The following is a 57,671-nucleotide window of genomic DNA, read 5'->3' as shown; positions in this document are numbered from 1 at the left end:
CACGGCGTGATGGCGGACAACGACGACCGGCTGTACCGGCGGCCCGGAGACTGGGAGCGGTACCTTCGGGCGTTCACCAGCCACGAGGGCCGCGTGTACTGGGACTCCAACGGCGTCCAGGACCTCTACGCCGAGGGCTTCGAGATCAAGGGTCTCGTCGGGGTGGCGATGTCCCTCGCCGAGACCCGGAAGAAGCAGCGGCGCTCACGCAACAGCCACCGCAACCGGGCCATCCGTGGCCAGTCCGTCTCCGCATGGCGTCCGTTCGGCTGGGAGGACGACAAGATCACTCTCCGGCAGAAGGAAGCCGACGCGATCAAGAAGGCCGTGAAGGACGTGATCGCCGGAGCGTCCATCTCCGAGATCACGCGGCAGTGGCACGCCGCCGGTTACCTCACCGCGCGGGGAAACCTGTTCCAGTACCAGAGCGTCAAGCAGGTACTCATGAACGCCCGCCTCTGCGGATACCGCGAGATCAAGGGTGAGCTGGTGCGCGATGGCGACGATCAACCGATCGTCGGCGAGTGGGACGCCATCGTCACCCCGAAGGAGTGGTTCGCGGTCGTGGCCGCCATCCGCAAGCGCGGGGGCACGGGCCAGCCAGGGGGCGCACTCGTTCACAAGTACCTGCTCACCAACATCCTCCGGTGCGGCAACGTCCTGGAGGACGGCACGAAGTGCAACGCGAAGATGAAGGGTGAGAAGGCCAACCAGTGGGTTACGTACGAACACGGGTACTTCTGCAAGAAGACCGTTGACGGGGGCTGCAACGGCACCTGGAAGCGCGGGGACGAGACGGACAAACACATCACGAAGCTCGTGCTGAGGAAGCTCAAGGCAGACGCCGCAGCAGCCGCCAAGGAGGTTCCCGACTGGGGGCGGGAAGCCGAGCTAGAGGCCGCGTTGGGGCGTAGGACCGCTCTCGAACAGCGCTGGCACAACGGCGAGATCGACGACGAGCAGTTCTTCCGCAACCTGCCCGGGCTCGAAAAGAAGATCAAGGAACTGCACGCGGACCAGGCCAAGAACATAGCGGCGAAGGCCGCCGCCCAGGAGGCGACGGCCGACGTCGAGAAGGAATGGAAGTCGAAGACACTGGCGCAGCAGCGGGAGCTGATCAAGAAGGCCCTGCACGCTGTCATCGCGCTACCGAGCGGCATGGGCAACAAGCCGTTCGACGTGGATCAGCTCATCCCCGTGTGGAAGCAGTCCGGCGGGTCAGCTGCACTCCCAGGATGATGCCCATCTCCCGGAGCTGGTCGTCCGAGAAGCGCGGAGCAGCCGCCAAGTGCTTCTCGATCCAGCGTTCCACCGCCTCGTCATCGCAGAGGCGGGACGCCGAACGGCGGTCAGTCATCGCGCTCACTCGAACTCCCCCTCTCGCTTGAGGCGTTGGTGGGCTTGGCGGTTGTGGCGGACGGTTTGGGCGAGGAGTTCTTCGCCGGGGGTGTAGCCGGTGGCGAGGTAGCGCCAGTGGCCGACGACGAGGGTGGTGGTGGGGTCGGTGGGCGGGTGGCCGGCGCGGTGGCGGGCTTGTTCGGTGTGCCAGGTGCGGCGGGCTCCTCGGAGTGCGCCGAGGGTGGTGGAGTAGCGGCGGGACTTGGTGGAGAAGTGGCCGCGGAAGCCGAGCATGTGGGCCCACTTGGTGAGCTTGAGGTCGGCGAAGTCGGGGACGCGGTGGCCGAGGTCCCAGCAGGTGCGGATCATCTGGCGGACGTGCTGGGCAACGTCGAGGTCGGCGATGGGTTCGGCGAGGCCGGTTCCTTCGCAGGTGGCGCACTCGTGGGTGAGGCCGGTGGGGGTGGGGGTGCGTCCGCGTCCCTTGCAGGGCGTGCAGTAGAGGGGGCGGTCGATGGTGCCGGTGCCTTCGGCGGACTTGGTGGCGTACTTGGCGACGTAGCCGGCCACGGCGGCGTCGGTGAGCGGGGTGGTGCCGTCGGCGGTTGCGTCGGGGCGGGTGATCTCGCGTACGTCGAGCTGGGCGCCCCAGGTGAGGTGGCGTTCGCCGATGGAGTCGCCGGTGACGGTGATGGAGACCCGGGTGGCGGCGTCGCGGATGGCGGTGGTCAGGAGGGTGGTGGTGGCCCAGGCGGGCGGGGTGTTGGTGGAGCCTTCGGGGCCGTCGAGGCGGACGATGGCGTGGAAGTGGACCAGGCCGCGCTTTTGGAACTCGGCGACCTTGGCGAAGGAGATGCGGCACTGGTCGCGCAGTTCGGCGATGGTGAGTCCGGCGGCGCGGGCGACTTCGCGGCGCAGGTAGGTGGTGAAGCGGGCCCAGAGGGCTCCGGCGTGGGCGTTGAAGAGGACGGCTCCGGCGTAGTCGTAGGTGGTGGGGTCGAGGGGTGTGCCGAGGGCGGGGTGGCCGGCGGGGTGGAGGGTGCCGCAGCGGCAGGGGAAGGGCTTGCCGTTCTTGGTGGTGGGGCGGTTGTGGACGGGGCCGAAGGAGGGGGCGGTGAGGGTGAGGAAGACGCGGGGGTGGGTGCGGACCTGTTCGGGGGTGCCCTTGCCGCCGGAGAGTCCGGCGCGGATGAGCTGGTAGGTGTCGGCGGCGTAGGTGCGCGAGCAGGAGGGGCAGCGGGTGGCGCGTCGGTTGCCGCAGGCGGTGAGGGTGCGACCCAGCGGTTCGGAGGCGCTGGTGTAGTCGTGGACGGCTTCGCCGGTGGTGGTGTCGAACGTGGTGGTGCGGCCGACGAGTTGGATGGGGCTGGTGCATCCGGCGAGGCGCTCCACGGTGGCCTGTACGCGGTCGAAGCCGGGGTTGTTGGCCAGGGTGATGAGGTCCCGGGCGTACAGGGAGGAGATGTGCCGAAGGTCGGGCTCTTTGGTCATCTGGTCTGTCCTTCCGGGCAGTTGAGGTGAGGCGGGAGGCATGGGGGTGCCGTCGCGCCGACTGGGCGGGGTGTTCGCGCGGTCGGCGCGAGGCGGGTGGGGCAGGGGATCAGGCGGGGACGGCCACCAGGTGGGCGTGGGCGGCGTCGGCGAGGTGGGCGGGGACGCCGAGGCGCGTGCGGAGCTGGGCCGCGGTGATCAGGTCGCCGGTGGTGGAGTGGTGGTCGTCGGCGATCCGGCGGGCAGCGGCCAGGAGCGGGCCCGGCACGTCCGGCAGAGCCGGGGTGGCAGTGGCCGGGGTGGGCTGCGGGGCGTTGGGAGCGGCCGGGGCGGTCAGGCCAGGAAGCGCAATTGGGAGCGGCGTGGGCCCTTCACCGGGTTGCGCGTTGTGCGGTTGGGGGCCGGGTTCAGCGGGCGCCGGTGGTTGCGGTGGGGGTGGAGCCAGTACGGGAAGGGGGTCGGGGTGAACGGGCGCGGTCGGGACGGGGTCGGGGTCAGGGGTGGTGTCCTTCGGGGTGGTGGGGGTGTGGAGGTGGCGCAGGAGGGTGGGGCCGACGGCTCCCCAGCCGAGGAGGAGGGTGGGGGCGACGGTGTCGAGGGCGGCGCGGTCGTAGTGGCCGGCGGCGATGGGTTCGGCGACGTTGAGGGCGAGGGTGAGGAAGCCGCACAGGTGCATCAACCGCCGTGCGGGGGCGAGGTGTTCGGCCTCGGTGCCGCTGAGGGTGAGGTGGTGGAGGGCGACGAGGAGGCCGACGACGGACAGGTCCACCATGGGGGCGATCAGCGGGGCGATCGGGTGCGGGACACCCAGGCGCAGCGCGAGGGCCCAGACGTTGCCGAAGGAGAAGACGAAGGCGAGGGAGGCGATGACCGCCATCACGGCGGTGATGGTGACGCGGGTGAACTTGCCGGGGTCAGCCGGGCCGCTCCCGCGCGCGGTGGTGGCGGTCATCGCCAACTCCCTTGTGTGGTCTGCTAGTTGTTGTCATGGGGTCAGGCGGCCGGGGCGAGGTCGTCGCCCTTGAGGAGATCCGGGCCGTTGAGGAGGTCGAGGAGGTGGCCGGGGTCGGCGGTCAGGTGGGCGGAGGCTTGGGCGATGCGGGCGGTGTCGGCGGGATCGACGTAGGGGATGCGGATGCGGGTGAAGCCCTCGTGTCCCTGGCGGGCCATGGTGGCGACGCCGACGTATCCGGGGTCCTGCATGATGACCGGGTTGGCGTCGGGCCAGTTGCGGATGTCCTCGCCGAGGGCGGCCACCGCGGATTCGGTGGTCTTCTGGGCGAAGGAGAGGGAGACGGGGCACACGTCGCGGATGAAGGTGGGGATGGCGTCGCCGGTGGGCTTCTGGGTGGCGACGATGACGACGATGCCGACCGAGCGGCCCTTCTTGACCAGGTCTTCGACCAACCGGGCGTTGTCGGCGGTCAGGGCGGCGTACTTCTTGGTGGTGGGGTCGGAGCCCTTGTAGTCGCGGAAGTAGGTGTGGGCTTCGTCGATGACGAGGACCACCAGCGGCCACTTCTTGGACGGCCCGACTGACCACATGTTCGGCGTACCGAGCAGGCGCCGGATGCTGGAGGAGCGGGCACGCCGCAGGTCCACCAGGCGGGTGAACAGCTTGTTCGCCGCTTCCAGGTCGTCACCGACGAACGCGAACAGGCGGTCCACCACGTCCGCGTAGTCGCCTTCATGGGCTTCGCTGACCTTGCCGTCGGCCACGGCGAACTGCACCGCGCCGGAGGGGGCGAGGCGGGAGATCAGCCCGTTGATCAGGCTGGTCTTGCCGAAGCCGGGCAGGCCGGCGACGCAGACCCCGGGCACGTTCGACATGCGCAGCACGGTAGCCAGGGCGTATTCGTCCAGGCCGAGGTCCCAGACCGACAGGTCGGCGGGGGGCTTGCCGTCAGGGGTGAAGGTGGAGGGGATGAGGAGGGGTTCGTCCCGCACGGCCCGGATCATCAGACGGCCGGGCTTGCCGGGGTTGACCGAGACGCGGGTGCAGCCCCAGGCGTCGGCCAGGTGATCGACGTGGCGCTGGAACTCCGCCAGGCCGACCTTGGCCACCGTCTTGACCTCCACCATCACGCCGTACCGGTCGGCCTTGGTGGCCAGGGCGGGGGTGAGGACGCGGGGTTCGGGCTTGCCGCCCTTGTCGGTGGCGGTGAGCGACTGGAGGAAGGTGGGTGTGCGGTCGGTGGTGGTCAGGCCGAGGTTACGGGCCAGGCGGGGCCAGGTCCGGCGGATGCGCCACGCCTGGCGGATGGTGGCGCGAGTGCCAGCGTCGGCGCGCAGGTAGCGCCCACAGATCACGAGCAGCCAGGCGAGCAGCACCAGCGCCACCAGGCCGACGACGCACAGCAGCTCCGGCGGGATGATCACCCGCGCTAGGCCGGGGATGGTGATGTCCATCAGGGCACGTCCTTGGAGTAGAGGAAGGAGAAGAGGGCCTGTTGCAGGCGGATGAGGTCCGGCCCAGAGGTCACCGGCGGATAGCCGTGCCCTGCTACGACCGCCGCAATGTCCGACAGCAGGCCGAAGGTGAACCGGAAGTCGTCGTCCAGCGCGGGCAGCGGATAGATCACCGGGGCCGGGGCCGGGCCCGTGGAGGAGGAGTCCACGGGCCCGACGGAGCGGGAGGGGTCGGGTGTCACGGCGCGGCCACCGGCTCTGCGGCGGACACCTTCGAGGCCGACGCCTTCGGCGCGGAAGCCGGTGCGGCAGGGGCGACCGGGACCACGGAGGCCGCGCGATAGGCGACGCCGGACTGCACCTGACCGTTGAACAGGTTCGCCCACGGGGTGGCGGTCAGGCCGACCGGGCGCACGATCGCACCGGGCACGAGACCGGCGTCGAGACCGGTCTCCGGAACGGTGACCTTGATCAGCTGGGCGGTCGCCTCGAACGTCTCCAGGAGCTGGACCGTGTAGAGCGAGGCGCCGGTCTCCCGGTCGGTGGCGATCTGGCCGGTGGCGGCGTCGGCCAGCTTCGGGACCGGCGGCACCGCAACCATGTGGGTCGTGCCGGTCAGGTCGGGACGGATGGTGATACGAGCCATGAAGGACTCCAGGGGTGGGAGGGGAGGTGCCGGTGAACTCCGACACCCGGAACAGTAGCCGAACACATAGGACACATGCAACACATGAAACAAGCATCTGTGCTGATACACATGGCGGGGGTGTGTCATCTGTACGGGCGGGCGGCTACCCTCGACCTATGACGCTGCCGCTCGAAGACGACCCACGGCCCCCGTACCAGCAGGCCGCGGATGTCCTGCGCAAGGACATCGAGGAGGGTCGCCTGAAGGCGGGCGAGAAGCTGCCGAGCGCGCGGGAGTTGCAGGCGCGGTTCGGGCTGGCCAGCGCGACGATCCAGTCCGCGCTGAAGGTCCTCAAGGACGAGCGGTTGATCTACTCGGTGCAGAGTCGGGGCAGCTACGTCCGCAAGAGCCCGGAGCAGTTCAGCGACGCCCGGCCCTACCCCGTCCAGGGGTTCCCCGACTGGAAGCCCGAGTCCGCCGACGCGCCCGACCCCTACCGCGACACGCCCTTCGAGGAGGTGGAGCGCGCGGTCTACGACACCTTGCAGCCGATGCGCGAGAGTGAACTAGACGAGGTGTACGAGCAGTTCATGCGGAAGCTCCGATCGGGCGCCGAGCCCCGGCACGTGCTGCGCGACCTCGCGGAGGCCGGCTACTACCCTCCCGCCGAGCAGGACCAGGAGCAGGCGGCCAGCAGCGAAGAGGCGGCCAGCGAGGCAGCCGGGGGCGAGCAGGCCGAAGCACCGGCCGGCGGGGAGACCGTCCAGGTGTCCGCCGCCGACCTCGCCACGCTTACCGAACTGGTCACCGGACTGGCCGTCCAGGTCCAGCAGTTCCAGCAGGAGATGCGGGAGATGCGGGCCCGGGTTGAGCAAGTCGAGCGATCCGCTCGTTGAGGTCGGCCATTTCCTCGCCAAGGTCAGCCAGCTGGCCGCCGACGGTTGCCAGCATTTCGATAAGGCGGCCGAATTCGCCGTGCATCAGTGCTCGTTCTCCCCGTACGTCGTAGCCGATTCGGTCGCCCCGCTGAACCCTGCCAAACTCACCGCTTCTCTCCCCGAATCTGGGGTCCGCCCGCAACACCCTCGCGCAGGCCGCCGGTGAGAAAACCGGTGAGTTCCGCGCTGGCCCAGCTCAGAGCGCCAGGCTCCCCGGGGCGTAGGTCCCCGAAGCTCCACCATGGCACCGTGCGGGGCCCAAGGGCACCTCGCGGCCGGGCAGATCCCGCCCTGCGGGAGGAACGTTTCTGCGCTTCCCGCTGGGTGGGATCTGACGCACACACAACCCGAAGACGGCGGACAATTCAACTCTGCGAAAACCAGGAAGTAGTTTCCTGGAATAAGCGGTGAGAAAGAACGAGAGCCAACGGGACGGAATGACACAGGGTGAGACGATCCGGCATGACGCATTTCACACCCCTCCTCCCGTCGGCAAGCCCTTCCCGCCGACAACTCCGAACGGCCTGTCCGCCGGAGCAAGACTGATCCTGTGCGCCAGGCGTGTCCTTGCGCAGGCGATACAGCCCGTGGTAGCCGCCCCCAGGCGACACCTCCGGCCGAGTCAGCCGGCCACGGCCTGGCTCGCGCGGTCAGCCCCACAGTGCACTCCGATCCCCGGTTTGGTCCGGCCGGAGAACTCCGGTAGAAGCCCCTCGGCCCGCATGGCCAGTACGCCACGCACAGCCTGTGGACAGTCTTCGGCGAACGCCGCCCCATATCCGACATGCCCTGTTCCTCCCGGTTCGCTCCTGAAATGGCCCTTCACCTGATAGAGGCCGCGAAATCGGGGCCCGTGTGACATCTGCGGCGAACTTTCTTCCGCGACGCCCGGCAGCGAGACCGCACAGGCCAACCATGAGCCGCGATCAGCCCGACGTATCGCGCCGATCTTGTGCTAGGGGTCCGGGCGCGGGCAGGAGGCGGCATCGCACATAGAGGTGCCGATCCGGGCGTCGGTGTGACACCGGAGCCAGGATTCATCGCAGCAGCCCGGAGCACGGCCAGGGCCAAGGCCGGATCACGGCGCGCGGACAGCAGCCAGGGCCCGGCCAACAGGGTGCACGCGGGGATGGGCACCGCGGATTCCTGACGCAGACGGCCCGGCAAGGCGACGGGGATGGGGAAGGTGCACGGCCGGCAGAAGGCGGCCAGATCCAGGCAGACGGAGAGGGCGGGGGAGGCGGTGTTCAAAGTTTCATTACTGGATCAAGGGCGGCCCGCCAGAGGCGGGCCGCGCGCCGCCGCGTTTCCGCCCGCCGCTCCTGTCTCGCGCCCCGCTATGGGCGGCCCCGCTGGCGGCGCAAGGAACGGGGTGGCGGTCGAGCAGGGCCAGGACGACCCGGACAGCGGTCCGGCCCGGCGTGGCCAAGGTCAAGGCCGATGGTTGCCCGCCGTACGTCCAGGCTCCCCGCTGCCCGATGATCCGGGGCGGACGGAACCCGTCAAGCCCGCAACGCTCGCCACCACGGCCAGGTACAGGCCCGTCCAGCGGGCTTGACCGAACCCGCCCGCCCCTACTCTCGGCAGCTATCGGGGAGCCCGGCCGGAATGGTCCCCGTCTGCCCCCGCCCACCAACGCCCCTGGCCGCCCGTGCAACGCAAGTAGGGCCCGGCGCATCACACACGCCGAGCCCCTTGGGAAACTCGTGGGAGACCCCGCCCCGGTCGTCCCGGTCCGTCCCTGGCGGTCACCGGGGCGGGGGTTGTGCCACCCGGCGGGCGCAGGTACCGCCGGGAGTCGGGTGACCACTTCGCTTCGTGGCCGTTCGGTCTGAGGACGATCAGGCCGACGGAGCCGAGGCGAACAGGTGGTCGTCGGCAGTGGCGTCCATCAGCAGCTCATCGCAGGGGCGGCCGAGCCAGTAGCCCGACTGTCGCAGCCGTCCGGCGGGCTGGAATCCGGCCTTCTGGTAGGCCGCCACACCGGCCGCGTTCGGCTCCAGGACCTTGAGCCAGACCATGCGCAGGGCCGCGAACTCGAACGCCCAGCGGAGGGTCAGCGCGGTCGCTTCCGTGGCCAGTCCCTTCCCGCGCGACTCCGGGGCGAGGAGGACGACGAACTCGGCTGTCCTGACTGCGGCGTCGATCTGGAGCGTGGTGATGCCGACCGGGGTGTTGTCGTCGGTGGTGATCACCTCGAACTGGGGGTAGTCGCGGTTGCGTCCCTGGGCTTCCCAGCCGCTGGCCCGGACTTCCCAGGACTGGGTCACCTGCGTGCCGAAGCCGAGGATGGTGCCAGGGTCGTTCTCCCAGCGGTGGTAGTCGGGCAGGTGGTCACGGCTGGTCATGGCCAGGCTGACGCGCTTGCCGGGCAGCAGGATGTGCGGGTCGGGCATGGGGGTCTCGTTTCAGGTCGGTCGGTTCATTGATCGGCGTGTAGTCGCCAGTGTGCTCGGGTTCCTCTACCGGCCGGCCGTGAATGTCGCAGATCCAGGCGTGCAGCCGTATCGGGTCGGTGGCCACCCCATGGCGCCAGGCGCTTCCGCGACCGCCGAGCGCGAGCAGGAGCGAGGCCGCGGTGGACTCCTCCAGACAAGCGACGCGAGCAGGGAAGACGCGAGCGACCCACCGCACCGAGAGCAGCGCGAGCCTGGCATGGGCAGTGGTTGCGGCTGGAAGGTCACGGCCGGTTTCGGCGAGGCGGCGCAGCCGGCCGAACCTCTTTCCAGGACGGCCTACTTCGCGCGCGGCGAGGGTGGTCAGCAAGGCCGCTGCCGCCGCCATGCGCCAGGCCCACGGCGGTGGACTGACCGACTCCAGCCGGGCGGCTGTCTCGTTCGTGCCCCATGACACCTTGGACTCGCGGATGGCGACCGGAGCCGGTGCCGAGCTGTGCTCCAGGGAAGCGAGCCAGCGTGTCAACGTGTCGCCCGTGAGGACGACGGTCTCTCCGGTGCGGTAGTTGACGATGACGCCCGCACGGCCAGTCAGGGCGGTGCGGGTGTGCCTCGTCGGCGAGGGCAGAGTCACGGCGTTCGCTCCCATCGAATCTCCTGTCCGGCCATCCCGGAGGCCCTCAGCCAGAGTTCTGTGCCGAGCACGGGTTCGATCAGCCCCCACGGGATGTCAACGCCGAGTACGGCGTTCCGCAACAACGAGCGAAGAGCCGCCGGACGGATCAGTCCGAGGTCGGCCAGATGCCCGTCCACGAGGTCCAGCACGCGCCCTTGGTTCGCGCGGAGCCCGTGGTGGTGATCGACCGCGAACAGGCCCTTGGCTCCACGCTGAACGACAGATGAGGGCAACAGGTCGGCCACCACATCGGCCAGCAGGGGCTTGTAGCGGCGCGCGGACCACCGTTCCGACGCGGGTGTGGCGAGAACCGACTCCAGGATGCGGGTGTCCGTGAACGGGTTGTGCATCGTGATGCCGTGCGCGGCGGCGAGCTGGTTCTCCGTCGCGGCTGTACGGCCGACGTACCGGGCTTCCCGCAACAGGTAGCTGTCCGCGTGCCCGAGGCTGAGCACGTCGCCGTACGGAGCGGTGACTGAATCTGCCAGGTCGAGCGTTTGGTGGGTGAGCCACGGCATCGGCACCGCCGCGCCGCCTAGTTGACCAGGGTTGTTCCAGGCGGCAGCCACCACCGGCCAGGGACTCGACCGGTAGAGACGTGCCCACGCCTGAGCGTCACGGGCCAGGCGAAGAAGCCGGCCCGATTGGACAAGATCCGCCATGTGCACCGGGGGAGGCATGAACAAGGAGTCGCCGCCGTCGCCGGTCAGGTGCACGGTGGCATCTTCTGAGGTCAACAGGCCGAATTCTGCGCGGAGTTGGGCGATCGTGACGGAGGACGGTGCCGGTTCATCCGTGAGGGTGAGCGTGTCAAGGTCGGTGAACGGCAGGTGTTCCCGCCCCAGAGCCATCAAACGGTGACGGATGGTCGGGAAGGCGCTCGCAACGGCACGGGCGTGGTCGAGGTCTCCGCCAGCCTCTTTGCCCTTTGGGTGATAGGTGATGCCGGTGACCGGACCGTGCTGGGCGGCGTAGGCGGCGAGAGTGCTGGAGTCAAGACCACCGGACAGGTCCGAGGAGACATCCTGCTCAGCGACGCGGATACGAACGCCGTCCGCCAGGTCGTTGCGCAGCCGCTGTACGGCGTTTGCCCAGTTGAGTTCGGGCACCCGCCAGTAGGGGGCAAGGGCTGCGGCCCCACCTGCGGTGGCCGTCCAACGATGCCCCGGCGGAACCTGCTCCACCCCAGTCCAAGCCGAGCGTCCGGGCGTCCACGCCGTCGGGTCGGCAAGGTGCGCGGCCAGCCAGGCGGCATCGGGCTCGGCACGGAGCAGGGAGGCCAGAGCCAACGAACTCGATGCCCAGAAGCGTTCCCCGTCCGTACGGGCGACGTAGAGGGGGCATGCCCCCGCCGGATCGGCCCACAGGGTGAGTATGCCGTGTCCGTCATCGAGGACCAGGGCGTAAGCGCCCGCCCAGGAGGTGGCCGCCGCGTCCAGCGCCCGCGGATTCGTGGAGTGCACGAGACGGATCAACTCCGCATCTGTCGCCGCGCACGGACCGAAGACAGCGAGCCGACGCCCGTCTGCACCCTTAGCCAGCCGTACCGGAGTGCCGACAGACCAGGCATTGGGACCGCGCCACAGCACCCGCGCGCCGACAGGCGTCGGGGACGTGACAGCCCGGGTGAGAGACCCCCCGAACCAGCTCATGTGATCACCTCCGTGGATTGGGTCGGAGAGGGTGCGGCGGCACCCCCGGGGGAAATAGGGGTGCCGCCGCCGTGCGTCAGCCGCCGTACGGGGAGCGCTTGTTCTCCACGCTGGTGCTGGTGTTGCCCTTCGTCAGGAGCGCCGCGTCCCCCAGGACGACGACCTCCTCCTCCGGCTCGGGGTCGAGCTGGGTGAAGTCCTCCATGGTGTTCACCTCCCTCCGCTGTTCGCAGGGCGCGACGGGTCCAGTCCCGCCGCGGTGGTGCGGCCCTCCAGCCCGGTCTCGTCGTCGAGGCCAGAGGGAGTCTTAAGGTCCGTCCGCGCTCAGGCCGGCGGTTCGCGGTCCGGAGCCGACTGGGCCGTCCGCATCGGGCCGAGGTGGTCAGGGTCCAACTGCTGGGCCGCCGAGGTGCCGAGGAGAAGAACGGTGACCACGTGGCCAAGCGCCCAGAAGCCAGTCAGCACCGCGCCGACGGGATCGCGGTGTTCGCCGCGGTGACGGCCGCCAGCAGAGTTCCGCTCGATGGTCATGACTTCGCCGTCCTCAGCTCGAACCAGACCCACTTGCCGAACGGCGCCCAGGCCACGCCCCAGCGGGACGAGAGGGTTTCCACGAGCCCCAGGCCGTACCCGGACTCCGCCTCCCACGTTGGGGCGGTACGGCACGGCAGCGCGCCGGACGAATCCCGGATACCCACCCACACCGAAGCCTTCTGCCGGTTCACCGAAACCGCGATCCGTGTGCAGCCCGTGTGCCGGACCGCGTTGGTGACCAGCTCACTCACCAGTAGCTCGGCCACATCGCCCAACTCGGCAGCGGACCAGGCCGTGAGGGCAGCGGTCACCAACTTGCGTGCGCACCTTGCGGATTCGGGCTGGCAGGGCAGTTCCAGCAGGCACCCGAGATCATCGGGCTGCACTACCGGGATCTCGATGAACGCTGTGCCCGAAGTGCCGACGGTCGTTGCGTTGACGCTGACGGACATGCGGGCCTCCAGTCTGCGAGCAGGTCAGGTACTGGTGACGCCGCCCGGGACCTTCCCGACGGAGCCGGAGTGACCGGCCCATCACCCCGGGCGACTGAGAACCATCAAACGCCTGCGGTTCGGGTAGAGACAGGGCGATCCTGTAGGCAGACGCTAGGCACTTCACTAGGCTGTCTGGCTCCCACCAGCGGTACCGCAGAGACGGGCCTCAGATGACCAACGACGCGCTACGGCGGCTTCGTCTCGGGCGAGAGTGGACCCAGGGCGAGGTCGCCGCCCGTGTGAACGCCCGCATCAAGGCAGCGACCGGGCGGGACAGGGCGATTGACGCCAACGTGATCAGCCGATTAGAACGTGGCGTGATCACATGGCCGGAGCAGGAGGTCCGCGACGCCTTGCGCGGAGTCTTCGGCGTGGCCACGAATGCAGAGCTGGGGTTGTTCCCAAAGCGGACCCGGCGGGACCGCGAGGAGGTGAGTGAGTCGAAGCGCCGCGACTTCTTGGCCGTCTCCTTGGCAGGCATCCTGCCCGACGTGATGCCGTCGCCAACTTCCTTGGGCTTGAAGGATATTGACGATATCGCCGAGCGGACCTTCGCCCTTGAGGAGTGGGACCGACGAAGCGGAGGCGTCGCCACACGCCATCTCGCGTTCGGCGAGCTGCGAAGCGCCGTTGACCTGACCAAGTCCTCCATGGGGCCGCGTGTCCGTGACCGGCTCTGTGGTCAGATTGCCAACCTCGCTGATCTGGCCGCCTGGTCAGCGTTCGACGCTGGGCAGAGCGCTCCCGCTCGCAGCACCTTCGGGCTCGGCATCAAGGCCGCCCAAGAGGCCGGCGACGACGGCCTGTTGTGCCACGTCGCAACTGGCCTCGCCCGCCAGGAGATCGCCGAACGGAGGCCGAAGGACGCCGTCGCCCTGGCCGACATGGCGATGGGAAACGTGCCCCTATCAGCACTCGCAATGATCGCGGCGGTGAAGGCCCAGGCGTACGCCATCCAGGGCGACGAGGCGGAGGTGATGCGACAGATCAGCCTTGCCGAGTCGATCTACAGCCGCGTTATCGACCTTCACAGCGAACCACGCTGGATGTGGTACTTCACCCAGCACAAGCTGCACGGGGAGACCGGACACGCCCTCTACCTGCTCGCCACGGTCACCGGGCGTCCTGTCTCCGATCTGGTGTCCCGGCTCCGCCGGGCAGTGGACTCGCAGACCTCCAACCGGGCCCGCTCGAAGGCGATCGACACCGCCCAACTGGCCACCGTGCTTTACCGCCAGGGTGCCCAGGAGGAGGCCGAGCACTACGCCCGCATCGCAACTGACCTTTCCACCGTGGTCCGCTCCGCACGACTGGATGCCGCACTGGCAGAGATGAGGAGAGTCCAAACATGACCATCGAAGACGTGATCAAGGAAGCCGCCGCCCGTGGCGTCACCGGCCTGCCGGAGCCTTCCCGGCTGACCCATGTCCGGGTGTGGCCGGGTGCGTCACAGTGGGTCGGCGAGGTCGGCCAGCCACCCCACAATGAGACTGTGGGTGAGGGCATGTTCGACACCAAGGACGAGGCCGAAGAGGCCGCGTTGAAGGCCGTTGCCGACAGCCGGTCCCTGTTGCTCGCGCTACTGCCAGCGGACCTCGCAGCGACGGCCGAGGAGTGGCCGGAGCCGATCGTGAGCGCGTGGGACGCCTGACAACAGCCGAACGCATCGGCCCGCGTCTCCCCCTCTCAGACGCGGGCCGATGCTGTCAGTGGGGCTCAGTCAGCCAAAGGGAGGTAGACCCGGTTGCCGTGCTCCGCGAACTCCTCGGACTTGGCCTGCATGCCCGCCAGGGCCTCGGCGTCGTACTCGGTGTTCACGGCCTTGTCGCCGTAAAGCTCTGTGATGCTTTTACTAATCTTCATCGAGCAGAACTTCGGGCCGCACATGGAGCAGAAGTGCGCGGTCTTGGCCGGCTCGGCGGGCAGCGTCTCGTCGTGGAAGGCGCGGGCCGTCTCCGGGTCGAGGGCCAGGTTGAACTGGTCCTCCCAGCGGAACTCGAAGCGGGCGTCGGAGAGCGCGTCGTCCCAGGCGGAGGCGCCGGGGTGGCCCTTGGCCAGGTCGGCGGCGTGGGCGGCGATCTTGTAGGTGATCACGCCGGTCTTGACGTCGTCCCGGTTGGGCAGGCCCAGGTGCTCCTTGGGCGTGACGTAGCAGAGCATCGCGGTGCCCCACCAGGCGATCATGGCCGCGCCGATGCCCGAGGTGATGTGGTCGTAGCCGGGGGCCACGTCCGTGGTGAGCGGGCCGAGGGTGTAGAACGGCGCCTCGTCGCAGATCTCCTTCTGGAGATCCATGTTCTCCTTGATCTTGTTCATCGCGACGTGGCCGGGGCCCTCGATCATCACCTGGACGTCCCGCTCGCGGGCGATCCGGCCCAGCTCGCCGAGGGTCTGCAGCTCGGCGAACTGCGCCTCGTCGTTGGCGTCCGCGGTGGAGCCCGGCCGCAGGCCGTCACCCAGCGAGAAGGTGACGTCGTAGCGGGCCAGGATGTCGCAGAGCTCCTCGAAGTTGGTGTAGAGGAAGTTCTCCTGGTGGTGCGCCAGGCACCAGGCCGCCATGATCGAGCCGCCGCGCGAGACGATGCCGGTCTTCCGACGGGCCGTCAGGGGGACGTAGCGGAGCAGCACGCCGGCGTGCACCGTCATGTAGTCCACGCCCTGCTCGCACTGCTCGATGATCGTGTCCCGGTAGACCTCCCAGTTCAGCTCCTCGGCCTTGCCGTCCACCTTCTCCAGCGCCTGGTACAGCGGCACGGTGCCGATCGGCACCGGCGAGTTGCGCAGGATCCACTCGCGGGTGGTGTGGATGTTCCGCCCGGTGGAGAGGTCCATGACGGTGTCGGCGCCCCAGCGGGTGGCCCAGGTCATCTTCTCCACCTCCTCCTCGATCGAGGAGGTGACGGCGGAGTTGCCGATGTTGGCGTTGATCTTCACCAGGAAGTTGGTGCCGATGATCGACGGCTCCACCTCGGGGTGGTTCACGTTCAGCGGGATGACCGCGCGGCCGCGGGCCACCTCGGAGCGGACGTACTCCGGGTCCATGCCCTCCCGCAGCGCCACGAACTCCATCTCCGGGGTGACGATCCCCCGCTTCGCGTAGGCGAGTTGGGTCACCGCGACGCCCTCGCGCCCGCGCAGCGGGCGGCGCGGGCGGCCGGGGAAGACCGCGTCCAGGTTCCGCAGGTTCCCGCCGCGCGGCGAGGTGTGCTTGATGCCGTCGTCCTCCGGGCGGGCCTCGCGGCCCTCGTACTCCTCGACGTCGCCGCGCTGGCGGATCCACGCGTCGCGCAGCGCGGGCAGGCCCCGGCGCACGTCGGGCTGGTAGGAGGGGTCGGTGTACGGACCCGAGGTGTCGTACAGCGGAACGGACTTGCCGTTGGTGAGGACGACCTCCTTGAACGGCACCCGCAGGTCGGGGCGGGATCCGTCGCGGTAGGCCTTGCGCCATGCCGGGGTCGGGTAGCCGGTGGTGGCGCTGGTGACCGCGCTCTCCACCTGGGCCGGGGCAGACTTCTGCTGTGCGTCGAACGTGGTCATGAGACCTCTATCTCCCTACGCCGGCATTACCCGGTCAGGTTCCTGCGGTCGACGCAGCGGTCGGTACGCGGCTCGCACGTACCTTTCAGCGCCCTCTCAGCCCGGTGCTCCGAGCTCCCGTGTCCACAGGCGGTTTGCCTGCAACAAGACGTCCATCACCGTAGCGGTCAGGTCCCGGATGGTCCAGAGCGGACCTGACGGTCTGTTCGGCATGCGGACAGGTCAGGGGCGTCACGGCGTCTCCCCGGACGCCTTCCGTCACTTCCGCCCCGCACGGCGAACGGCCCGGCCCCCGTGCGGGGCCGGGCCGTTCCGGGTTCGCGCCGCCGTCAGCTCTTGGCGGCCTTCTTCACCAGGATCACCACGCCGGCCGCGACGCCGACCACCACCAGTGCCTTGAACAGGAAGGCGAGCAGCGAGGTCACCGCACCGACGACGAACAAGATCAGGTTCCAGGCGAGGATCACCGCGACGATCGGGACGACGATGTTGCGCACCCACGAGGGCAGCGACTTCCAGAGCTCAGCCATGTCCGTTCCTTCTCTCCCCTCGGGCCGGTGACGGCTGGTCCGTCGCGTCCCGTTGCTTCGATACTTAGAACGTACCGGGCCGGAGCACTGCTTCCGAGGGGTTCGAGCCCGGAGAGAACCCGGAGATGCCCCCTAGGTCCGGGAGGGACGACCCCCTACCCGGGGAGGGCTCAGACCGGCCAGGTCTCCCGACGCCAGGCGGCGTCCCAGAACATCCACTCGTAGCGCGAGGTGGTCACGAAGTGCTCCACCACCCGGGCCCGCTCGGCCGGGGCGAGCTGCTCGCCCAGACGGTCCGTCAGCTCCAGCACCCGGCGGACCACGGACTGGAAGGCCTCGTCCCCGTAGGTGGCGATCCACTTGGCGTAGAGCGGGTCGGGGGAGGAGGAGGCGAGCAGCTGCTCGCCGACCCGGGCGTAGATCCAGTAGCAGGGGAGCACCGCGCCGACCGCCTCGGCGAAGGAGCCGCCGTAGACGGTGGCCAGCAGGTAGCTGGTGTAGGCCCGGGTGGTGGGCAGGACCGGCTCGGCGGCGGCCTCCTCGGCGCGCTCGCCGAAGGCGGAGAGGAAGTCGGCGTGCATCTCCTGCTCGGCGGCGATGGCGCCGACCGCGTCGGCGGCGAAGGCCCGCACGCCCTCCTCGTCGGGGGCCTTGGCGGCGCAGACGGCCAGCGCCCGGGCGTAGTCCCGCAGGTAGTGCGAGTCCTGGACCACGAAGTGGCGGAAGGCGTCCCGCGGCAGGGTGCCGTCGGTCAGTCCGGAGATGAAGGGGTGCGCCAGGATCTCGGCGTGGATCGGCTCGATCGCCGACCAGAGGTCCTCGGTGAAGGTCATCGCTGCTGCTCCTGCCGTACGGGGTCGGGCCTCGGCCGACCCTACCCGGAGCGTTCCGGACGGCCCGTCAGTCCTCCGGCGGGGAGAACACCACCAGCACCCGGAGCTCCTCGGTGACGTGGTGGAAGCGGTGCGGCGTCCCGGCCGGGACGTAGACCACGCTGCCCCGGCCGACGGTGGTGGTCTCGCCGCCGACCGTGAGCTCGGCCCGGCCGCTGATCACCTGGTAGAGCTCGTCCTGGGCGTGCGCGGTCTGGGTGTCGGTCTCGCCGGGGGAGAGCGCGTAGAGCCCGGCGGACATGTGACGCTCCTTCAGGAAGCGCAGGTAGGCGCCGCCGCCCTCGGTGCGCTCGGCGTCGAGCCGGTCCAGCCGGAAGACCTTCACGGGGCCACCCTCCTGTTGTGATGGCCACATTGAACAACATGCGGCCGGAGAGCTTCCGCACGGCCCGGCGGCCTGCCAGGCTCGGGACCATGAAGAACTTCGTCATCAAGACGCTGATCAACGCGGCCGCCATCTGGGTGGCCGCCTGGATCGTGTCCGGCATCACGCTGTCCGGGGACGACTGGCAGAGCAAGACCGTGACGGTGATCCTGGTCGCCCTGGTCTTCGGGGTGGTGAACTTCCTGATCAAGCCGCTGGTCAAGCTGTTCTCGCTGCCGCTGTTCATCCTCACCCTGGGGCTGATCACCTTCGTGATCAACGCCCTGATGCTCTGGCTGACCTCCTGGGCCTCGGACAAGCTGAGCCTGGACTTCCACGTGGACGGGTTCTGGGCCGCGCTGCTCGGCTCGCTGATCATCAGCCTGGTCTCCTGGGGCCTCAACCTGGCCTTCGGCGACGACGACTGACGCGCCGCCGGACGCACGAGGGCCCACCGCCGGCGAGGCGGTGGGCCCTTCGTGCCGTCGGGAGCAGCGGCGTCAGCCGAGGTTCTCGCAGCCCTTGGCCAGGATCGCGGCCAGCTCCTCGTCCAGCTCGCTGCCGGTCGGCTCCTGGCCCATCGGCACCAGCCGGTCGGTCCGGGCCAGGAAGGCGATCAGCGGCGGGGCCGAGGCGACCAGACGGGCGTCGCCGTCCGGGGAGTGCAGCACGATGCAGACCTCGGAGAGCTCCTCGCCCACGGGGTGGATGTGCACGTCCCCCTCGCCGGTCGGGCGGCTGATGCCGTCCAGCAGCAGCTCGCGGGCGAAGTACCAGGTGACCGGGGCGTCACCGGGGAGGTGGAAGGTGAACCGGACCGCGAAGGGGTCCACGGGGTCGTAGTCGAGGTCGACCACGATGCGGAAGGAGAGCTCGTGCGAGACCACGAGGTTCATCACCACGTGGCCCTGGACCGTGCTGTGCATGCGCCAGTACCTCTCGTTCTGCCCGGTGTCCGGTGGCTGAGGGGGACCGCCGGTTGGCCGGGCATGCGATTCGATGTCGTGGTCCTCAAGGTCCCCATCCGGGTCCATCGTGGTGCTTTGGGGACGAATTGGACAAGACGCGCTTTTTCAAATGGTGAGCGGACACACCCGAGGGGGTCAGTGGACGAACGAGGGGGACATCGCCCCGACCAGCGAACGGAGCCGCTCGGCCTTCGCGGCCAACTCCCCGGCGCGGGCCGCCGGGAGGGAGATCGCCATGGTGGCGACGGCCGAGCCGACGGTGATCGGGACGGCGGCGCAGACCGTGCCGAGCGCGTACTGCTGACGCTCCAGCACCGGCCTGCTGGGCTCGGCCGCGGCCAGGCGGCGGAGCAGCAGGGTGCGGTCGGTGAGGGTGGACGGGGTGAGCCCGACCGGCGGGTGGCGGCTGAAGTGGTCCTGGCGGTCCTCCTCGCCGAGCTGGGAGAGCAGGCACTGGCCGACCGCGTGGGCGTTGGCGCTGACCTTGAAGTCGGCCACCTCCTCGACCGCGGGCCGGGCCGGGGCGTCGACCACGTCGACCACCCTGACCTCGCCGTCCTCGTAGACGGCGTAGTAGACGGCGGTGTCCAGCTCCTGGCCGATCTGTTCCATCCGGCCGCGCAGGTCGGCCCGGTCGGCCCGCCGGACGCCGTCCCGGCCGATGCCGTCCGCCGAGGCGCCGTAGAAGAACCGGCCGGCCACCCGGCACAGGTAGCCCTCGTGGGTCAGGGTGCGGAGCAGGTGGTACGTGGTGCCCAGCGGCAGCCCGGCCGCGCGGGCCAGCTGCTTGGCGGTGGCGCCCTCGCGGTACTCGCCGACGGCCTCCAGCAGCCGCAGCGCCCGCTGGACGGAGGCGATCAGGGTCGGCTCCCGGGTGCCCCCGGTCGCTGACCCGGCGCCCCGTATGCTCCGTGCGGCGTCCGTGATCTGATCCACTGTCATGCCCTGCCCCCTGCCCGGTTTCAGTGCAGTTGTGCCCGAATGGCGCTCATTGCAGCACAGGGCGCCCATGCCTGCAATCATTCCGGTGAGCAATGTCGGCTTTTGACCTTCGAATCCAAGGCACCCCCAGCGGAATGTGACTCTCCGGTAGGAGCATCTCCGGCGCCCGCCTTGCTATCGAAGATCCAAAGGGCCTGACTGCCCGCTGCGGCCCCGAAGCGCCCGGGCACGCCGAATCAACCGTTCGGCGGAACCGGGCCGTCCCGTTCGTCCGTCCGTACGAGTTTCACCGGTGGTCGGTGGCGGGAGACTCAGCCACAACGCTCCCCTCCCGGAGGTGGTCATGACCGGCCCCGTCCGTCCCGTGGTGAAGCGCACCGCGCGGGCGATCCTGCTGGAGCTGGACCCGGACGATCCGCACCGCCCGGCCTCGATCGTGCTGATCAAGCGGACCAGGCCCGGCGCCCGGCCGTACTGGATCACGCCGGGCGGAGGGGTGGAGGACACCGACCGCACCGTGGTGGCCGCCCTGCACCGGGAGGTGGACGAGGAGCTCGGGGGCAAGGTCGAGGGCGTGGTGCCCGCCTTCGTGGACACGGTCGCCCACTCCCACCACGAGGACGGCTCACCGGCCCACCCCCACGGCGTCAAGGTCCAGCACTTCTTCGTCTGCCGGCTCACCGCGATGGACCCGTCCCGCCGCCACGGCCCCGAGGTGGACGAACCCCGGGGCGAGTACGAGATCGTCCGGCTGCCCTTCACCCGCGAGGGCGTCACCTCGGTGAACGTCGTCCCGCCCAGCCTGCGCGCCTACCTGGCGGCCAACGTGGAGGGCGTCCGGGCCCTGCTCGCCCCGGACCTGGGCGCCGCCGAACGGCACTGACGGGCGGCCAGCCACCTCAGGCCTCCTCGCCCAGGTCGTGGAAGACCCGGCCCGGCGCCACCCCGGCCCGGGCCAGCGCCCGCGCGCCCCGGCGGACCATGGCCGCCGGGCCGCTCAGGTACGCGTCCCGGCCGGCCCAGCTGCCGTAGCGGGAGACCGCGTCCGGCAGCTCCCCCGCCAGCAGACCGACGGCCTGCTCCTCGGAGACCACCGGATGCACCGTCAGCCACGGGTTCCCGGCGGCCAGTTCGCGCAGCCGGTCCAGCTCGTACAGGCCGTCCTGCCGGCGGGCGCCGTAGAAGACGTCCACCGTCCGCCGGCCCCCGCCGCGCTCGACCAGCTCCTCCACCAGCGCGGTGACCGGGGCGATCCCGGTGCCGCCGCCCAGGCAGACCAGGTCGGCCCCGTCCCCCTGGTCCAGCAGCATCGACCCGGCCGCCGGGCCGAGCCGCAGCACGTCGCCCGGCGCGGCCCGGTGCACCAGCGCGTTGCTCACCCAGCCCGCCTGCACCGCCTTGACGTGCAGGGTCAGCAGCCCGTCCGGCCGGGGCGCGGTGGCGAAGGAGAACGGCCGCCAGACCCGGGGCCACCAGGGCGTCTCCAGGGTGGTGTACTGCCCGGCCCGGTACGGGTACGCCTGGTCCGGACGGAGCGTCAGCTCCGCCACGTCCGACGTGCGCATCCGGTGGCCCACCACCTCGGCCTGCCACCACGGCGGGGAGGTGCGGGCCGCCGCCTCGGCCGCCTCCGACATCACGGTGGCGACCAGGCCGTAGACCCGGCGCCAGGCCAGCTCGGTCTCCGCGTCCCACTTCGGGCCGCAGTACTTGGCCAGCGCCGCCACCAGGCACTCACCGACCGGGGCGTAGTGGCCCGTCAGGGTGCCGTACTTGCGGTGCCCCTGGCCCAGCCGGGTCAGGTAGGCGGTCAGGCCCGGCAGGTCGTCCGCACTCCGGGCGGCCATCAGCAGCGAGCGGAACAGCCGGTCCCGCTGGACGTCCATGGCGGCCGGGAAGAGCGCCCGGACCTCGGGGTGGTGCACGAAGATCAGCGCGTAGAAGTGCGCGGTGGCCCGGTCGGCGAGCGGCTCCACCACCGCCAGGCTGGCCCGGATCAGTTCGACGTCCCGCGCGGTCGGCGGGTCCCCCGCACCGGCCGGGGGCTCGGCGGCCGGCGCCTGCGGGGCGACGCCGCCCAGGGTGTCCATCGCCCAGGCCCGGCTCCAGTGGTCGCCCGGCCCGGCCCAGTTGAGGCCCGGGGCCTGCGGGAACAGCGGCTCCACCGGGGAGGGCGCCACGGCCGGCACCGCCGGCGGGTGCACCGGCCGCGGCGGGATCACCAGGGCCGCCGGCTCCACCACGACGGGGGCTTCCGGCTCCACCACGGTGGGGGCTTCCGGCCCCACCGGGACGACCGGCTCCACCACGGCCAGGGGTTCCGGCTCCACCGGAACGACCGGCTCCACCACCCGTGCGGGTGGCTCCGGTTCCGTCTCCGGCATGCCCGGTACGGCGGCCACCGCGACCGAGCCGCGCCCCGCCCGGACCCTCAACGGGGCTGTCTTCACCGCGATTTGACGAGTGCCCAAGAGAATCGTTTCGCTTCCGGTCGTGCCAGTTGCTGAGGCTCAGCAGCGTGGCACGACCGTGAAGCTCATCCGACAAATCCTCGGAAGCCCGGACACAAGGCCCCCGAAGCGCTACCCTCCCGCGCCCACAGCGGCCGTCACAGCTGCCGCAGCAGCGTCCCGGGCTGCTCCACGCAGTCCGCGACGAACCGCAGGAAGCCGCCCGCCGTACCGCCGTCGCAGACCCGGTGGTCGAAGGTGAAGGAGAGCTGGGTGACCTGACGGACCGCCAACTCCCCTTGGTGGACCCAGGGTTTGGGCGTGATGCGGCCGACGCCGAGCATCGCCGCCTCCGGGTGGTTGAGGATCGGCGTGGAGCCGTCCACTCCGAAGACCCCGTAGTTGTTGAGGGTGAAGGTGCCCCCGGTCAGCTCCGCCGGGGTGATCCGGCCCTCCCGGGCCGCCTCGGTCAACCGTGCGAGCTCCGCACCGAGGTGCTCCGTCCCGAGCGCGTGCGCGTCCCTCACCACCGGCACCACCAGACCGCGCTCGCTCTGCGCGGCGAAGCCCAGGTGCACGGCGGTGTGCCGGACGATGCCGGAACCGTCGGGCGTCACGCTGGAGTTGAGCTCGGGGAAGCGGGCCAGCGCGGCGGTGGAGATCCGGGCCAGCAGGGCCAGCACGCTGATCTTCGGCCCGGCCGCCCGGTTGAGCTCGGCCCGCAGCTCCATCAGGGCGGTGGCGTCGGCGTCCACCCAGCAGGTCGCGGCGGGGATCTCCCGGTGACTGCGGGTCAGCTTCTCGGCCACCGCCTTGCGCAGCCCGCGCAGCGGGACGACGCCCTCGGCCACCGGGGCCGCCACCGGGGCGGCGGGAGCGGTCAGCACCCGCTCCACGTCCCGCCGCAGGATCAGCCCGTCCGGGCCGGAGCCGGCCACCGTCCGCAGGTCCAGGTCGTGCTCGCGGGCGATCCTCCGCACCAGCGGCGAGATCACCGCCACGACGGCGGGCGCCACGGGGACCACGGGAGCCACGGGCACCACCGGAGCGGCGGACACCACCGCAGCGGCCGGAGCCGCGCTCCGCGCGCCCGCACCGACCCGGGCCCGCCGCGCACCGGCCGGCCGCTCGGCCACCCCGTACCCGACCAACGGCCGCTCCACCGCCGGCTCCTGCTCGGCCAGCGGCTGCGGGCCCTCGCCCGGCGCCACCGCGACCGTCACCAGCGGGGCCCCGACCGGAATCTCCTCGCCCTCGGCACCGAACCGGGCCGTCACCACCCCGCCGTACGGGCAGGGCACCTCGACCACCGCCTTGGCGGTCTCCACCTCCACCACGGGCTGGTCCACGGCGATCACCTCGCCGACCTCCACCAGCCAGCGGACCACCTCGGCCCCGGTCAGCCCCTCGCCCAGGTCGGGCAGGGTGAACTCGCGCACCACCGGCATCATCTGGTCAGTCCTCCCACTGCAGCCGCGCCACCGCGTCGAGGATGCGGTCCACACCCGGCAGGTGGTGGTGCTCCAGCATCGGCGGCGGGTACGGGATGTCGAAGCCGGTCACCCGGAGCACCGGGGCCGCCAGGTGGTGGAAGCACTTCTCGGTCAGCCGCGCGGCGATCTCCGCCCCGGCGCCGCCGAAGCCGGAGGCCTCGTGCACCACGACCGCCCGCCCGAGCGAGCGCACCACCTGACAGGCCGTCGCCTCGTCGAAGGGCACCAGCGAGCGCAGGTCCAGCACCGCCAGGTCCCAGCCCTCGGCCTTCGCCGCCTCGGCCGCCTCCAGGCAGACCGGCAGCGAGGGCCCGTAGGTCACCAGCACCGCCGAGGTGCCGGGGCGGCGCAGCACCGCGCGGCCGATCGGCTCCACCGCGGCGGCGGTGTCCAGCCGGTCCTTGCCCCAGTAGAGCCGCTTGGGCTCCAGGAAGACCACCGGATCGTCGGAGGCGATGGCCTCGCGGAGCAGCCCGTAGGAGTCGGCCACGGTGGCCGGGGTGACCACGTGCAGGCCGGGGGTGTGGGCGTAGTACGCCTCGGAGGAGTCGCTGTGGTGCTCGACCCCGCCGATGCCGCCGCCGTACGGGATGCGGATGGTGATCGGCAGCGGGAGCTTCCCGGCGGTGCGGTTGCGCATCTTGGCGACGTGCGAGAACAGCTGCTCCATCGCCGGGTAGGCGAAGGCGTCGAACTGCATCTCGACCACCGGGCGCAGCCCGTACATCGCCATGCCGACGGCGGTGCCCAGGATGCCGGCCTCGGCCAGCGGGGTGTCCAGGCAGCGGTCCGGGCCGAACTCGGCGGTCAGGCCGTCGGTGATCCGGAAGACGCCGCCGAGCTGACCGACGTCCTCGCCCAGCACGTGCACCGTCGGGTCCTCGCGCATGGCGTCCCGCAGTGCGGTGTTGAGCGCCTGGGCCATGGTGCGGGTCTGGGCACCGGTGGTGGTGGCGGTGGTCATCGAGAGTGCTCCTCGGCGGCCAGCTCGGCGGCCAACTGATCGGCCTGCTCCCGCAGTTGCTGGGTGGGCTCGGCGTAGACGTGGGCGAACAGCGACATCGGGTCGAGCGTCGCGTCGGCGTGGAACTCGCTGCGCATCCGGGCGGCCAGCGCCTCGGCGGCCTCGGCGGCGTCCCGGGCCAGCGCGTCCTCCATCAGGCCGGCCTCGCGGAGCTGACGCTCGATCAGCAGGATCGGATCGTGGTCCCGCCAGGCGGCGATCTCCTCCTCCTCGCGGTACCGGGTGGCGTCGTCGGCGTTGGTGTGCGCCTCGATCCGGTAGGTGACCGCCTCGACCAGGGTCGGGCCGCCGCCGGAGCGGGCCCGCTCGACCGCCTCGGTGAGCACGGTGTGCATGGCCAGCGCGTCGTTGCCGTCCACCAGCCGGCCGGGCAGGCCGTAGCCGACGGCCTTGTGGGCCAGGCTGGGCGCGGCTGACTGCCGGGTGAGCGGGACGGAGATGGCGTAGCCGTTGTTCTGCACCAGGAAGACCACCGGGGCGTTCAGCACGGCGGCGAAGTTCAGCGCCTCGTGGAAGTCGCCCTCGCTGGTGCCGCCGTCGCCGAGCATGGCCAGCGCGACGGTGTCGTCGCCGCGCAGCCGGGCCGCGTGCGCCAGGCCGACCGCGTGCGGGGCCTGGGTGGCGAGCGGGGTGGAGAGCGGGGCGGTGCGGGTGGCCCGGGGGTCGTAGCCGGTGTGCGCGTTGCCGCGCAGCAGGGTGAGCGCCTCCAGCGGGTCGACGCCCCGGCTGACCACGGCCAGGGTGTCCCGGTAGCTGGGGAAGAGCCAGTCGTCCTGACGGAGCGCCAGCGCGGCGGCCACCTGGCAGGCCTCCTGGCCGGTGGAGGCCGGGTAGACCGCGAGCCGGCCCTGCTTGGTCAGCGTGGTGGCCTGCTGGTTGTAGCGGCGGCCCGCGACCAGGCGGCGGTAGAGCTCGGTGAGCAGCAGCGGCTCGGCCTTCTCGGCGGCCGGGGTGCCCAGCATCCGGTAGGGCTCGTGGTCCGGCAGCAGCGGAGCCGGGTCGATCCGCGGGCCGGAGGCGCCGGGGCGCCAGCCGGGCACGTCGCCGGCCAGGTGTCGGTGGTCGAGAACGGTCATCTCGGGCACCTCCAGAGGGTGGGGGAGGGTGCGGCAGGGGCGGGGTCATGCCGGTGGTGCACGAGGGGTGGCAGGGCTGGTCGCCGGAGCGCCCTCTCCCTACCGATTGTTCGGTTGTCCGTTCAATCTGGCCACAGCTGTGCCGTAGTGGTGGACAATCGGCCCGAACAGCAGTCTTCTGGTGACAGCATGTCCACAGCGGGAGGGTCGGGGGCCGTGTCCACTGAACAGACGTCCAACCTGGACCGGATCGACCGGTCCATCCTGCGGCTGCTCCAGCAGGACGGACGGGCCTCGATACGCTCGGTGGCCGAGCGGGTGCACGTCTCCCGGGCCAACGCCTACGCGCGGATCTCCCGGATGGTCGAGGACGGCGTGATCCGCGGCTTCGCCGCCAGGGTCGACCACGAGCGGGCCGGGCAGGGCGCCTCCGCGTACATCACCCTGAAGATCGTGCAGAACTCCTGGCGGACCGTCCGCGAGCAGCTGCTCGCCCTCCCCGGCGTGGCGCACATCGCCCTGGTGGGCGGCGAGTTCGACGTGCTGCTGCTGGTCCACACCGCCGACAACCGGGCCCTGCGGGAGCTGGTCCTCGGCCAGATCCAGAACATCCCGCAGGTACTCGCCACCCAGACCCTGCTGGTCTTCGAGGAGACCGACCAGGTACCGCCGATCTAGGACACCGCTTGCGCCCCGCAGGGGCGCGGGGAACTGCGCGCGGGGGAACGGCAACACGTGCAACTGGCTCGCGTGCCCCGATCTCACGCTGGTCCGCCTTCCGGTTCGCGCAGTTCCTCGCGCCCCTGCGGTGGCTGCGCCTGGACCGTCAGTAGCCGGTGGTGCCGTCCAGGCGTTCGCGGAGGAGGTCGGCGTGGCCGTTGTGGCGGGCGTACTCGGCGAGGGTGTGGATCAGGATGCGGCGCAGCGAGATCGGCTGCCCGGAGGCGCGGTGGGTGCCGGTGACGTCGAGCGAGGCGGCCTCGGCGGTGATCCGGCGGGACTCCGCGACCTCGGCGCGCCAGGCCTCGACGGCCTCGGCCACGCTGCCGTCCAGGTGCTCGAAGTCCTGGTCCGGGTCCTCGTCGGAGTAGTACAGGAGCGGCAGCTCCTCCCCGGCGAACTGGATCCGGAACCACCAGCGTTCGACGCCGGTGAGGTGGCGCAGCAGGCCGTGCAGGCTCAGGGTGGAGGGCTCGACCGGCAGGGTGGAGAGCTCGGCGTCGGTCAGGCCGGCGCACTTGAGCAGGAAGGTCTCCCGGTGCCAGTCCAGGAAGGCGGTGAGCAGCTCGCGCTCGGAGCCGGTGAGCGGCAGCGGCTCGCGCGGGTCGTCGGCGAGCGGCGGGGCGAGGTGTGCGGGCATCTCGGTCATGCCCGCAGCCTGCCACCCCCCACCGTCAGCCGCGGAGCCCGTCGAAGGCCAGGTGGACCAGTGCCTCGGCCACCCCGTCGGTGTGCTTGCCGCCGGGCCGGTACCACTCCACGATCGAGTTGATCATCCCGAACAGCAGCCGGGTGGCCAGCCGGGGCTCCACGTCCGAGCGCAGCTCCCCCGCGGCCACCGCCTCGCGGACCAGCTCGGCCACCTGGTGGTCGAACTCGCGCCGCCGCTCCAGTGCCCACTGCTCGGTCGCGGTGTTCCCCCGGACCCTCAGCAGCAGCGTGACGTACGGGAGTTCGGTGATCAGCACCTCGGCGGTGCGGCGCACCACGTGCTCCAGCCGGTCCACCGCACGGCCCGTCAGCGCCTCCGGCTCGGCCAGGATGCCGAACAGCGCGTCCAGCGCGCGGCCGACGGCGAGCTTCAGCAGCTCCTCCTTGCCGCGCACGTGGTGGTAGATCGAGGACTTGGAGATCCCGGCGGCCCGGGACAGGTCCTCCATCGAGGTGCCGTCGTACCCGCGCTCGTTGAAGACCCCGACCGTGACGGCGAGCAGCGAGTCGACGGTGTAGGCGGTGCGGGTGGTGTTCTCGGCCATGTGAACGAGTATCACCCGTGCGCCCCCGGGTCACTCCACCGCCCCATTGACCCGACCGATCGTTCGGTTACCCTGAGGGGTGACCAGTCCGCCCCAAAAGGAGCGCGTCATGACCGCAGCGGCCAGCCACCCCGTCGTCGCCGAGCTGATCGAACGTCACCAGGCCACCCTCACCAGTGCGGTGGAGGCCACCAGGTCCCGCGACTACTGGTCGCCGTACCCGGAGTTCCCCAAGGCGTACGGCGAGACCGGGCAGGCCGACGGGCAGGCCGCCTTCGAGGCGCTGCTCGGCACCTCGCTGACCCTGGAGGGGCAGCCCGGCGACGGCTCCACGGTCGGCGGCGAGACCTCCCCGTACGGCCCGGAGCTGGGCGTTCGCTACCCGAAGGCCGAGGCCGAGGCACTGATCGGCGCCATGGAGCTGGCCCGTCCGGCCTGGGCGGCGGCCGGGCCCGAGGCCCGGGCGGCCGTCAGCCTGGAGATCCTGGCCCGGATCAACGCGCGCTCGCACGAGTTCGCCCACGCCGTGATGCACACCACCGGCCAGGCGTACGGGATGGCCTTCCAGGCCGGCGGCCCGCACGCGCAGGACCGCGGTCTGGAGGCGGTGGCCTACGCCTACATCGAGCAGACCCGGCTGCCCGCCCAGGCCCAGTGGACCAAGCCGCAGGGCAAGCGGGACCCGCTCTCGATGGTGAAGGACTTCGTGCCGGTGCCGCGCGGCCTCGCGCTGCTGGTCGGCTGCAACACCTTCCCGACCTGGAACGGCTACCCCGGCCTGTTCGCCTCGCTGGCCACCGGGAACCCGGTGCTGGTCAAGCCGCACCCCCGGGCCGTCCTGCCGCTGGCGCTCACCGTGCAGATCGCCCGCGAGGTGCTGGCCGAGGCCGGCTTCGACCCGAACCTGGTCACCCTGGCCGCCGAGGACGAGGGCGGCACGCTGGCCGCCACCCTGGCCGTGCGCCCGGAGATCAAGCTCATCGACTACACCGGCTCCACCCAGTTCGGCGACTGGCTGGAGGAGAACGCCAAGCAGGCGCTGGTCTACACCGAGAAGGCCGGCGTCAACTCGGTGGTCGTCGAGTCCACCGACAACTACCGCGGCATGCTCGCCAACCTGGCCTTCGCGCTCTCGCTCTACAGCGGCCAGATGTGCACCACCCCGCAGAACGTGCTGATCCCGCGCACCGGCGTGCGCACCGACGAGGGCGGCAAGTCCTACGACGAGGTGGCCGCCGACCTGGCCCACGCGATCGAGAAGCTGCTTGGCGACGACGCCCGGGCCGCCGCCATCCTGGGCGCCGTGGTCAACCCCGGCGTGCTGGGCCGCAGCACCCGGGCCGCCGACGGCGAGTACGGCGAACTGGCCCTGGCCCCGCGGGCGGTGGCCTCCGAGGAGTTCCCCGGCGCGACCATCCGCACCCCCGCGCTGGTCAAGGTGGACGCGGACAAGCCGGACGACCGGACCGCCTTCGCCGGCGAGTGCTTCGGCCCGGTCTCCTTCCTGGTCGCGGTCGAGTCCGCCGAGGCCGCGGTGGAGCTGCTGGCCCGCACCGTGCGCGAGCAGGGCGCGATGACCGCCTCCGCGTACACGGTGGACGCCGAGGTGGAGGCCGCCCTGGTCGCCGCCGCCCTGGACTCCGGGGTCTCGCTCTCGCTCAACCTCACCGGGGGCGTCTACCCGAACCAGACCGCCGCCTTCTCCGACCTGCACGGCACCGGCGCCAACCCGGCGGCCAACGCGGCCTACTGCGACGGCGCCTTCGTGGCCTCGCGCTTCCGCACCGTCGAGGTCCGTCGCCACAACTGACCGGTCCGCCGGCCCCGGAGCCCTGCACGGCTCCGGAGCCGGCGCCCTCACCTCCCCTGACGACGGCGGGGGTTGAAGACCCAGACCCGCAGCAGCACGAAGCGCACCAGGGTGGCCAGCGCGTTGGCCCCCACCAGGGCGGCCAGTTCGGCCGGGTGGGAGGCGCCGTCCGGCAGCAGGGCGATGGCGCCGCTGCTCAGCGCCAGGCCGATCAGGAAGGCGGCACCGCCCTCGACCTGGTGCTTCAGGGCGTCCTGACTCCCCGTCACGCCGAAGGTGAAGCGGCGGTTGAGCGCGGTGTTGCCGACCGCCGTGACGGCCAGCGCGAAGGCGTTCGCCCAGAAGGCGGGCGCGAGTTGACGGGTCAGCAGGTAGAGCAGCAGATAGGCCAGGGTGGACAGGGTGCCGACCACCGCGAAGCTGGCCAGCTGCCAGCCGAGGGCGGCCGGCATCCGGGCCTGCCGGACCCTGGTCGGCAGCTGCTCCGCCCGCTCGGCGCCGCTCAGCGAACGGCGCGCCACCCGGACCATGCCCCGCAGGTCGTCCAGCGCGGTGCGGACGATGTCCACCCGGCTGTCCGGGTCGTCCACCCAGTCCACCGGCACCTCGTGGATGCGCAGCCCGGACCGCTCGGCCAGCAGCAGCAGTTCGGTGTCGAAGAACCAGGCGTTGTCCTCGACCGAGCCCAGCAGCCGCTGCACCACCTCGGTCCTGGCCGCCTTGAAGCCGCACTGGGCGTCCGAGAACTTGGCCGCCATGGTGGCCCGCAGCAGCACGTTGTAGGTGCGCGAGATGAACTCCCGCTTGGCGCCCCGCACCACCGCCGAACCGCGGTGCAGCCGGCTGCCGATGGCCAGGTCGCTGTGGCCGGAGAGCAGCGGGGCGACCAGCGGGAGGAAGGCCTCCAGACCGGTGGAGAGGTCCACGTCCATGTAGGCCACCACGTCGGCCTCGCTGGCGCCCCAGACCTGACGGAGCGCCCGGCCCCGGCCCTTGAGGTCCAGGTGCACCGCGCGCACCCCGGGCAGCTCGGCGGCCAGCCCGGTGGCCGCCTCCCAGGTGCCGTCCGTGCTGGCGTTGTCCGCCACGGTGATCAGGAACGGGTAGGGGAAGGTCTCGGAGAGGTAGTCGTGCAGCGTACGGACGCACTTCTCCACCGTGTGCTGCTCGTTGTAGACCGGGACGACCACCTCGACCAGCTTGGTCCGGGTCGGGGTGGCGCTGGCGGGAGCGGGGCCGACCACGGTCGTGCCCCGAGCTGCGGGCTCAGTCATGTCAGTGAGATTCACAGGGACTGATGGGCCCGCGATGATGGAAGGCTGAGAGGAAGCTTAGAAGGCCCGGGCAGTGTGCGGGCCCGGCTCGAACGCTGGTCCGATCAACGGGAGATGGGCATGTCCGAGAAGCAGCTGGCATCCGATGTGGTGGTGGTCGGCGCGGGCCCGACCGGGCTCCTGCTGGCCGGGGACCTGGCCACCGCCGGGCTGCGGGTGACGGTGTTGGAGAAGCGGACCACCGAGTCCAACCTCACCCGGGCCTTCGCCGTGCACGCCCGCACCCTGGAACAGCTGGACGCCCGCGGCCTGGCCGACGAGCTGATCACCACCGGCACCACCCTGGACCACCTGCGGCTGTTCGGCGGCCTGGAGGCCCGGCTGGACCGGCTGCACTCCCGCTTCCCGTTCGTCCTGATCACCCCGCAGTACAACGTCGAACGGCTGCTCCAGGAGCGGGCGGTGAAGGCCGGGGCGGTGATCGTCCGGGGCGCCGAGGTCTCCGACCTGCGGCAGGACGGACAGCGGGTCGAGCTGGACACCCGGGACGGCCGGACGTACACCGCCGCCTACGCGGTCGGCACCGACGGGGTCCGCTCCGCCGTCCGCGACCTGCTGGGCATCCCCTTCCCCGGCCAGTCCGTGGTCAACTCCGTACTGCTCGCCGACGTCCGGCTGGAGCGGCCGCCGGCCGACACCCTGAACGTCGGCGCGGGGGAGAACGGCTTCGCCTTCCTGGTCCCGTTCGGCGACGGCTGGTACCGGGTGATCGCCTGGGACCGCAACCACCAACTCCCGGACGACGCACCGGTCGAGCTCGACGAGATCGCCGCCATCACCCGGGAGGCCTTCGGCGAGGACCACGGCCTGCACGACGCCCGCTGGCTCTCCCGCTTCCACAGCGACGAACGCCAGGCCCCCAACTACCGCTCCGGCCGGGTCCTGCTGGCCGGCGACGCCGCCCACTGCCACTCCCCGGCTGGCGGCATGGGCATGAACACCGGCCTCCAGGACGCCGCCAACCTCGGCTGGAAGCTGGCCGGAGCCGTCCGTGGCTGGGCCCCTGACGCCCTGTTGGACAGCTACCAGACCGAACGCTGGCCGGTCGGCCGGGCCGCCGTGCTCAGCTCCGGCGCCCTGGTCCGGGTCGCCCTCGGCGGCTCGGCCCCGGCCCGGCTGCTGCGCGGCGCGGTCGGCGTCCTCGGCGACCGGCTCGGCCCGGTCGGCGAGGCCGGGGTCAAGCGGATCTCCGGCATCGGCATCGACTACCCCGCCCCCAGCGGCACCCACCACCTGACCGGCCGTCGGATCCCCGACCTGCGCCTCGCCGTCGACGCCCCCGGCGCCCCCACCCGGCTCTACGAGGCCCTGCGCGGCGGCAAGGCCGTCCTGGTCTCCAACGACGACCTCAGCACCGTCCTCGAACCCTGGGCCGACCGCGCGGTGGCCGCCGCCCCCGCCTCCCCGCACGGCAAGCTCCGCGACACCACCCTGCTGGTCCGCCCCGACGGCCACGCCGCCTGGGCCGGGGTCGACCCCAGCCGCGCCGAGATCCGCCGCGCGCTCGCCGCGCTGCTCGGGCCCGAGGGCTAGGGGAGTGGCTGCGCCGCTGGGGGCGCGAGGAACTGCGCGCGGGGGAACGGCAGCACCTGCAACTGGCTGACGGAGCCTCAGTTGCAGGTGAGCCGCCTTCCGACTCGCGCAGTTCCTCGCGCCCCCGGCGGCGTAGCCACTAACGCCTTGCGTTCAGCCTGCCTTCGAGGCCGTCCAGGATGATCTCCAGGCCGTCGGTGAACTTGTCCTCGCGGATGGCGACCGGGTCGGGGGCGACCGTCCCGTAGGCCGCCGTCAGGTGTGCGTGGTCGGAGGCCGCCACGAGGGCGGCCGGCATCCGGTTGGCGATGAACTCCGCCTCGGTCTCGCCCGAGCGGGCGATGGTCGCCAGCCAGGCCGACTCGGTGGTGGTCATGCCGATGACGTAGGCGAAGACCACGTCGATGGCCCGTGAGGGCTCCTCGAAGCCGACCACGGTGACCAGCGCGGCGAGCTTCTCCGAATAGGCCATCAGGTTCGGCCCCAGGTAGGCCAGCCCGGCCTGGCCGAGCTGCGAGGACAGCCACGGGTGCCGGAGCGAGGCGTCCCGGAAGGACCGCGCGGCGGCCGTCACGTCGGCCCGCCAGTCCGCCCCGCCGGGCGGCGGCACCGAGATCTCGGCCGCGACCTCGTCCACCGCGAGCTCCATCAGCTCGTCCTTGGTGGCGACGTGCCGGTAGAGCGAGGTGGCCCCGGCGTTCAGCCGGGCGCCGAGCTTGCGCATGCTGAGCGCCTCCACGCCCTCCGCGTCGAGCATCGCGATCGCCTCCCGGACGATCCCGGCCCGGCTCAGGCCCGGCTGGTCGGGTTCGCGCTGCTCCCGGGCCCAGACCGATGCGACGGGTGCGGCCTTGGCTGCCATGCGTCCTCCTCCGTCTTCTCCGTGCGTACGGCGTTCGCTCCAGCGTACACAGCTCGCCTCTTGCGAACACTGTACGCAGCTGCGTACAGTGTTCTCACCGAAGGAACAGTGTGCGCAGCCGAGAGGGCAGAGTGATGGAATCCCGCAATCCCCACCGCTGGTGGATCCTGGTCGTGCTCTGCCTGGCGACCCTGGTGCTGGTGGTCGACAGCATGGCGCTGACCGTGGCGGTGCCGGCGATGACCGCCGAGATCGGGGCGAGCGCCCAGGACATCCAGTGGATCCTGGACTCCTACGTGCTGGTCTTCGCGGGCCTGCTGCTCACCTCGGGCAGCCTGGGCGACCGCTTCGGGCGCCGCAAGGTGATGATCACCGGTCTGCTGCTCTTCGGCCTGGCCTCACTGGCCGCGACGGTCTGCACCAACCCCGGAGAGGTGATCGCGGCCCGGATCGCGATGGGCGTCGGCGGCGCGCTGATCATGCCGTCCACGCTCTCCATCCTGATCACCGTCTTCGACGAGGACGAGCGCGGCAAGGCGATGGCGGCCTGGGGTTCGGTCTCGATGCTCGGCCTGGTCGGCAGCCCGGTGCTGGGCGGTTTCCTGATCGACCACTTCTCCTGGCACTCGATCTTCTTCGTGAACGTCCCGGTGGTGGCCGTGGCGATCGCCGCCGCCCTGCTGCTGATGCCCGAGTCCAAGGGCCCCTGGCGCAAGCCCGACCCGATCGGTGCGGTGCTCTCGGCGGTCGGCATGACGGCGCTGATCTGGTGGATCATCGAGATCCCGCAGCACGGCGCGTTCGATGGCCGCGGTCTGGTCACCCTGCTGGTCGCGGTCGCCGCCCTGGCCGGGTTCGTGGTCTGGGAGAACGTCCACCCGGAGCCGATGGGCTGGCGCCGGTGGTCCCGGTGCGGGCAGGTGACCAGACCGTTCCCGGCCACGTCGCGCGCCCGGTCGTAGAAGACCCCGCCCTTGTCGTAGACCTGGTCGCCCGTCAGCACCCGGCGCAGCAGCTCGGGATGGCAGGGCACGTACGCGGTGGACGGGCCGATCCTGATCCGCACCAGGTCGCCGTGGGCGGCCAGGGAGGTCATGAACCGGACCGGACTGCGCATCATCTGCCAGGCGTGCCCGATCCCGGGCACCGCCCCGGGCGCCGTCCCGACCTCGAAGCCCTGCTGGGTCACCGCACTCCTCCTCGCCCTCGGAGCGCGCCGCACCCGTGCGGCGGCACGCCCTGAGGACTACATCGGCCGGTCGGCCGCACGGGTGAAGCGCCGGCCGGTCAGACCGCCGAGGAGGCGAGGTACACCCAGGCCCGGGTGCCGGAGGCGAGCACCACCTCGCGCCGGGCGTAGTCGTCCACCTCGTAGTCGTCCGCGGCGGCCAACTCCTCGTCGGTGACGGTGTAGACGCTGCCCTCGACCAGGTCCTCCGGGTCGTCCGAGGGCAGCACCAGCGGATGGTGGTCGGTGCCGCTGCTGGCGATCACCCCCGGGTCGGTGATCCGCAGCACGGTCATCAGGTGGCCGGGCAGCGCGTCCGGGCTGCCGTCCAACCGGCGCCCGAAGCGGTCGAGTTGGACCTGCTCCAGCTGCAGGGTGCCGTAGGAGAAGAGACGGTGGGACATCGCCGGGTACCTCCGTGGTCGCCGAGGGCGGGACGGTTCCGCCCGAACAGCCCGAACGCCCGTACCGGTCGGGCTGGTTCCCGGTACGGGCGTTCTGCGTCAGACAGGCCGCCGGACGGCCCGGCCAGCGGACCGGCGCGGCGTCAGTGGCTGCCGTTGACCACCGAGTTCTGGATCGCGCCCTCGACGAGCAGCCGCTTCTGCAGCACGGCGTCGTAGGTGCCGTCCAGGATCAGCGCGTTGACCGCCTTGACCAGTACGTCCCGCAGCTCCTGGTCGCCCTTGCGGACGGCGATGCCGTACGGGCGGGACTGCAGCTGCGGCCCGGCCAGGTCGAAGGTGCGGCCCTCGTCCAGGGTCTGGGCGTTGTGCTGGGCCTTGGGGTAGTCGGTGATGTAGACGTCGGCGAGACCGTTGCGGACGTTGGCCAGCGCCTCGTCGTCGGAGCCGGTCTCCAGCGCCTTGAGCGGCTTGCCGGCGTGCTCGCAGGCCTTCTGCTGGCGGATCATCAGGTCGTTGTGGGTGGTGCCCTTCTTGGCCGTCACCGAGTGGCCGCACAGGCCGTCGATGGTGTCGACGCCCTTGGGGTTCTTCTCCTTGACCACCATCCCGATCCCGGCCATGAAGTAGTCGACGAAGTCGACGCCCTCGTTGACCGGGGTGCCGTTCTTGTCCAGGCCCTGCTGGCGCTCACGGGTGTCGGTGATGCCCGACATGCCGATGTCGAACTTCTTGTCCAGCACGCCGGGCAGCACGTTGGCGAACGGACCGGCGTCGACGAAGTCGAACTTCACGCCGAGCAGCCGCTCCATCGCGGCGGCCAGGTCGGGGTCCAGCCCGTCCGGCTTGCCCTGGCCGTTCTTGAAGATGACCGGGGCCGCGGTGAAGGAGGCACCGACCTTGATCACACCGGCCTCCCGGTACCGCTTGGGCAGCTGGTCCTTGAGGTCGACCTTCTTGTCACCGGCACCACCGGACCCGCAGGCGGTGAGCAGCAGGGCGCCGATGACGGCTCCGGTGACGGCGTGGGTGCCACGGCTGGCGAGGCCCTTGTTCATGTTCATCCCGACGGATCGCGCGGTGCGGGGCCGGGCACGGCTTCGGCGGACACACCGCGGGCACCCGAACGGCCCCCGCGCCGATGGGTCCCTCCCCGTGCACGGCACTGCCACGGGAACGCTTCCGTCGACCGCCGTCCGACGAACTGCCGGACCGATGATAACCAGCATGCCCACGCCACCTCGCCCCCGGGTTCGTGCACCGTCAGGTCCCACCGCACGTCCGCCCAGCTGGGGCGATGCACCGCCACGCGAGTTCACCCGGCTCTTCCAGGATCTTCACGAGCCCACGCCCGCCCGGCCCGCGCCCCGTGGACCGGACGGGCACCCCGGGGCCGTCCGCAGGGTCGCCCCGGGGCAGCTCCGAGGGCAGCTCCACGGAAACGGCGTACGGCCGGAGCTGGTTGCCCCGGCCGTACGCCGTCACGTGCACCGGGCTGCTGTCAGCCCGTCAGGTGCCGGAGGCCCGGCACCGCTGCCACACCTAGACCGGGAAGATCGAGGTGCAGACCCACTTCTTGCCGCCGTGGTCCCTCGGGTTGGCCACCTTGGCGAGCCGGACCCGGACCCTGGAACCCGTGTCCCGGACGGTGACGTCCGCCGTGTTCGGGCCGTTGGCCTTGTAGGACTTGCCCAGCGAGGTGACGTCCTGGCCGTTGAACTTCACGTTGACGTCGATCTCGAATTCCAGGAACTCGTCGTACGGGGGCTTGCTCGGGTTCAGCCAGTTGGCCACCCGCGGGTTGGCCTTCTGCATCGCGTCCCTCAGTGCGAGGTTGGCGTACTCCACCTTGGTGAACACGCCGTTGACGCCCTTGTCCACGGCCATCTGCCGCGCGGCCGCCTCGGTGGCGGTCCCCCCGGCACCCGAGGCGACGTGGTCGCGGAGCGTGTGCGCCCGCGGGTCGAACGGCGCCTCGTCGGCGATCAGGTTGAAGCAGTTGTGCGCGAGCACCGGGGCTCCGTCGCCCTGCCGGCCGCCGACGTAGAAGGTGTGCGGCCCGTCCACCGTGAGGTCGTAGACCGTCTCGGCAGCGGCCTCGGTGCGCCGGCCGGTGCCGGTCACCGGGTGCGCGGCACCGTCCTGGCCGACCAGGACGTCACCGGCCCGCAGGGCGCCGGCCTCCCGCCAGCCCGTGCCCTCGACGTACAGCAGGTGCCCGGCGGTGCTGGTGATCCGGCCGGTCCCCTCGACGTCGAGGTCGACCAGGTCGACGGTGTCGTGCCGGTAGGTGGCGGTCACCGTCCGGGCGCTGTCGGCCCCGGTGGACGGATCGGTGGACAGCAGCAGGTCGCCCACCCGTACGGTCTCGACGGTGCGGCGGGTGCCGTCGCCCGCGAGCACGGTGGTGCCGGCCGGGAAGCTGTTGGTCTCGCAGACCGTCCGCACGTCCCCGGCGATCTGCGTCTCGGTCTCCAACTGCCGGACCAGGGCCCGGTCGACGTTGGGGTTGTTGCGCAGGGCCGCGAGCGCCGCGTCCGCGCCGGCGCCGTCGCCCCTCAGCGAGTTGCGGAGGGCGAGGATCACGTCGGCGCTCGCCATCATCTTGAGCTTCACCGCGTCGCTGTAGCCCTCCAGGGAGGCCTGCAGGGCGAGCTTGGCCTGCTCGATGCCGACGCCCGTCTCCAGAGCGAAGCGGAAGGCGACGATGCCCTTGGCGCCCTTGGCGAGGGTGCCGTAGGGGATGAAGTTCGAAGCCGCCCAGGCGCAGGGCCCGTTGAGGCCGAAGTTCTTGAAGCACTTCACGAAGTCGTCGGTCAGCATGTGCAGCAGCAGCCGCGAACTGTCACCCGACGCGCAGACGGGCTTCCCGCCCTGCGCGTTCTGACAGGACACCTTGAAGTGCTTCAGGTAGTCGCCGTAGGCGAGCTCGACGGTGGTCTGGTACTCGGTGTCGATCGACTGGGTCTGCAGGACGAGGGTGTCCCAGGTGGTGTACTTGCCCTGGCAGGCCGCGATCGAGAGGTTGGCCTCCGGGCAGGTCCGCAGGATGTACTCGATCTCGCCCTTGGCCTTGACGGTGACGACGACGTTGCAGACCTCGACGCCGGCGCCGTTCCTGTGCCAGGTCTTGGAGTCGGACTTGAAGAGCCAGCCGAACTCGGTGCCCGGGTCGTCCTGGACGCACTTGGACATGTCCTCGCGGACGATCTCCTGCTTCATCCCCTCCTTCTGGTGGACCTCGACGAAGGAGACCCGGCCGTTCTCGTCGACGGTCGCGGTCTCGCTCTCGGTCCTGCCCTCGGCCGCCTCCTTCTGCTGCTTCTGCCAGACGATCTCGCGCGCCTCCTTGGCGGCCTGCTCGGCCTCCTCGGAGCTCTTCTTCGCCGCGGCGGCCGAGGCCTTCGCGTCGTCGGAGGACTTCTTCGCCTCGTCCGCGTACTTCTTGGCCTGCGCGGCGAAGCCCTCCGCCGCGCTGGCCGAGGCGTCGGCCCGGCGGACCGCGGCGTCGGCCGAGGCGGCGCTGTTCTGGGCCTGCCGGGCGTACGCGGCCGCCTGCTCGGCGGAGGCCTTGGCCTGGCGGGCGGACTCGGCGGCCTGGGCGGCCCAGCGGTCGGCCTCCTGGGCCGAGGCGGTGGCCTTGTCCGCGTAACCCTGGGCCTCGACCTGGGCGTTGCGGGCCAGGGCGTAGGACTGCGAGGCCTGGGCCGCGTACTGACGGGCCGTCGACACCGAGCCGTCGATGCTCGCCAGGTAGGAGCTGACGGTGGCGACGTGGGCCCGGGTGTAGGAGTCCCGCTGCTGGGCCTTGGGCAGGCCGATCTGGAGGAAGGTCACCAGACCGGAGGCCGGTCCGGAGAGCGCCGCCTGCCCGGCGGCCTTGACCTCACCGCCGCCGGCCGTCATCGCCTGGCTGATCAGGACCCGGTTGTCGTCGTCCCGGGCCTTGTACTGACCCACCGCCAGGAACGCGCGGACGGCCTCGATGCCGCCGTCCAGTGCCTTGCTGCCGGCCTCCTTCACGCCCGGGCCGCCCGCCGTCATGATCTGCGACAGCAGCACCCGGTCGTCGTCGTCCTTGCCCGGGTAGGCACCGTTCAGGACGAACTCGTGGACCTGCGCGGTGGTGCCCACCGAGGCGGTCTCCGCCGCCAGCCGCTCGGCCGCCTTGGTCGAGCGCTGGGCGATCGTCATGGCGCTGACCCGGTCGTCGCGGTCGCGCCCCTGCGCCAGACCGCCGTTCAGGAAGGCGAGGACGTCGGAGTCCCGGCCCTCCAGCGCGGTCGCGGCCGCCGCCTTGGCCCACGGGCCGCCGGCGGTCAGCAGCTGGCAGGCGGCCTGCCGCCCCTTGGCCACGGCGACCGCGGGGGTGACCCCGGCGGCCGTCGCCTCGGCGAGCAACTGCTCGGTGGAGGAGGCCAGTTGAACGCTCTTTCCGGCCTCCCAGGCGGCGACCTTGGTCTTCTCCGCCTCGACCCGGGCGGCCTCCTCGGCGATCGCCATCTCGGCCGCGGCCTGCGCCGTCAGCCGCTCGTCGTCGCTGCGGCGGGAGAGGTCGGTGAGCTTGTGCGCCGACTCGGCGGCCTTCGCCGCGGTGTCGGCCGCGGCGTTGGCCTCGTTGGCGGCGGCCTGCGCGGTGTTGGCCGCGGTCGCGGCCTCACCGGCGTGGGCGGCCGCGGCGTCGGCGGCGGCAGCGGCGGCATCGGCGTGGCCGGCCGCGCGCTCGGCGGCGCGCTGCGCCTCGGCGGCGGCCTCGGCCGCCTCCTCGGCGATCCGCACGGTGATCCGCGCGGCCCGGCGGGCCTCGGCCGCGGCGGCCCTGGCCTGGTCGGCGGCCCGGCGGGCCCGGCCTGCGGCCTCGGAGGCGACGCCCGACTGGTTCGCCGCTTCGAGGGCGGCGTCGGCCGCGGCCGTCGCGTTGTCACCGGCGTCGGCCGCGGCCTTCGCGGCGGCGGCTGCCTGGAGCCCGGCCCGGCCGGCCCAGGCTGCGGCCTCGCCCGAGGTGCGGGAGTCGGCGGCCGCGTTGCGGGCCGCGACGGCCGCGTCCCGGGCCTTGCCGGCGTCCTTCTCGTTGATGGCCGCGGCAGCGGCGGCGTCGCGGGCCCGCGCGGCGGCGTCCCCGGCCTTGGTGGAGGCGGCCGAGGCGTCGGCCGCCGCGTTCGCCGCCTGCTGGGCCGCCTCGTTGGCTGCGGCGGCGGCCGAGGAGGCCGTCCGGGCGGCGCCGGCGGCGCGGCCCGCAGCGTCGGCGGCCCGGCCGGCCGCGTTGGCCGCCTTGCCGGCCTCGCCCTGGGCGAGCCTGGTCTCCTTCGCGGCCAGCTCGGCCGCCTCCTTGGCCAGCCGCGAGGCGTCGATCGCCCGCTTGGCCGCGTCCTCGGCGACCCGGGACTGCTCGCGCGCCCTGGTGGAGGCGTTGCCCGCCACGTCGGCCAGCTGAGCGACCGTCAGGGTCTCCCGGTCGTGCGCGGCGGCGGTCTGCCAGCCGTAGCGCAGGAAGGCCCGGACGTCCTCGGCCCCGCCGTCGAGCGCGGCCCCGGCCGCCTTCTTGACCTCCGGGCCGCCGGTGGCCATCAACTGGCTGAGCCGGACCTTGTCGTCGTCGTCGCGCTCCTTGAACTGACCCACGTTCAGGAAGCGGTTGACGTCCTCGATGGTGCCGTCCATGGCCTTGTTGGCCGCGGCCTTCACCCCGGGCCCGCCCATCGCCATGATCTGCGACAGCCGGACCCGCTGGTCGTCCTCGTACTGCTTGCGCGCCCCGCCGTCCAGCATCGCCCGCACCTTGGCGGCCGAACCGGTTTCCGGGGCCAGGGCCTTGAGGCCGGCCTCCCGGACGCCCGGGCCCGCCTCGGCGAGCAGCTGCTCCAGCCGCACCCGCAGGTCCTGCTCCTCGGCGGCCGCCCGGCCGCCGTTGACGAACGCCGTCACCTCGGCGTCCGAGCCCGCCAGCGCCGTCTCGGCCGCGCGGCGCACCAGCGGCCCGCCGGCCTTCCAGGCCGCCACGGCGGCCACCCGGTCGGCGACCGGGCCCTGGGCCGGCACGGTGTCCGCCAGGGCCGAAGCGGCCGGCACCCCCGCCACCAGACTCATCGTCAGCACGCCCGCGGCGGCTGCCCGCCACCGCGTTCCGCGTGCCCGTACTGTCACCCTCATCAGTCCTGCGCCCCCATCGGTTCTGGCCTTCTCCCTCGGGCACCCGTTGGTGCCGGGAACGCCGCCGGCCTCCGGGCCGGCGGCGACGGAGCCGGTGGTGCGGCGCGCTCGGCGCCGCACCACCGGCGGCTGTCAGCCGGTCACCTGGTGGCGGTGAAGTAGCCGGAAAGGTCGGCCACCGCGTGCACCTTGCCGCTGCTGACGTGCAGGGCGATGTCGTTCTGGCTCGCCGGGAACGGCTCGCCGTTGGAGACCACGGCCTGGGCCGAGAGCAGCGCGCCCGCCCAGAAGTTGATGTTGCTGGTGGCCGGACGGGCGGCACCGCTCGGGGCGAGGGTGAAGAAGCCCGCGCTCTCGGGGAGGACGGCCGTCACGTTGAGCACCGAGGCCTTGGCACCGGGCGGAGTGCCCTTGATGCCGGCCACCTGGCCGTAGCTGAGCGGCGCACCGCCGTTGAGGCGGGTGTCCAGCACCCGCTGCGGGGCGATCGGCCGGTAGAGACCGGCGCCGGTGGGTCCGTAGTCGCCGACGAAGTCCACGATCAGATCGGTGTTCGCACCGCTGTGGCTGTAGAAGGAGACCTTGCCGCTGGCACCGACCGGGACGATGACCTGGTTCGAAATGGTCTGGCCGGCCGAGTAGTTGAGGTTGGAGGTGGCGGGCCTGGTGGTGCCGGCCGGGAAGGCCGTCAGGTTGCCGCCGGCACCCGGGTTGGTGACGGTCAGGTTGAGCACCACGGCGGTCGCGTTGGCCGGCACGCCGTTCAGGCCGCCCACCTGGACGTCCAGGGTGGAGTAGGCGCCGACGGGCGTGGCGGTGGTGCGGGTGTCGATCAACCGTGCCGGGGTCCGGGCGGTGAACTTGCCGGTGGACTGGGGGCTGTAGTAGCCGAGGACGTCGACCACGAGGTTGACGTTGGCGGTGTTGGCCCACAGGTGGACGGTGCCGTCCACGTCGACGGGGGCGGTGACCAGGTTGGGCACCACCTGACCGGCGGTGAAGTTGACCGAGGAGCCGGCCGGGCGGGCGGCCTTGGTCGGCCGGACGGCGACGAAGCCGGCGCTCGCCGGGCTGACAACGGTGACGTTCAGGACGGCGGCGGTGGCGCCGGCCGGCAGCTTCAGCGGGCTGGTGCCGGCCTGGCCGAGCTTGAGCTCCAGGGCGGTGCCGCCGGCCGGGTCGTTCTCCCAGGCGGTGCTGCCGGCGACCCGGGTGTCCAGCACGCGGGTGGCGGTCACCGGGGTGTAGCCGGAGGCGGCGTACTGGACGCCGAGCCCCTGGAGCCAGGAGACCAGGTCGTCCACCCGGGTCTGCGTGACACCGGTGCGGGTCTCCGTGACGCCGAGGCAACCACCCTGCCAGGAGCGGGTGTTGACGGCCACGACCTGCGTCGATCCGTTGCTCTCGCGCAGCACCGGACCACCGGCGTCGCCGCGGCAGACGGTGGAGCCGTTCACGCTGCTCGCGGCGAGCGTGGTGGCGGTGGCCGAGTCGACCGAGAACTGCCCGGTGTGCATCTCGTAGGCCAGCCACCGGTCCTTGGTGCGGCCGTAGCCGGCCGTCTTCAGCACCTCGCCGGTGGCGGCGGCGGTGGGGGCGATGGTGAGCGGCATGACGCCGGTGACGGCCTTGGCCAGCTTCAGCAGCACCACGTCACGGTCGGCGCGCGGCACCAGCTCGGTGACCTCGACCTCCTGGACCAGCGGGGAGGCGATGTCGAGGCGGTCGATCGAGACCGTCGTCCTCGTCTTCGGCGCGCCGGCCGCCACCTCGATCGAGGTGTCCGGGGCGTCGGCGAAGCAGCTCTTGGCGGTGAGCACCCACTGCGGGTCCACCACCGTGCCGGTGCACAGCCGGGAGCCGTCCGCACCGGGCTTGCCGATGCTGACGGCGGTGACGGCCGGCTGGGCGCTGATCGGGCCGCCGATCCCGACCGGGCCGTCGCCGGTGGCGTTCAGCTCCAGCAGTACGCTCTCCGAGCCCGAACTCCCCTCGCCGACCGGGTTCCAGAAGTTCTTCTGGAGGTCGACGACCTTGGTGGTGCCGTCGGCGGTGAGCGAGGCCTTGATGGCGTGGTCGTCGGCCTTGATCTGGTAGACCCGCGGGATCTCCATGACCAGCCGGCCCTCGCGGCCGTTGACCTTGAAGCAGACCTCACTGGGCGTCAATGCCCGGCTGAGCACGTGCACCAGACCCGAACCCGAGGCGCAGTCGGCGAGCAGGAAGCGCCCGTCGCCCGACTTCAGGGTGATGCCGCGCTCGGCCAGGATCTGCGCCGCGCCCGGGTAGCTGTAGTCCTCCACCACGGTCGGCGGCACCACGGCCGCCGCCGTGGCCGGCACCGATCCGACCGCCACGGGTACGGCCAGCGCCGCGACCAGCGGCCATGTCAGCCTTCGCCCCACACGCACGATTGCTCCCAAAGAAGGCAGGCCGAGGGAGCACTCGTCCCCCGGCAAGTGACAGAAAAGCCCTGCGGACGCTACTCGTCGCCGATCATGGCCGCCACGCGCTCGATCCCGCCCCGCCCAGCCGATCTGACCCACCGTGAGCGAGCTGTCCCCATTTGCCCAGAAGTCATCCACCTGTACCCGCACACGACCTGACGTCGCGTCACGACTTCGGGTGAGACATGTCACGTTTGAACCGGGAGCTGGGCCTCCAGTGCGGCAGTGCCAGAATGGGGCACCGCGACACGAACGGGAGCGAACGAGTGGACCACGGACCGGCCGACACCTCCGAAGCGGTCCTCGGCATCGACGTCGGCGGCACCGGCGTCCGGCTCGCCCTCGCCCCGGCCGACCGTCCGGAGACCACCCTCCGCTCCCTCCGGATCCCCGCCCCCGCCCGGATCACCACCGGCGGCCAGGACGCCACCGCCCTCCTGGAGCGGCTGCTGCCCGCCCTCGGCGACCTGCTCACACCCGGCACCCGGATCGGCGCGGTGGCCGTGGGCGCGACCGGAATGGCCCTGCTGGGGCGGGAGTTGGCCGCCGAGCTGCCCGGCCCGCTGGCCCGCGCAACCGGCGCCCGCCGGCTCGTGCTGGCCAGCGACGCCGTCAGCGCCTACGCCGGCGCCCTCGGCCCCCGCCCGGGCGTGGTCGTCGCCGCCGGCACCGGCGTCGTCGCCCTCGGCCTGCACCCGGCCCTCTCCCGCGCGGACGGATCCGAACGTGCCCAGGACCACGGAGCGGCCCGCGGTCAGCAACCGCCCCGAGCGGCCGACGCCGCAACGGGCACCGGGGGCCTCGCCCTCCCGCACCCCACCGCCACCTGGCGCCGCGCCGACGGCTGGGGCCAACTGCTCGGCGACTGCGGTGGCGGATCATGGCTCGGCCGGGCCGGCCTCGAAGCCGCCCTGCGCGCCGTGGACGGCCGCACCGGCGGCTCCCCCGCCCTGCTGACGCTTGCCCAGGACCGCTACGGCCCGGCCGCCGGCCTCCCCGCCGCCCTGCAGACCCGGGCCGACCGCGCCGGTCTGCTCGCCGCCTTCGCCCCGGACGTGGCCACCGCCGCCGCACGGGGCTGCCCGGTCTCCGCCGCGCTGATCCGCCGGGCCGGCGAGGAGATCGCGGCCACCGCCGCGGCCGCCGCCACCGGCCTGCGCGAGCCCCGGATCGCCCTCACCGGCGGCCTGTTCAACCTCGAAGCCCTGCGCGCCGCGACCCTGGCCGCCCTCCCCCCGGACGCCCGCCACCACACCCCCGACGGTCCGCCGCTGCTCGGCGCGCTCCGCCTGGCCGCAGCGGCGACAACGGCAACGGCGGACTCACCCTGGCCGGTGAGCCCGCCCCTGCTGGACGTCCGCGGTCTGTGACCGGTCGTCAGGCGAAGCGCCCGCTCCGCACCGGCCCGGAGGACCGCACCCGGTCCCGGGTCGCACCGGCCCGGGCCCACACCCCGGCCACCCGCGCGGCGTACGCCGCCAGCAGCTCGGCGGAGTCGGCCGGGGCCTCCCCGTCGCCCGCGTCCGGCGTGCCGTCGGCCGCCACGATCGCCTCCGCGAGCTCCTCGGCGGAACGCCGGTCGGGCTCCGGCTCCGTCCGCTCGCCGTCCGCGTCGAAGCTCATCCCCGGCTCCCACGGCGCGACCACGGTCTGGGCCAGCAGGCCGCAGACGTCCGCCGAGACGATCGGGGTGTCGGTCCAGCAGGTGGCGTGCTCGTAGAGCACCTCGTCCGGCGCCCGCTCGTTCAACCGCGCGACCAGCTCCTGGTCACAGGCGTTGAGGTCGTACGCCACCACCAGTGCGCCCGCGACCCCCGGCCGGTACGGCGCGGCCGGCAGGTTGAACAGCGCGGCCGCCGCCAGCCCGAGCGCCCGGCTGCCCCGGTCCGGCAGCAGCGCGACCGAGGTCACCCGGCGCCCGGTGGCGTCCAGCACCACCCGCAGCCGCTCCAGTCCGAGCCGGCAGTTGTCGAAGGTGTCGCCGAGGTACGCGTACCGGCCGGTCATCCCGGCCCGGAAGCCGTACGGCGAGAGGGTGGCCAGCAGACCCCCCGTCAGCACGTGGTGCCAGCCCCGCAGGTCCTCCCCGTCCACCGGCGGGGCCGCCGCCGCCCGGGCCAGCGAGCGGGCGATCCGGTCGGCCGCCGAGCGCCAGTCCGGCGCCGGCTCCGCCAGCCGCTCGAACACCTCACGGGTGAGCCCCAACTGCCCGTCCATCAGCGCGTTGAACGCCAGCAGGTACCCCTCCGGCCAGTCCGCCAGTCCGGCGCCCGCGGCCTGCTCCCGCAGCACCTCGACGGCCTCGCCGTGCCGCTCGCCGTCCTCCAGCGCGGCCACCAGCTCCATCAGCACCTGGCGCACCCGCCGGGTGTCCACCGGCCGGGTCCGCCCGAACAGCCCCCGCTTCGGCTCGCGGAGGACCGCCAGCGCCTCGCGCAGGGCCGGCACCGCCAACGCGGAGAGCCCGTGCTCGATGCAGGCGTAGCCGTAGTCGTACAGCGCCTCCGGGTCCCCGGCGTTCGCGGCCAACTGGGCTGCCGCGCCGCACAGTTCGTCGATCTCGGCCAGTCCGGCCAGCCGCTCCACCAAGGGCGCGAGCTCATCGGCCGGCACCTGCTCGGCGAGCCGCCGGAGCTCACGGGCCGCTCCGGGCAGGTCCTCGGCCACGAGCAGTTCCTCCGCCACGGCGAGATCAGGGTGCAAAGGTCTTCCTCCAGGGGATCCGACGGTGGGTCACACGGCCCGGTCACGGGCCCGCACGATCATCGGCGCCGTTCCCCCACCGCGGCAAACGGATATCCGGCCGCCGCCCCTGAGTCCCGTACCGGGCCGGAACCTGAGTACGGCTACTCTGTCCCGCCCCCACCCACGGCCGGGAGGCTGTTCCCATGACACCGAGACTCCCGCACCCCGCCGCCGCCCTCCTGCTCGCCCTGTTCGCCGCCGCTGCCTGGACCGCCTGGCTGGGCTGGGACCAGCGGTACGACGAGCTCCCGGACGGCTCGGTCTCCGGCCCCTACCAGGCCTGGCAGGTCATCGGGCTGGTGCTGACCCTGCTGCCGGCCGTGCTGTGGGCGGCCCTGCGGCAGTACCCGGCGGCGGGGGTGCTCGGCGTCTCGGGCGGCCTGGCCACCGCGGCCTGGGTCGACTGGTCGGGCGGCGACGGGCTCTTCGTGATCGGCGTCGGGATGGTCGCGATCGGCAGCCTGGCCTCGACCGCCGTCCTGACCGGTGTGACCCAGGCCGTTCGTTCCTGAACCTTCGCCGGTCCGCCGCCGTCGAGGGGGGCCGAGCTGACGGTGAACGAGGGTGCCGACCGTGAAGTCCGTCACCCCTCCACGGCTCCGTGCCTGGTCAGGGGTGGTCCGGCCGCAAGATCGAAACCGGCCGAAGTTAGCATGGGGGCAAGGCCCTACCCTCGAAAGATGGACTTGTGACTGTCAACGACGACGTGCTCACGAACTGGAACAACCGCGAGGAGATCGCGGAGTCGATGATTCCGATCATCGGCCGACTCCACCGGGAGAAGGACGTCAACGTCCTGCTGCACAGCCGCTCCCTGGTGAACAAGTCGGTTGTCTCCATCCTCAAGACCCACCGGTTCGCCCGCCAGATCGCCGGCGAGGAGCTCTCGGTCACCGAGACGCTGCCCTTCCTGCACGCGCTCACCTCGCTCGACCTCGGCCCGTCCCAGATCGACCTCGGGATCCTCGCGGCCACCTACAAGAACGACGCCCGCGGCCTGACGGTCGAGGAGTTCACGGCTGAGGCGGTGGCCGGTGCGGTCGGCCCCAACAAGCTGGAGCGCCGCGAGTCCCGCGACGTCGTGCTCTACGGCTTCGGCCGGATCGGCCGCCTGCTGGCCCGCCTGCTGGTCGAGAAGGCCGGCTCGGGCAACGGCCTGCGCCTGCGGGCCATCGTCGTCCGCAAGGGCAAGGGCGACGACCTGGTCAAGCGCGCCTCGCTGCTGCGCCGCGACTCGATCCACGGTCAGTTCAACGGCACCATCACGGTGGACGAGGCGACCAACACGATCATCGCCAACGGCACCGCGATCCAGGTCATCTACTCGAACGACCCGACCACGGTCGACTACACCGAGTACGGCATCAACGACGCCATCCTGGTCGACAACACCGGCATCTGGCGGGACCGCGAGGGCCTGTCGAAGCACCTGCAGCCGGGCATCGCCAAGGTCGTGCTGACCGCCCCGGGCAAGGGCGACGTCCCCAACATCGTGCACGGCGTCAACCACGACACGATCAAGCCGGACGAGCAGATCATCTCCTGCGCGTCCTGCACCACCAACGCGATCGTCCCGCCGCTGAAGGCGATGGCGGACGAGTACGGCGTGCTCCGCGGCCACGTGGAGACCGTCCACTCGTACACCAACGACCAGAACCTGCTGGACAACTACCACTCCTCGGACCGCCGTGGCCGCGCCGCCGCGCTGAACATGGTGATCACCGAGACCGGTGCCGCGTCCGCCGTCGCCAAGGCCCTGCCGGACCTCAAGGCGAAGATCAGCGGCTCCTCGATCCGCGTCCCCGTGCCGGACGTCTCGATCGCGATCCTGAACCTGCAGCTGGCCCGCGAGACCAGCCGCGAGGAGGTCCTGGACCACCTGCGCGAGGTGTCGCTGACCTCGCCGCTGCGCCGTCAGATCGACTTCACCAACGCCCCCGACGCGGTGTCGAACGACTTCATCGGCTCCCGCCACGCCTCGATCGTGGACGCGGGCGCGCTCAAGGTGGACGGCGACAACGCCATCCTCTACCTGTGGTACGACAACGAGTTCGGCTACTCCTGCCAGGTCGTGCGGGTCGTCCAGCACGTCTCGGGCGTCGAGTACCCGACCTTCCCGGCCCCGACGGCCTGACCTCCCGTCAGGACGCCGCACCCCGGCTGACCGAGGCCGCCCCCGCCACCGCGCGGGGGCGGCCTCGGCCGTTCGCGCAAGCCCTGCTGGTCCGAGGGGATGAAAACGCGCGTCCGACAATACGGTTTGACGGCGTTTCAGAAAGTAGGGGTCTCATTTCTTAGGACATTCTCCGGAGAACAGCACCGTCCGGAGAAAGGCCCAGGTACCGCCTGTGTCCGCCCTGTACCGCCCGCCGAAGAGGGCAGCAGCCCTCACCGTCCTCGCCCTCTGTGCCGGCTACCTCGGCGGCTGGGTGCCCGGTGCCGAGGCCGCCGCCGGGGACGGCTCGGTCACCGTCCGGGTGGTCCGCGAGGTGAACGGGAACGGCGCGTACGACAGCGTCCTGGAGCCCGGCATGTCCGGCGTGACGGTCAACCTGACCGACGACGCCGGCACCACCGTCAGCGGCACCACCGGCGCCAACGGCCAGGTCACCCTGAACGCGGGCAGCAGCACGCTGACCGGCGGCAGGTACCGGGTCCAGGTGATCAACCCCAAGCCGGGCGTGCTGTACTCGGCCTTCGCCGACCGCCGCGGCCTCAGCGCCGCGCCGGGCGACCTGAGCAGCACCGAGGAGTTCGTCGACCTCTCGGGCGGCAGGAACGTCTCGTACACCACTGCGTTCTGGAACCCGGGCGACTACTGCCAGCAGAACGCTCCCCTGGTAACGGCGTGCATCCGCAGCGACACCACCCCGGCCGACACCGAGTCCCGGACCCTGGTGACCTTTCCCTACAGCGCGCGGGGCAACAACAACCAGACCACCGACCTGGCCACCAAGGTCCAGACCGGCGCGGTCTACGGCATCGGGTACAGCAAGCAGCGGAGGTGGATCTTCAGCGGTGCCATGGCCCGCCGCGGCGCCGCCTACGGCCCGGCCGGCACCGGCGGGATCTACCTGACGGACCGCTCGACCGGCGCCACCACGCTCTTCGCCACCGTCCCGAACACCAACAACACCGCACACAACTTCGCCACCAACATGGACCTGGCCTACACCCCGGCCGTGGCCAAGGAGGCGCTGGGCGACGTCGAGGTCTCGGAGGACGGCCAGGACCTCTGGGTGGTCAACCTGGCGGACCGTCAGCTCTACCGGTACGACGCCACCCAGCGGACCGCCGCCGCACCGCGGGCGGTCTACCCGATCCCGGCGCCGACCACCCCGTGCCCGGCCGCCGGTGACTGGCGGCCTTACGGCCTGGGCGTGCAGGACGGCATGGTCTACGTCGGCGGCGTCTGCTCGGGCGAGTCGACCCAGCGGAAGTCCGACCTGCGCGCGATCGTACGGACCTTCGACCCGGTCGCGGGCACCTTCGGACCGGTGATCCTCGACCAGCGGCTCGACTACCCCCGCCCGGTGACGTACACGGTCGCCCCCTGCAACGGCGACGGCTGGTACCCGTGGTCGGACACCATCCCGCTCACCCAGGACGGGACGACCTGCGGCAACACCTACTCGTCCAACCCCGAGCCGATGCTCTCCGACATCGTGGTGGACACCGACGGCTCGCTGATCCTGAGCTTCCGCGACCGCTACGGCGACCAGATCGGCAACGCTCAGCGGGCGGTGGCCGGCGGCGGTCTGCTCACTCCGTCGTCCGGCGGTGCGCTCAGCCGGGCCTGCCTCAGCGGCACCACCTACGTGATGCACGAGAACCTCGGCTGCGGCAACACCACCCGGGGGGGACGGCTACTACGACCAGCAGCGCACCGCGTTCCACCACAACGCGCTCTACTCCGGCATCGCGCTCTCCAAGGTGGAGACCACGATCGCCAGCTCCGCCCTGGACCCGGACAACGTGACCACCTTCACCGGTGGCACCGCCTGGGTGAACCGTGACGGCAGCAGCCCCTCGACCAACGCCCAGATGGGCAACCGGCTCACCAGTGCCTTCGGCAAGGGCGGCTCGATGGCCGACCTCGAGGTGATGTGCGACGAGGCACCGCTGCAGATCGGCAACCGGGTCTGGTACGACGTCGACAAGGACGGCATCCAGGACCCGGGCGAGAACCCGGTGGTCGGCGCCACCGTCCGGCTGTACGACTCCACCGGCGCGATCGTCGGCACCATGAGGACCACCGCGCGCGGCGAGTACTACTTCGACAACTCCAACGTCGCGGGCACCCTCAGGCCGAACACCCGGTACACCGTCAAGGTCGACCTGCCCGCCGACTACGCCTCCGGCGGCCCGCTCTTCCAGTGGGTCCCGACCCGGGCGGACGCGGGCACCAACGACTTCATCGACAGCGACGGCCGGGTCCCGCCCGGCGGCACCTACCCCGAGTACTCCGTCACCACCGGCGGCCCGGGCCAGAACAACCACACCTACGACTTCGGCTTCAACCAGCCCGAGGGCGCCGTCACGGTCACCAAGACCGACCCGGCGGGCACGGTGCTGCCGGGCGCGGTCTTCCAGCTCTGGAAGGAGACCAACTCCACCGCCGGGCTGCAGAGCAGCGGCGCGAGCCCGGACACCAGGGTCGGCACCCCCTGCACCACCCCCGCCTCCGGGCAGTGCACCGCCACCGTCGGGCTCGGCACCTACTACTGGCAGGAGACCCAGGCTCCGCCCGGCTACCTGATGCCGGCTCAGCCCGTCTTCGGCCCGCTCGTCCTGACCACCGCCAACTACCAGGCGGGCGTCACCGTCCCGGCCGTGGACCAACCGATGACCGGCGTGCTGACGGTGACCAAGACCGACCCGAGCGGCAAGGTGCTCCCGGGCGCCGTCTTCCAACTCTGGAAGGACACCAACGGCGCCGAAGGCCTCCAGGCCACCGGCTCCACCCCGGACACCAAGGTCGGCACCGCCTGCACCACCCCCGCCTCCGGGCAGTGCTCAGCCACGGTCGAACTGGGCACCTACTACTGGCAGGAGACCCAGGCCCCGGACGGCTACTCGCTCCCGACGCCCAGCGTCTTCGGCCCGGCGGTCCTCACCTCCGCCAACTACCAGTCGGGCGTCACCACCGTCGCGGTCGACCAGCCGCTCACCGGCGCCGTGACGGTTACCAAGACCGACCCGGCCGGGCAGGTGCTGGCGGGGGCCCAGTTCCAGCTCTGGCGCGAGACCAACTCCGTCGCCGGACTCCAGACCGACGCCGACACCCGCGTCGGCACCGTCTGCACCACCCCCGCCAACGGCCAGTGCACCGCCACCGTCGAACTCGGCACCTACTACTGGCAGGAGACCCAGGCCCCCGACGGCTTCCTCCTCCCCTCGCCCGCCGTCTTCGGCCCGCTCGTCCTGACCACGGCCACCTACCAGGCGGGCGTGACCGTCACCGCCGTCGACCAGCCGATGACCGGCCGGGTGACGGTCACCAAGACCGACCCGGCCGGGCAGGTGCTGGCGGGGGCCCAGTTCCAGCTCTGGCGCGAGACCAACTCCACCCCCGGACTCCAGACCGACACCGACACCAAGGTCGGCACCCCCTGCACCACCCCCGCCAACGGCCAGTGCACCGCCACGGTCGGCCTGGGCACCTACTACTGGCAGGAGACCCAGGCACCCGACGGCTACCTCCTCCCGGCCCAACCCGTCTTCGGCCCGCTCGTCCTGACCTCCACCAACTACACCGCCGGAGTCACCGCGACCGCCGTCGACGAGCCCGTGAAGGGCAGCGTCACGGTGACCAAGACCGACCCCAAGGGCCAGGTGCTGGCGGGGGCGCAGTTCCAGCTCTGGCGCGAGACCAACTCCGTCGCCGGACTCCAGACCGACGCCGACACCCGCGTCGGCACCGTCTGCACCACCCCCGCCAACGGCCAGTGCACCGCCTCGGTCGAGCTCGGCACCTACTACTGGCAGGAGACCCAGGCACCGGAGGGCTTCCTCCTCCCCTCGCCCGCCGTCTTCGGCCCGCTGGTGCTCGACCTGACCACCTATCAGGCAGGCGTCACCACCACCGCCGTCGACCAGCCGATGACCGGCGCCGTCACCGTCACCAAGACCAACCCGCGTGGTCAGGTGCTGGCCGGGGCGCAGTTCCAGCTCTGGCGCGAGACCAACTCCGTCGCCGGACTCCAGACCGACGCCGACACCCGCGTCGGTGCTGTCTGCACCACCCCCGCCAACGGCCAGTGCACCGCCACGGTCGAACTCGGGACGTACTACTGGCAGGAGACCAAGGCGCCCGACGGGTACCTCCTCCCGGCCCAACCCGTCTTCGGTCCGCTGGAGTTGACCTCCGCCAACTACACCGCCGGAGTCACCGCGACCGCCGTCGACCAGCCGATGACCGGTGTGGTCACGGTGGTGAAGACCGACCCCAAGGGCAACCTGCTGGCGGGCTCGGTGTTCCAGCTCTGGCAGGACACCAACGGCACCACCGGCCTCCAGACCGACGCGGACACCAAGGTCGGCGCCCCCTGCACCACCCCCGCCAACGGCCAGTGCACCACCACCGTGGAGCTCGGGACGTACTACTGGCAGGAGACCAAGGCCCCCGACGGCTACCTGATCCCCGCTCAGCCCGTCTTCGGCCCGCTGGTCCTCACCTCCGCCAACTACCAGGCGGGCGTCACGGCGACCGCCGTCAACGAGCCGGTGAAGGGCAACGTCACCGTCACCAAGACCGACCCCACCGGCAACGTCCTCGCCGGAGCCGAGTTCCAGCTCTGGCACGAGACCAACGGCACCACCGGCCTCCAGGCGGACGACACCAAGGTCGGCACCCCGTGCACCACCCCGGCCTCCGGGCAGTGCACCACCTCGGTCGAGTTGGGCACCTACTACTGGCAGGAGACCAAGGCACCGGAGGGCTTCCTCCTCCCCTCGCCCGCCGTCTTCGGTCCCCTGGTGCTCGACCTGACCACCTATCAGGCGGGCGTCACCACCACTGCGGTCGACCAGCCGATGACCGGCGCCGTCACCGTCACCAAGACCGACCCCAAGGGCAACCTCCTGGCCGGCGCGGTGTTCCAGCTCTGGCAGGACACCAACGGCACCACCGGCCTCCAAGCCGACGACACCAAGGTCGGCACCCCCTGCACCACCCCCGCCAACGGCCAGTGCACCACCACCGTCGGCCTCGGCACCTACTACTGGGAAGAGACCCAGGCACCACCCGGTTTCGTCCTCCCCTCGCCCGCCGTCTTCGGCCCCCTCACCCTCACCACCACCAACTACACAACCGGGGTCAGCACCACGGCCGTCGATCAACCCGTCAAGGGCAACGTCACCGTCACCAAGACCGACCCCACCGGCAAGACCCTCGCCGGAGCCGAGTTCCAGCTCTGGCAGGACACCAACGGCACCACCGGTCTCCAGACCGACACCGACACCCGCGTGGGCACCGTCTGCACCACCCCGGCATCCGGTCAGTGCACCACCTCGGTCGAGCTGGGCACCTACTACTGGCAGGAGACCAAGGCGCCCGACGGCTACCTGCTGCCCGCCCAACCCGTCGCCGGCCCGCTGGTGCTCGACCTGACCACCTATCAGGCAGGCGCCACCGTCACCGCGGTCAACCAGCCGATGACCGGCGCCGTCACCGTCACCAAGACCGACCCCAAGGGCAACGCCCTTGCCGGAGCCGTCTTCCAGCTCTGGCAGGACACCAACGGCACCACCGGCCTCCAAGCCGACGACACCAAGATCGGCACCCCCTGCACCACCCCCGCCAACGGCCAGTGCACCACCACCGTCGGCCTCGGCACCTACTACTGGGAAGAGACCCAAGCCCCGCCCGGCTACCTCCTCCCCAACCCCGCCGTCTTCGGCCCCCTCACCCTCACCACCACCAACTACCAACAGGGCATCAGCACCACCGCCGTCGACCAACCCGTCAAGGGCAACGTCACCGTCACCAAGACCGACACCAGGGGCAATCTGCTGGAGGGTGCGACCTTCCAGCTCTGGCAGGAGACCAGCGGGGTGGCCGGTCTCCAGACCGACGCGGACACGCGCATCGGTACGCCGTGCATCACCACCGCCATCGGCGAGTGCACCGCAAGCGTCGAACTCGGTACCTACTACTGGCAGGAGACCAAGGCCCCGGACGGTTTCCTCCTCCCGGCCCAGCCGGTCGCCGGTCCGCTGGTGCTCGACCTCACCAACTACACCGCCGGGGCCCGCGTCACCGCGGTCAACGAGCCCGCCCGCGGCACGGTGACCGTCACCAAGACCGATCCCAAGGGCAACGTCCTCGCCGGAGCCGTCTTCCAGCTCTGGCACGAGACCAACGCCACCCCCGGCCTCCAGACCGACGGCGCCACCCCGGACACCACCGTCGGTGCCCCGTGCACGACCCCGGCCTCCGGCCAGTGCTCGGACTCCGTGGAGATCGGCACCTACTACTGGCAGGAGACCCAGGCGCCGCCCGGCTTCCTCCTCCCCTCGCCCGCCGTCTTCGGCCCCCTGACCCTGACGGTGGCCACCTACTCGGCCGGCGCGAGCGTCACCGCCGTCGACCAGCCCGTGAAGGGCAACGTCACCGTCACCAAGACCGACCCCACCGGCAAGACCCTCGCCGGAGCCGAGTTCCAGCTCTGGCACGAGACCAACGGCACCGACGGGCTCCAGCAGGACGGGGCCACCCCGGACACCAAGCTCGGCGCCCCCTGCGCCACTCCCGCCAACGGCCAGTGCACCGCGAGCGTCGAACTCGGCACCTACTACTGGCAGGAGACCAAGGCCCCGGACGGCTTCCTGCTCCCCTCCCCCCGCCGCCTTCGGACCGCTGGTGCTCGACCTGACCACCTATCAGGCAGGCACCGCCGTCACCGCCGTCGACCAGCCGATGACCGGCGCCGTCACCGTCACCAAGACCGACCCCAAGGGCAACGCCCTTGCCGGAGCCGTCTTCCAGCTCTGGCAGGACACCAACGGCACCACCGACCTCCAAGCGGACGACACCAAGATCGGCACCCCCTGCACCACCCCCGCCAACGGCCAGTGCACCGCCACCGTCGGCCTCGGCACCTACTACTGGGAAGAGACCCAGGCACCACCCGGCTACCTCCTCCCCAACCCCGCCGTCTTCGGCCCCCTCACCCTCACCACCACCAACCACCAGCAGGGCGTGAGCACCACCGCCGTCGACCAACCCGTCCGCGGCCGGGTCACGGTCCTCAAGACCGATCCCGCCGGCCGGATCCTCCAGGGCGCGGAGTTCCGTCTGTGGCGGGAGACCAACGGCAGCGCCGGGCTCCAGCCGGACGGCGGCACGCCGGACCTGACGGTCGGTGAGCTCTGCAGGGCGGCGGCCGACGGCCTGTGCGGCCAGCAGGTCGAGATCGGCACGTACTACTGGGAGGAGACCAAGGCGCCGGACGGCTACATCCTGCCGGTCCAACGGATCACCCGCGCACTGGAGATCACCGCCGCCAACGCGGAGGCCGGTGCCACCATCACCGTGGTGAACCAGCCGATGACCGGTCAGGTCACCGTCCTCAAGACCAACCCGGGTGGTGACGCGCTGACGGGCGCCGAGTTCCAGCTCTGGCAGGACACCAACGGCACCACCGGCCTCCAGGCCGAGACCGACACCAAGGTCGGCACCCCCTGCACCACCCCCGCCGACGGCCGGTGCACCAGCACCGTCGGCCTCGGCACCTACTACTGGCAGGAGACCAAGGCCCCCGACGGCTACGAGCTCCCCGATCCGGCCGTCTTCGGCCCGCTCGCCCTCACACCCGCCACCTACACGGCCGGCGCCACCGTCACCGCCGTGGACCAGCCGATGACCGGTCAGGTGAAGGTCACCAAGACCGACCCGAGCAGCACCCCGCTCGCCGGGGCCGAGTTCCAGCTCTGGCAGGACACCGACGGCACCACCGGCCTCCAGACCGACACCGACACCAAGGTCGGCACCCCCTGCACCACCGGCCCTCCCGGCCAGTGCACCGCCACCGTCGGCCTCGGCACCTACTACTGGCAGGAGACCAAGGCCCCGCCCGGCTACCAACTCCCGGACCCCGCCGTCTTCGGACCGCTCACCCTCACCCCCTCCAACCACCGGCAGGGCGTGAGCACCACCGCCGTCGACCAGCCCCTCCCCGGGGTGGTCAGCGTGCTCAAGACCGACCCGGACGGAAAGGTCCTGGCGGGCGCGGTCTTCCAGCTCTGGCGCGAGACCAACGGCACCCCCGGCCTCCAGCCGGACGGCGACACCCGCGTCGGTGACCCGTGCACCACCCCCGACACCGGACGGTGCTTCGCCACCACCCCGATCGGCACCTACTACTGGCAGGAGACCCAGGCACCCGACGGGTACGAGCTCCCGGCCCAGCCCGTGTTCGGCCCGCTCGTCCTGACGATCGCCAACTTCGACCAGGGCGTCACCGTCACCGCCGTCGACCGCCCGCTCAAGGGCTGGGTCGTGGTCCTGAAGACGACCCCCGACGGCCACGCCCTCCCCGGCGCGGTCTTCCAGCTCTGGCAGGACACCAACGGCACCACCGGCCTCCAGACGGACACCGACACCAGGATCGGCACCCCCTGCACCACCCCCGCCGACGGCCGGTGCAGCACCGAGGTCCTCCTCGGCAGCTACTACTGGCAGGAGATCCAGGCGCCGACCGGCTACCTGCTCCCCTCCCCCGCCGTCTTCGGACCGCTGACCGTCACCAAGGACAACCACCGCGAGGGCGTCTTCGTCACCGTCGTCAACGAGCCCCGCCCCGGCTTCGTCCACGTCCTCAAGCGGGACACCGCCACCCACGCGGCGCTCGCCGGAGCCGTCTTCCAGCTGTGGCGGGAGACCAACTCCACGGCCGGGCTCCAGACCGACACCGACACCCGCGTCGGCAGCCCCTGCGCCACTGACGCCGACGGCGCCTGCCACTTCGGCCCGCTCCTCCCGGGCACCTACTACGCCCAGGAGACCGCGGCGCCCGTCGGCTACCGCCTCCCCACCACCCCCGTCACCGAACTGACCCTCACCACCACCGGCCCGGAGGCCTCCACCACCGTCACCGTCGACAACGACCGCGTCCCGCCGCCCCCGGACGAGCCCAAGAAGCCGAAGGAGCCCAAGAAGCCCCTCCCCAAGACCGGCGGCACCCCCACCACCCTCCTCACCCTCCTCGCGACCGCCCTCACCACCGCGGGCCTGGTCCTCCTCCTGACCCTCCGTCACCGGCGCCGCAAGGCCTGAACCCCGAACCACCGCGAATGAGCGGGCGCGGGGGCACCGACCGGTGCCCCCGCGCCCGCTCTGCTGCGCCC

The 57,671-nt window shown here is 71.7% G+C and carries 44 protein-coding genes and 3 pseudogenes (1 of these 47 running past the window's edge); 17 read left to right on the top strand and 30 right to left on the bottom strand.

Annotated elements, in window-relative coordinates; genetic code table 11:
- Positions 1-1,239, top strand: partial view of a recombinase family protein gene (locus ABD946_RS31045; RefSeq protein ID WP_345288901.1) — the 3' portion only. Its footprint begins 336 nt before the window's first position; only the last 1,239 of its 1,575 coding nucleotides appear in the window; the start codon falls outside the window, past its left edge; the stop codon is at positions 1,237-1,239.
- 123 nt (positions 1,240-1,362) lie between these two features.
- On the opposite strand, the gene ABD946_RS31040 is transcribed toward ABD946_RS31045, so the two are convergent.
- The 5 genes from ABD946_RS31040 to ABD946_RS31020 form a co-directional block, all read right to left on the bottom strand.
- A complete protein-coding gene (locus ABD946_RS31040) occupies positions 1,363-2,829 on the bottom strand; it encodes a replication initiator (protein WP_345288900.1) in 1,467 nt (488 codons plus the stop codon).
- Between the two features lie 109 nt (positions 2,830-2,938).
- Positions 2,939-3,781 carry a DUF2637 domain-containing protein gene (locus ABD946_RS31035; RefSeq protein ID WP_345288899.1) on the bottom strand — a complete coding sequence of 281 codons (843 nt, stop codon included), beginning with the start codon at positions 3,779-3,781 and terminating at the stop codon, positions 2,939-2,941.
- A gap of 41 nt (positions 3,782-3,822) precedes the next feature.
- Positions 3,823-5,238 carry a cell division protein FtsK gene (locus ABD946_RS31030; RefSeq protein ID WP_345288898.1) on the bottom strand — a complete coding sequence of 472 codons (1,416 nt, stop codon included), beginning with the start codon at positions 5,236-5,238 and terminating at the stop codon, positions 3,823-3,825.
- Complete coding sequence (locus ABD946_RS31025; RefSeq protein ID WP_345288897.1) at positions 5,238-5,447, bottom strand: hypothetical protein; 210 nt, start codon at positions 5,445-5,447, stop codon at positions 5,238-5,240. Before ABD946_RS31025 ends, ABD946_RS31030 begins: the two co-directional genes overlap by 1 nt.
- Positions 5,448-5,476: 29 nt before the next feature.
- A complete protein-coding gene (locus ABD946_RS31020) occupies positions 5,477-5,884 on the bottom strand; it encodes an SCO3933 family regulatory protein (RefSeq protein ID WP_345288896.1) in 408 nt (135 codons plus the stop codon).
- A 158-nt stretch (positions 5,885-6,042) separates the two neighbouring features.
- Between ABD946_RS31020 and ABD946_RS31015 the strand changes: the two genes are divergently transcribed.
- Positions 6,043-6,762: a GntR family transcriptional regulator gene (locus tag ABD946_RS31015; protein ID WP_345288895.1), complete on the top strand. Its 720-nt coding sequence runs from the start codon at positions 6,043-6,045 to the stop codon at positions 6,760-6,762.
- Between the two features lie 1,883 nt (positions 6,763-8,645).
- Here ABD946_RS31015 and ABD946_RS31010 read toward each other — a convergent pair.
- The 6 genes from ABD946_RS31010 to ABD946_RS30985 form a co-directional block, all read right to left on the bottom strand.
- Positions 8,646-9,200, bottom strand: a complete 555-nt coding sequence (locus ABD946_RS31010; RefSeq protein ID WP_345288893.1) for a GNAT family N-acetyltransferase — start codon at positions 9,198-9,200, stop codon at positions 8,646-8,648.
- Positions 9,139-9,849 carry a lasso peptide biosynthesis B2 protein gene (locus tag ABD946_RS31005; RefSeq protein WP_345288892.1) on the bottom strand — a complete coding sequence of 237 codons (711 nt, stop codon included), beginning with the start codon at positions 9,847-9,849 and terminating at the stop codon, positions 9,139-9,141. Before ABD946_RS31005 ends, ABD946_RS31010 begins: the two co-directional genes overlap by 62 nt.
- A complete protein-coding gene (locus tag ABD946_RS31000) occupies positions 9,831-11,528 on the bottom strand; it encodes an albusnodin/ikarugamycin family macrolactam cyclase (RefSeq protein WP_345288891.1) in 1,698 nt (565 codons plus the stop codon). Before ABD946_RS31000 ends, ABD946_RS31005 begins: the two co-directional genes overlap by 19 nt.
- Before the next feature lie 76 nt (positions 11,529-11,604).
- A complete protein-coding gene (locus ABD946_RS30995) occupies positions 11,605-11,733 on the bottom strand; it encodes an albusnodin family lasso peptide (protein WP_345288890.1) in 129 nt (42 codons plus the stop codon).
- A 119-nt stretch (positions 11,734-11,852) separates the two neighbouring features.
- The gene (locus tag ABD946_RS30990; protein ID WP_345288888.1) at positions 11,853-12,059 is read right to left on the bottom strand and encodes a hypothetical protein; all 207 of its coding nucleotides are present in this window, start codon (positions 12,057-12,059) and stop codon (positions 11,853-11,855) included.
- Positions 12,056-12,514 carry an ATP-binding protein gene (locus ABD946_RS30985; RefSeq protein WP_345288887.1) on the bottom strand — a complete coding sequence of 153 codons (459 nt, stop codon included), beginning with the start codon at positions 12,512-12,514 and terminating at the stop codon, positions 12,056-12,058. Before ABD946_RS30985 ends, ABD946_RS30990 begins: the two co-directional genes overlap by 4 nt.
- 212 nt (positions 12,515-12,726) lie before the next feature.
- On the opposite strand from ABD946_RS30985, the gene ABD946_RS30980 reads away from it, so the two are divergent.
- Entirely contained in the window at positions 12,727-13,908 is a 1,182-nt protein-coding gene (locus ABD946_RS30980; protein WP_345288886.1) for an NsdA family TPR-like regulatory protein, read from the top strand.
- A complete protein-coding gene (locus ABD946_RS30975; protein WP_345288885.1) occupies positions 13,905-14,207 on the top strand; it encodes a hypothetical protein in 303 nt (100 codons plus the stop codon). The genes ABD946_RS30980 and ABD946_RS30975 overlap by 4 nt, the downstream gene beginning before the upstream one ends.
- 65 nt (positions 14,208-14,272) lie before the next feature.
- Here the strand turns inward: ABD946_RS30975 and thiC are convergent, their stop codons facing one another.
- The 4 genes from thiC to ABD946_RS30955 all read right to left on the bottom strand — a co-directional run bounded on the left by thiC (position 14,273) and on the right by ABD946_RS30955 (position 17,841).
- Complete coding sequence (gene thiC / locus ABD946_RS30970) at positions 14,273-16,093, bottom strand: phosphomethylpyrimidine synthase ThiC (protein WP_345288884.1); 1,821 nt, start codon at positions 16,091-16,093, stop codon at positions 14,273-14,275.
- 329 nt (positions 16,094-16,422) lie between these two features.
- Complete coding sequence (locus ABD946_RS30965; protein WP_345288883.1) at positions 16,423-16,623, bottom strand: DUF5326 family protein; 201 nt, start codon at positions 16,621-16,623, stop codon at positions 16,423-16,425.
- Between the two features lie 170 nt (positions 16,624-16,793).
- A complete protein-coding gene (gene tenA / locus ABD946_RS30960) occupies positions 16,794-17,456 on the bottom strand; it encodes a thiaminase II (RefSeq protein ID WP_345288881.1) in 663 nt (220 codons plus the stop codon).
- A gap of 67 nt (positions 17,457-17,523) precedes the next feature.
- The gene (locus ABD946_RS30955; protein WP_345288880.1) at positions 17,524-17,841 is read right to left on the bottom strand and encodes a cupin domain-containing protein; all 318 of its coding nucleotides are present in this window, start codon (positions 17,839-17,841) and stop codon (positions 17,524-17,526) included.
- Positions 17,842-17,930: 89 nt separating this feature from the next.
- Here ABD946_RS30955 and ABD946_RS30950 point away from each other — a divergent pair, with 89 nt between their 5' ends.
- The gene (locus tag ABD946_RS30950) at positions 17,931-18,308 is read left to right on the top strand and encodes a phage holin family protein (protein WP_345288879.1); all 378 of its coding nucleotides are present in this window, start codon (positions 17,931-17,933) and stop codon (positions 18,306-18,308) included.
- 72 nt (positions 18,309-18,380) lie between these two features.
- On the opposite strand, the gene ABD946_RS30945 is transcribed toward ABD946_RS30950, so the two are convergent.
- Both ABD946_RS30945 and ABD946_RS30940 read right to left on the bottom strand, forming a co-directional pair.
- Positions 18,381-18,806, bottom strand: coding sequence for an SsgA family sporulation/cell division regulator (locus ABD946_RS30945; RefSeq protein WP_345288878.1), 426 nt, complete (start codon positions 18,804-18,806; stop codon positions 18,381-18,383).
- Positions 18,807-18,983: 177 nt separating this feature from the next.
- Positions 18,984-19,790, bottom strand: a complete 807-nt coding sequence (locus ABD946_RS30940) for an IclR family transcriptional regulator (RefSeq protein ID WP_345288877.1) — start codon at positions 19,788-19,790, stop codon at positions 18,984-18,986.
- 343 nt (positions 19,791-20,133) lie between these two features.
- Between ABD946_RS30940 and ABD946_RS30935 the strand changes: the two genes are divergently transcribed.
- A complete protein-coding gene (locus ABD946_RS30935) occupies positions 20,134-20,673 on the top strand; it encodes an NUDIX domain-containing protein (RefSeq protein WP_345288876.1) in 540 nt (179 codons plus the stop codon).
- 16 nt (positions 20,674-20,689) lie between these two features.
- On the opposite strand, the gene ABD946_RS30930 is transcribed toward ABD946_RS30935, so the two are convergent.
- The 4 genes from ABD946_RS30930 to pdhA form a co-directional block, all read right to left on the bottom strand.
- Positions 20,690-22,120 carry a globin domain-containing protein gene (locus ABD946_RS30930; RefSeq protein ID WP_345288874.1) on the bottom strand — a complete coding sequence of 477 codons (1,431 nt, stop codon included), beginning with the start codon at positions 22,118-22,120 and terminating at the stop codon, positions 20,690-20,692.
- 278 nt (positions 22,121-22,398) lie between these two features.
- A complete protein-coding gene (locus ABD946_RS30925) occupies positions 22,399-23,688 on the bottom strand; it encodes a dihydrolipoamide acetyltransferase family protein (RefSeq protein ID WP_345288914.1) in 1,290 nt (429 codons plus the stop codon).
- A 7-nt stretch (positions 23,689-23,695) separates the two neighbouring features.
- Positions 23,696-24,697: an alpha-ketoacid dehydrogenase subunit beta gene (locus tag ABD946_RS30920; protein ID WP_345288873.1), complete on the bottom strand. Its 1,002-nt coding sequence runs from the start codon at positions 24,695-24,697 to the stop codon at positions 23,696-23,698.
- On the bottom strand, positions 24,694-25,833 hold the full coding sequence (gene pdhA / locus ABD946_RS30915) for a pyruvate dehydrogenase (acetyl-transferring) E1 component subunit alpha (RefSeq protein ID WP_380149518.1): 1,140 nt from the start codon (positions 25,831-25,833) through the stop codon (positions 24,694-24,696). Before pdhA ends, ABD946_RS30920 begins: the two co-directional genes overlap by 4 nt.
- Before the next feature lie 189 nt (positions 25,834-26,022).
- On the opposite strand from pdhA, the gene ABD946_RS30910 reads away from it, so the two are divergent.
- Positions 26,023-26,511 (top strand): Lrp/AsnC family transcriptional regulator, encoded by a 489-nt coding sequence (locus ABD946_RS30910; RefSeq protein ID WP_345288870.1) that lies wholly within the window; start codon positions 26,023-26,025, stop codon positions 26,509-26,511.
- Between the two features lie 148 nt (positions 26,512-26,659).
- On the opposite strand, the gene ABD946_RS30905 is transcribed toward ABD946_RS30910, so the two are convergent.
- Both ABD946_RS30905 and ABD946_RS30900 read right to left on the bottom strand, forming a co-directional pair.
- Positions 26,660-27,202, bottom strand: a complete 543-nt coding sequence (locus tag ABD946_RS30905; RefSeq protein ID WP_380149519.1) for a DinB family protein — start codon at positions 27,200-27,202, stop codon at positions 26,660-26,662.
- A gap of 25 nt (positions 27,203-27,227) precedes the next feature.
- On the bottom strand, positions 27,228-27,809 hold the full coding sequence (locus ABD946_RS30900; RefSeq protein ID WP_345288869.1) for a TetR/AcrR family transcriptional regulator: 582 nt from the start codon (positions 27,807-27,809) through the stop codon (positions 27,228-27,230).
- A 109-nt stretch (positions 27,810-27,918) separates the two neighbouring features.
- On the opposite strand from ABD946_RS30900, the gene paaN reads away from it, so the two are divergent.
- Complete coding sequence (paaN, locus tag ABD946_RS30895) at positions 27,919-29,619, top strand: phenylacetic acid degradation protein PaaN (protein WP_345288867.1); 1,701 nt, start codon at positions 27,919-27,921, stop codon at positions 29,617-29,619.
- 47 nt (positions 29,620-29,666) lie between these two features.
- On the opposite strand, the gene ABD946_RS30890 is transcribed toward paaN, so the two are convergent.
- Positions 29,667-30,893 (bottom strand): bifunctional glycosyltransferase family 2/GtrA family protein, encoded by a 1,227-nt coding sequence (locus ABD946_RS30890; RefSeq protein WP_345288866.1) that lies wholly within the window; start codon positions 30,891-30,893, stop codon positions 29,667-29,669.
- Between the two features lie 120 nt (positions 30,894-31,013).
- On the opposite strand from ABD946_RS30890, the gene ABD946_RS30885 reads away from it, so the two are divergent.
- Positions 31,014-32,486 (top strand): FAD-dependent monooxygenase, encoded by a 1,473-nt coding sequence (locus ABD946_RS30885; protein WP_345288864.1) that lies wholly within the window; start codon positions 31,014-31,016, stop codon positions 32,484-32,486.
- A gap of 139 nt (positions 32,487-32,625) precedes the next feature.
- On the opposite strand, the gene ABD946_RS30880 is transcribed toward ABD946_RS30885, so the two are convergent.
- Positions 32,626-33,348 (bottom strand): TetR/AcrR family transcriptional regulator, encoded by a 723-nt coding sequence (locus ABD946_RS30880; protein ID WP_345288863.1) that lies wholly within the window; start codon positions 33,346-33,348, stop codon positions 32,626-32,628.
- Between the two features lie 134 nt (positions 33,349-33,482).
- Between ABD946_RS30880 and ABD946_RS30875 the strand changes: the two are divergent.
- Positions 33,483-34,238 (top strand): annotated as a pseudogene (locus ABD946_RS30875) (MFS transporter); the annotation flags it as partial.
- 397 nt (positions 34,239-34,635) lie between these two features.
- Here ABD946_RS30875 and ABD946_RS30865 read toward each other — a convergent pair.
- The 4 genes from ABD946_RS30865 to ABD946_RS30850 form a co-directional block, all read right to left on the bottom strand.
- The gene (locus ABD946_RS30865; RefSeq protein WP_345288862.1) at positions 34,636-34,980 is read right to left on the bottom strand and encodes a gamma-glutamylcyclotransferase family protein; all 345 of its coding nucleotides are present in this window, start codon (positions 34,978-34,980) and stop codon (positions 34,636-34,638) included.
- Positions 34,981-35,123: 143 nt separating this feature from the next.
- Positions 35,124-36,044 carry a transporter substrate-binding domain-containing protein gene (locus tag ABD946_RS30860; RefSeq protein ID WP_345288860.1) on the bottom strand — a complete coding sequence of 307 codons (921 nt, stop codon included), beginning with the start codon at positions 36,042-36,044 and terminating at the stop codon, positions 35,124-35,126.
- Positions 36,045-36,522: 478 nt separating this feature from the next.
- Entirely contained in the window at positions 36,523-41,058 is a 4,536-nt protein-coding gene (locus ABD946_RS30855) for a polymorphic toxin-type HINT domain-containing protein (RefSeq protein ID WP_345288859.1), read from the bottom strand.
- Between the two features lie 212 nt (positions 41,059-41,270).
- Entirely contained in the window at positions 41,271-43,535 is a 2,265-nt protein-coding gene (locus tag ABD946_RS30850; protein ID WP_345288858.1) for a trypsin-like serine protease, read from the bottom strand.
- Positions 43,536-43,843: 308 nt separating this feature from the next.
- Between ABD946_RS30850 and ABD946_RS30845 the strand changes: the two genes are divergently transcribed.
- Positions 43,844-44,947: a BadF/BadG/BcrA/BcrD ATPase family protein gene (locus tag ABD946_RS30845; RefSeq protein ID WP_345288856.1), complete on the top strand. Its 1,104-nt coding sequence runs from the start codon at positions 43,844-43,846 to the stop codon at positions 44,945-44,947.
- A gap of 7 nt (positions 44,948-44,954) precedes the next feature.
- On the opposite strand, the gene ABD946_RS30840 is transcribed toward ABD946_RS30845, so the two are convergent.
- The gene (locus ABD946_RS30840; RefSeq protein WP_345288854.1) at positions 44,955-46,262 is read right to left on the bottom strand and encodes a hypothetical protein; all 1,308 of its coding nucleotides are present in this window, start codon (positions 46,260-46,262) and stop codon (positions 44,955-44,957) included.
- A gap of 203 nt (positions 46,263-46,465) precedes the next feature.
- Here ABD946_RS30840 and ABD946_RS30835 point away from each other — a divergent pair, with 203 nt between their 5' ends.
- The 6 genes and pseudogenes from ABD946_RS30835 (at position 46,466) to ABD946_RS30815 (ending at position 57,600) form a co-directional block, all read left to right on the top strand.
- Positions 46,466-46,834 carry a hypothetical protein gene (locus tag ABD946_RS30835; protein ID WP_345288853.1) on the top strand — a complete coding sequence of 123 codons (369 nt, stop codon included), beginning with the start codon at positions 46,466-46,468 and terminating at the stop codon, positions 46,832-46,834.
- Between the two features lie 176 nt (positions 46,835-47,010).
- Positions 47,011-48,456 carry a glyceraldehyde-3-phosphate dehydrogenase gene (locus ABD946_RS30830; protein WP_345288852.1) on the top strand — a complete coding sequence of 482 codons (1,446 nt, stop codon included), beginning with the start codon at positions 47,011-47,013 and terminating at the stop codon, positions 48,454-48,456.
- Between the two features lie 214 nt (positions 48,457-48,670).
- The gene (locus ABD946_RS30825; RefSeq protein WP_345288850.1) at positions 48,671-50,338 is read left to right on the top strand and encodes a hypothetical protein; all 1,668 of its coding nucleotides are present in this window, start codon (positions 48,671-48,673) and stop codon (positions 50,336-50,338) included.
- A 28-nt stretch (positions 50,339-50,366) separates the two neighbouring features.
- Positions 50,367-55,148 (top strand): annotated as a pseudogene (locus ABD946_RS30820) (SpaA isopeptide-forming pilin-related protein); the annotation flags it as partial.
- Positions 55,149-55,242: 94 nt separating this feature from the next.
- A pseudogene (locus ABD946_RS43075) lies at positions 55,243-55,413 on the top strand (SpaA isopeptide-forming pilin-related protein); the annotation flags it as partial.
- A gap of 111 nt (positions 55,414-55,524) precedes the next feature.
- The gene (locus ABD946_RS30815) at positions 55,525-57,600 is read left to right on the top strand and encodes a SpaA isopeptide-forming pilin-related protein (protein WP_425558743.1); all 2,076 of its coding nucleotides are present in this window, start codon (positions 55,525-55,527) and stop codon (positions 57,598-57,600) included.
- Positions 57,601-57,671 lie beyond the last annotated feature (71 nt).

This window comes from Kitasatospora albolonga (assembly GCF_039535905.1).
Classification (GTDB): Bacteria; Actinomycetota; Actinomycetes; order Streptomycetales; family Streptomycetaceae; genus Kitasatospora; species Kitasatospora albolonga.
Note: the sequence above shows the minus strand (reverse complement) of the source record. Positions and strands in the feature narration are given on the sequence as shown.

Excerpts from the sequence above, each read along its gene's own strand:
- ABD946_RS31010 (WP_345288893.1), bottom strand. The coding sequence starts at position 9,200 with ATGCCCGACCCGCACATCCTGCTGCCCGGCAAGCGCGTCAGCCTGGCC.
- ABD946_RS30985 (WP_345288887.1), bottom strand. The coding sequence starts at position 12,514 with ATGTCCGTCAGCGTCAACGCAACGACCGTCGGCACTTCGGGCACAGCG.
- ABD946_RS31005 (WP_345288892.1), bottom strand. The coding sequence starts at position 9,849 with ATGGGAGCGAACGCCGTGACTCTGCCCTCGCCGACGAGGCACACCCGC.
- ABD946_RS31015 (WP_345288895.1), top strand. The coding sequence starts at position 6,043 with ATGACGCTGCCGCTCGAAGACGACCCACGGCCCCCGTACCAGCAGGCC.
- ABD946_RS30885 (WP_345288864.1), top strand. The coding sequence starts at position 31,014 with ATGTCCGAGAAGCAGCTGGCATCCGATGTGGTGGTGGTCGGCGCGGGC.
- ABD946_RS30990 (WP_345288888.1), bottom strand. The coding sequence starts at position 12,059 with ATGACCATCGAGCGGAACTCTGCTGGCGGCCGTCACCGCGGCGAACAC.
- ABD946_RS30935 (WP_345288876.1), top strand. The coding sequence starts at position 20,134 with ATGACCGGCCCCGTCCGTCCCGTGGTGAAGCGCACCGCGCGGGCGATC.
- ABD946_RS31040 (WP_345288900.1), bottom strand. The coding sequence starts at position 2,829 with ATGACCAAAGAGCCCGACCTTCGGCACATCTCCTCCCTGTACGCCCGG.
- ABD946_RS30910 (WP_345288870.1), top strand. The coding sequence starts at position 26,023 with ATGTCCACAGCGGGAGGGTCGGGGGCCGTGTCCACTGAACAGACGTCC.
- ABD946_RS30835 (WP_345288853.1), top strand. The coding sequence starts at position 46,466 with ATGACACCGAGACTCCCGCACCCCGCCGCCGCCCTCCTGCTCGCCCTG.
- ABD946_RS30980 (WP_345288886.1), top strand. The coding sequence starts at position 12,727 with ATGACCAACGACGCGCTACGGCGGCTTCGTCTCGGGCGAGAGTGGACC.
- ABD946_RS30975 (WP_345288885.1), top strand. The coding sequence starts at position 13,905 with ATGACCATCGAAGACGTGATCAAGGAAGCCGCCGCCCGTGGCGTCACC.
- ABD946_RS30965 (WP_345288883.1), bottom strand. The coding sequence starts at position 16,623 with ATGGCTGAGCTCTGGAAGTCGCTGCCCTCGTGGGTGCGCAACATCGTC.
- ABD946_RS30860 (WP_345288860.1), bottom strand. The coding sequence starts at position 36,044 with ATGAACATGAACAAGGGCCTCGCCAGCCGTGGCACCCACGCCGTCACC.
- ABD946_RS30995 (WP_345288890.1), bottom strand. The coding sequence starts at position 11,733 with ATGGAGGACTTCACCCAGCTCGACCCCGAGCCGGAGGAGGAGGTCGTC.
- ABD946_RS30880 (WP_345288863.1), bottom strand. The coding sequence starts at position 33,348 with ATGGCAGCCAAGGCCGCACCCGTCGCATCGGTCTGGGCCCGGGAGCAG.
- ABD946_RS30865 (WP_345288862.1), bottom strand. The coding sequence starts at position 34,980 with ATGTCCCACCGTCTCTTCTCCTACGGCACCCTGCAGCTGGAGCAGGTC.
- ABD946_RS30900 (WP_345288869.1), bottom strand. The coding sequence starts at position 27,809 with ATGGCCGAGAACACCACCCGCACCGCCTACACCGTCGACTCGCTGCTC.
- ABD946_RS31035 (WP_345288899.1), bottom strand. The coding sequence starts at position 3,781 with ATGACCGCCACCACCGCGCGCGGGAGCGGCCCGGCTGACCCCGGCAAG.
- ABD946_RS30905 (WP_380149519.1), bottom strand. The coding sequence starts at position 27,202 with ATGACCGAGATGCCCGCACACCTCGCCCCGCCGCTCGCCGACGACCCG.
- ABD946_RS30950 (WP_345288879.1), top strand. The coding sequence starts at position 17,931 with ATGAAGAACTTCGTCATCAAGACGCTGATCAACGCGGCCGCCATCTGG.
- ABD946_RS30890 (WP_345288866.1), bottom strand. The coding sequence starts at position 30,893 with ATGACTGAGCCCGCAGCTCGGGGCACGACCGTGGTCGGCCCCGCTCCC.
- paaN (WP_345288867.1), top strand. The coding sequence starts at position 27,919 with ATGACCGCAGCGGCCAGCCACCCCGTCGTCGCCGAGCTGATCGAACGT.
- ABD946_RS30925 (WP_345288914.1), bottom strand. The coding sequence starts at position 23,688 with ATGCCGGTGGTGCGCGAGTTCACCCTGCCCGACCTGGGCGAGGGGCTG.
- ABD946_RS31000 (WP_345288891.1), bottom strand. The coding sequence starts at position 11,528 with ATGAGCTGGTTCGGGGGGTCTCTCACCCGGGCTGTCACGTCCCCGACG.
- ABD946_RS30920 (WP_345288873.1), bottom strand. The coding sequence starts at position 24,697 with ATGACCACCGCCACCACCACCGGTGCCCAGACCCGCACCATGGCCCAG.
- tenA (WP_345288881.1), bottom strand. The coding sequence starts at position 17,456 with ATGACCTTCACCGAGGACCTCTGGTCGGCGATCGAGCCGATCCACGCC.
- thiC (WP_345288884.1), bottom strand. The coding sequence starts at position 16,093 with ATGACCACGTTCGACGCACAGCAGAAGTCTGCCCCGGCCCAGGTGGAG.
- ABD946_RS31030 (WP_345288898.1), bottom strand. The coding sequence starts at position 5,238 with ATGGACATCACCATCCCCGGCCTAGCGCGGGTGATCATCCCGCCGGAG.
- ABD946_RS30945 (WP_345288878.1), bottom strand. The coding sequence starts at position 18,806 with ATGCACAGCACGGTCCAGGGCCACGTGGTGATGAACCTCGTGGTCTCG.
- ABD946_RS30940 (WP_345288877.1), bottom strand. The coding sequence starts at position 19,790 with ATGACAGTGGATCAGATCACGGACGCCGCACGGAGCATACGGGGCGCC.
- ABD946_RS31020 (WP_345288896.1), bottom strand. The coding sequence starts at position 5,884 with ATGGCTCGTATCACCATCCGTCCCGACCTGACCGGCACGACCCACATG.
- pdhA (WP_380149518.1), bottom strand. The coding sequence starts at position 25,833 with ATGACCGTTCTCGACCACCGACACCTGGCCGGCGACGTGCCCGGCTGG.